Raw genomic sequence first — 41,062 nt, 5'->3', positions numbered from 1 at the left:
ACACCCTCACCCCACCCCGTACCACCCGCACCCTCACCAAACGACCGGCACCGCCCATCCACCGACAACCCCCGCTGCCGCGAAAACTCCACGAACATGCCGGGCGAAGCGAGCACCGCCACTCCACCGGCCAGTGCGGCGGTGCACTGCCCCGAGCGCACCGCCCGCACGGCCAGGTCCAGCGCCACCAACGACGAGGAGCACGCCGTGTCCACCGTCAACGCCGGCCCCCGCAAACCCAACACGTACGCGATCCGACCCGACGCCACACTGATCGCGGAGCCGGTGAGCAGATAGCCGTCGGAGCCCGAACCGCCCTCGTGCAGTCGGGGGGTGTAGTCGGAGGCGGTCGCCCCGATGAAGACCCCGGTGTCGGAGCCCTTCAACGAGTGGGGGTCGATGCCCGCCCGCTCCAACGCCTCCCAACTGACCTGGAGCAGCAACCGCTGCTGCGGGTCGAGGGCGAGGGCCTCGCGCGGGCTGATGCCGAAGAACTCAGCGTCGAACTCGGCGACGGTGTCGAGGAATCCGCCGTGCTGGGTGAGGGAGGTACCGGTGCGTTCGGGGTCGGACGAGAAGAGGGTGTCGAGGTTCCAGCCGCGGTCGGTCGGGAAGGGACCGATCGCGTCCACCTCGTCCACCACCAACCGCCACAGGTCCTCCGGCGACTCCACACCTCCCGGATACCGGCACCCCATCCCCACGATCACCACCGGATCGTCGTCATCCACCGCCCCCCGCACCGGAACCACCACCGACTTGCCGGAGGGAGAGCCCAGTTGGGCGATCAGGTCGTCGGCGGTGGGGTGGGCGTACAGGGTGGCGGCGGGGATCTGCGTGTCGAGGGCTTCGCTGAGTCGGTCACGGAACTCCACGAGGCCCAGTGAGTCGAGTCCGAGGTCCTTGAAGGTGGTGGTGCGGTCGACCCGCGCCGGGTCCGTGAAGCCGAGCACGGCGGCCAGCTCTTCGAGGACCCGGCGTTCGAGGTCGGCTGCGGCGTCGAAGGCCGGGGCGGTCGGCGCTGCCGTGGGCTCGACGGGTGCGGGCTCGTCACGGTCGTCGCCGGCTGCCGGGTCCAGCCAGTACCGCTCCCGCTGGAAGGCGTACGTGGGCAGCGCCGTGCGCGGTCCGCCCGGCGGCAGGAGGGCGTCCCAGCGCGGGTTCACCCCGCCGGTGAAGAGGCGGCCGAGGGCCTGTGCCGGATCGCCGTCCTTGCCGAGGACGGGAACGTGCGTGGCCGCCCGGCCGGTGAGGTCCCGCCCGAGTGCGCTCAGCGTCGTGCCCGGTCCGGTCTCCACGAAGACGCCCACGCCGTGTTCCCGCAGCCGGCGCACCGCCGCGTCGAAGCGGACGGGCAGTCGCGCGTGCTCCACCCAGTAGTCGGCGTCCGTGGACTCCACCAGGTCACCGGTCACCGTCGACACGAAGGGGATGCGCGCCGGTCGGAAGGTGATCCGGGACAGGGCCTGTCGGAACTCCCCCAGCACGGGTTCCATCAGCGGGGAGTGGAAGGCGTGGCTGACGTCCAGCCGGCGTAGGCGGTACCCCCGCTCCCCGGCCCGTGCGGCGACCGCGTCGAGGGCGGTCGCTTCGCCCGAGACGACCACCGATGCGGGGCCGTTGACAGCGGCCAGGCCCACCGTGTCCCCGGTGGCCAGGAGTTCGGCGAGCTGTTCCTCGGAGGCCCCCACGGCGAGCATGCCGCCGCCCGAAGGGAGCGCGTCCATCAACCGTGCGCGGGTCGCGATGAGTTGCGCGGCGTCATCGAGGTCGATCATGCCTGCGGCATGGGCGGCTGCGACCTCGCCGATCGAGTGCCCGGCGACGAAGGCCGGCGAGACGCCGAGCGTCGCCAGCCACCGGTGGGTCGCCACCTGGACGGCGAACAGCGCCGGCTGGGTGTACGCGGTCCGGTCGAGGAGTTCCGCTGCCTCGCTGTCGGGCTCCGCCCAGATGACCCGGTCGACGGGGTGGGGCAGATGGGGGGCGAGTGCGGCGGCGACCTCGTCGAAGGCGGACCGCCACCCGGGCAGGGTCGCGTACGCCTGCCGCCCCATGCCGAGCCGTTGGCTGCCCTGGCCCGGGAAGAGCAGGGCCGTGGTGCCCTCGCCGGCCCGCCCGGTGAGCACTCCGGCCGCCGCACGCCCCTCGGCGAGCGCGGCGAGCCCCCGCCGTACGTCCCCCGTGACGGCGGCGCGGTGCGCGAAGGCGGTGCGGGTCGTGGCCAGGGCGCGGGCGAGGCCGCCGGTCGGGTCGCCCGCCCGGTCCAACGCGGCGGAGAGCCGCGCTGCCTGGGCACGCAGTGCGGTGCCGGTCCGGGCGCTCAGGACCAGGGGGACGGCCGGGGTGGGGCTCGGCTCCGGCCGGGGTGCCGCCGTGTCGGGTGCCTCCGCGACGATGACGTGGCAGTTGGTGCCGCCCATGCCGAAGGAGCTGACACCTGCGAGGAGCCGTTCGTCTGGGCGGGGCCAGGCCCCGCCCTCGGTACGGACGGCGAGCCGCAGTCCGGTCAGGTCGATGTCGGGGTGGGGGTCCCGGTGGTGGAGCGTGGCGGGCAGCTCCCGCCGGGCCACGCCCAGAACGGTCTTGAGCAGCCCCGCGATCCCCGCCGCGCCCTCCAGGTGCCCGAGGTTGGTCTTGACCGAGCCGACCTCCAGGACGGGGCGCTCCGCGAGGTCGTCCCGGGCCAGCCCGAGTCCGCGGGCCTCCAACGGGTCGCCCACCGGGGTTCCGGTGCCGTGCAGTTCGACGTACTGGAGCGCGGCGGGCGACACCCCGGCCGCCGCGCAGGCCCGCCGGATCACCTCGGCCTGGGCACGGGGGCTGGGCACGGTGAGGCCGTCGGTCGCACCGTCGTTGTTGACCGCGCTGCCGAGCAGCACGGCGTGCACGGTGTCGCCGTCCCGCAGGGCGGCGTCGAGCGGCTTGAGCAGCACGAGACCGGCGCCCTCACCGCGCACGTAGCCGTTGGCGCGGCGGTCGAAGGTGTAGCAGTGGCCGTCCGGCGACAGCCCGCCGAACCGGGCGACGGCCGCGGTGGACGCGGGGTCCACGATCAGGTTGACCCCGCCGGCCAGCGCGAGTTCCGACTCCCCGCGCCGCAGGCTCTCGCAGGCCAGGTGGACGGCGACGAGGGACGAGGACTGGGCGGTGTCGACCGCGATGCTGGGTCCGCCGAGGCCCAGCGCGTAGGAGACGCGGTTGGCGATGATGCCCCGGGTGGTGCCGGTGAGGGTGTGGCGGCCCGGGTCGGTCCCGCGGGCGAGCGCACCGTACTCGTCGGCGAGGGAGCCGACGAAGACGCCGGTGCGCGTGGCGCGCAGCGAGGCGGGCAAGACGCCCGCGTGTTCCAGCGCCTCCCAGGCGAGTTCGAGGACGAGCCGCTGTTGGGGGTCCATGGCGGTGGCTTCGCGCGGGGAGATCCCGAAGAACTCGGGGTCGAACCCGTCGATGGCGTCGAGGTAGCCGCCGTACCGGATGCCGGGGTGGCCGGCGGCCAGCCGTGCGACGGCGTCCCCGCCGCCGCGGTGCCCGGGCACCTCGCGGATGGCGCTGCGCCCCTCGCGCAGCAGCTCCCACAGGGCGTCGGGGTCGGGTGCGCCGGGCAGTCGGCACGCCGTGCCGATCACGGCGACCGGGGTCGTGGGGGCTTCCCGTACGTCGTTGCCGTTGCCGCTCAACTACAGCCTCGCTCTCGGTCGGGACACGTCGGCGAGCACCGTGCGTACGGTGTCCACCACGTCCGGCAGCCGCGGATTCAGGTAGAAGTGGTCGCCCGGCAGTACGTGGAGCCGGAAGCGGTCCGTGGTGTGGTCGCGCCAGCGCCGGGCGTCGGCGAGCGGTACCAGGGGGTCGTCCTCGCCGATCAGCACGGTGACCGGGCAGCGGACCCGGGTAGCGGGGGCGGGGACGTAACGCTGGAGGGCGCGGTAGTCGGCGCGCAGCACGGGGAGGATCAGGGCCCGTAGGTCCGCGTTGTCCAGGGCGGCCCGGTCGGTCCCGCCGAGCAGCCGGACCTCGTCGATGAGGGACTCGTCGCTGCGCAGGACGGCGGGGTCGACGCGGGTGCGGGCGGGGGCGCGGCCCGCGGAGGCCATCAGCGCGTCGGGGGCCGGTGCCCGGCCGTGTTCCCCGAGCAGGGCGGCCTCGTAGGCGACGAGGGAGCCCATGCTGTGTCCGAAGTAGGCCAGGGGGGCGGTCCGCGGGGGGCCCGGTGTCCGCTCGACGGCTTCCGCGATCGCCGCAGCGGCGCCGTGGGCCAGTTCCCTGAGGTCTTCGACGGGTGGCACGTCGCGGCGCTCCAGGCGGCCGGGGTACTGGACAGCGAGGGCCCGGACGGAGGGGGCGAGGGCGCGGGCGAGAGGTGCGAAGAAGCCCGCCGATCCCCCGGCGTGCGGGAAGAGGACCACCCAGGGCGCGTCCGGGTCCGCCGGTGCGTACTGGCGCAGCCAGTCGCCGGCGACCGGCGTGGACGGTGCGGCGGATCGGCCGGTCCGGCTGGTCGGGGTGGTCACGGGGTCGGCCCCGGTCGTCGTGCGGCGGCGACGGCGGCGACGAGTCGTTCGGTGACGGCCGGGTCGGCGTCCGGGCGCATGCGTTGCAGGGCGAGGAGGCTCCACGCCTTCGTCTCGGCGAGGTGCCGGGGTGCTCCGTGGACGTCGTCGTGCTCCAGTAGCCGCAGGTCGGTGACGTGTCGTTGGAGCCGGTCCGGGTCGCCCGGCGGGACGATCTCGTCCCGGAGTGCGGTGACCGCGGCCAACGGGACGTCGAGTGCGCGGAGTTCGTCGTCGCTGAGGGCCCAGTCGTGGAGGTGGGCGTGGACATCCTTCGGGGGGACGCCGACGAGGTGCGCGAGGGTGTTCCTGGTGACCGCGGGGAGGCCGCGCTGCCAGGTGGCGTCGGTGAAGAAGTCGTGGATCGGGGGGCCGTTGCCGACGATGCCGCGGATGCGGGCGTCGGTGAGCGCGGCGCGGATCGCCAGGTGTCCGCTGAAACTGAGGGCCAGGAGGTACGTGCGGGTGACGTCCGCCCGGCCGGCCAGGGCGTCGAGGAGGGCGGTGAACAGTCGGGTGCTGTCGCGGGCGTAGCGCAGGGGGTTCTCGCCGACACCGGGGAGTTCGGCGACGGCGCCGGCGAGTCCCAGGGCGGTGATCTGCGGGAGCAGGACGCCCCATTGTTCCTTGGGGCTGACGATGCCGCCGGTGACCACGAGGAGGGGGCGGGGGTCCTGCGCGGACAGGCCGGCCGTCCAGATGCGGACGGGGACGCCGTCGACGTCGACGGTCTCCGCTTCGATGCCGGTCGGTTCGGTCGTGCGCCAGCGGTCGAAGGCGTCGACCGCGCGGTGCAGGGCGCGGGCCCGGCCGGGGCCGTCCACGTAGGGGAAGCGTCCCATGACGTAGTACTGGCTGGCGGCCAGGGTGGCGCCGACCGCGTCCCGTTCGTCGCCGGCGCGGATCCATTCGTACGCCCAGGAACCGGGTGCGTCGCCGGTGTCGGTGGTGATCCGGTCCAGGACCGGGGCGTGGTGGTCGGCGGGCAGGCCCTGGGAGAGGGCGTGGGCCACGACGAAGCGTTTGAGTTCGTCCAGGTCGTTCCCGTCGCCGGTGGCCCGGAGTGCGTGGGGGTGGGTCATGCGGGGTGCTCCTCCAGCGCGTCCTTGATCTCGGTGAGGACGTCGGCGGCTTCGGCTCCGTCGATGACCCGGTGGTCGAAGGTGAGGGAGAGTCGCAGGACCGGTGCGACGGTGACCTCGTGGTCGCGGACCACGGGTCGGTCGACGATGCGGCCGACGCCGAGGGTGACGGTGGTGCCGCCCACGGAGTGGAAGCCGTCGACGGCCCGGTGGCCGAGGGAGGTGACGCTGAACGTGCCGGTGATCTCGGGGCGCCGGTGGAGGAGCCCGGCCGCCGCCCGGAACCGGTCCAGCGCCTCCCGCCAGGGCAGGGAGTGCAGCGCGCGGACGGGGGCGAACCGTTCGGCGGTGTCGGGGTCCTCGGTGGCGACCCGGTCCAGCTGGGCCTGGACGCCGTCGAGGGTTTCGTCCTCCGGTACGGGGATGACCGTGGCGAGGACGACCCGGTGGCCGTCGAGGGTGCGGTCCAGGGTGACCTTGGCGCTGACGGTGTCGTAGGTGGCGAGGGTCGGATCGAGCCGGCCCCGGATCGCGCCGTTGGCCTCGGGGTGCTTCCGCAGCACCGCGGCGGCGGCGTGCACCACATGGGCGACGACGGAGCGGCGGGTGCCCGCCTCGACCGCGCGGCGGCGCGAGGCGACGATCGCGGTGGCGTCGACCTCCGTGTCGAGGTGGACCGGTGCGAAGTCCCGGATCTGGTCGAGGAAGAACAGGGTGTGCCGACGCTGGGTGGGAAAGGGGCGCTCCGTCACGGGGTCACCAATGCGTAGATCGATTCCAGGCTTCCGGCATCGAGGAAATCCGGGAGGGACAGCGGGGTGCCGATCTCCTTTTCCAACAGGACGAGGAGGGCGAGGAGGTGGACGGAGTCCCAGCCCGTCAGTTCGTCGAGTCCGCGTCCCAGGTCGACCTCGGTGACGTCCAGGCCGATCTCGTCGCGCAGGATTCCCACGAAATCCGCTCTGGTGAGGGGGACCGCCATGTCAGACTCCTCCGTCCAGTTCCAGGGCGAGCCCTGATCTGATCCACTTGCTGGATTCGATGGCCACGGCGATCGCCCGGGACGGGGCTACGATCCGGTCGAGCAGCCGTTCCAGTTGGAAGAAGAGCAGGGCGTTGCCGTTGTTGCCGGTCTCCCCCACGCAGGTGATCTCCTGTGCCTTCGGGAAGTCGAGGCGCTCGGTGATCCGCTCGGTCATCGTGACGGAGAGCTGTGGCGGCAGCAGCCAGTCCACGTCGTCGTGTTCCCACCCCAGGTCGTCGAGGAGTTCCCGGGCCACCTCGTCGGCGAGTTCGGGTACGCGTTCCTCGATGGCCTTGTAGTCCTCCTGCGCGGGGGCGCGGGCGCTGTCGCGGTCGGCGAGCCCGTACCACTGGAGCACCTGGCCCGGCGCCCGGTCCAGGCCGGCCAGCCGGGTGAGCACGGAACGGATGCGGGGGCTGGCGGGTCGGTGCTCCGTGCTGAGGACGGCCGCTCCGGCGCCGTCACCGAAGAGCACGTAGTTGACGAGTTCCTCCGGCGGCAACGTCCGGAGGTCCGTGGTCACGTCGTAGTGCTTGGCGATCACGTCGCCGCCGAGCACCAGGGCGGTGCGGTAGCGGCCGGTGGACAGCAGTGCGGTGGCGAGGTCGAAGGTCTGCACGGCGCCCGAACAGCCCGACTGGAGTTGGAACGTCGGGATGCCGTCGATGCGCAGCCGGTCGGCGACGACGTTGACGGTGGCCGGCATCAGGGTGTCGGGGGTCGCCGTGCCCAGGACCACGAGGTCGATGTCCTCGGCCGACACCCGGGCCCGGGCGAGGGCGGTGCCGGCCGCGGCGGTGGCGAGGTCGGCGAGGGATTCTCGGGGCTCCCCCGTTTCCAGATCGAGTGCGAGGTACCGGGTGCGGGTGCCGATGAACGTGTCTACCCATTGGACCCACAAACGGTCCATTCCGAATCGGCCGGCCAACGCCTCGGTGTCGACGGGCTGCCCGGGCAGGGCGGTTCCCGCGGACAGAATGTGCACGGTGCGGTCCACCACGTTCGACCTCCTTTCCCTTTCGGTCCGGACGCTAGGACCGATCGCTAAAGCAGCCCTAATTCAGCCGGGAATTGGCGCGGCTTTAGCGGCACCGCTGATCCTGGGCGGATGACAGCCACCGGATTCACGGTCGCCCCGGGGCGACCCGACGCGGACGCGTTCCGCACCGCACTCGGGCGATTCGCGACCGGGGTGGTCGTGGTCACGGGGCTGCCCGGCGGCGACGCCCGGCCGAGCGGTCTGACGGTGAACTCCTTCACCTCGGTGTCGCTGGAACCGCCGCTGGTGTCGTTCTGCGCGGGGCGGGGCAGCCGGACCTGGCCGGGTTTGCGGACCTCCGCACGGATCTGCGTCAACATCCTGGGTGCCGGGCAGGAGCAGACGTCCCGGCGGCTCGCCCGCAGCGACCCGGACAAGTTCGCCTCGGTGTCGTGGTCCGGGTCGCCGTCGGGACAGCCGGTGCTGGACGGATCACTCGCCTGGCTGGAGTGCTCGGTGGAGGCAGAACACCCGGCGGGCGACCACCACATCGTGGTCGCCCGGGTGCACGCCCTCGGCACGGGCGACGACGACGGTCCGCTGCTCTTCTACCGGGGTGGGTACGGCCGGTTCGTGCCGGGCGACGGGACCGCCGCGCCGTAGGGCCCGTCCGCACCCGCACGCCTGCGCCCTTCGGGTGCGGTGCTCGTTGCGCCGACTGGCCCAACTGCCGCGAGCGGTACGGAACTCCTGCCCCGTATAGTCGTGACCCGACGCATTCGCCCGCCGGCCGGAGGTTCCCCCGTGACCGCCTCGTCCCACTCCGACCAGGTGTACGCCGGCCAGGCCGTCTACCGACCGTGGACGCTCCCCGTGTACGACGTGGTGGCCTTCAAGATCAACTGCCGGTTCCTGTTCCGGGTCCCCGTGTCCGAAGTGGTCGCCATGTTCGACCGCAACGTCTCCGCGGAGCACCTGGACGTCGGGGTGGGCACGGGCTACTTCCTCGACAACTGCCGCACCGACCCGCAGCAGTCCATCACCCTGGCCGATCTGAACGAGCACTCGTTGCGCCACGCGGCCCGGCGGCTGGCCCGGTTCGACGTCGAGACGGTCCGGGCCAACGCCCTGGAACCGCTGCCGCTGCCCGGGGCGTCCTTCGGCTCGGCCTCATTGAACTTCCTGCTGCACTGCGTGCCCGGCAGCATCCGTGAGAAGGCCGCGGTGCTCGACAACGTCGCGGCGTGCGTGCGACCGGGCGGGCGCCTCTTCGGCGCCACCGTGCTGAGCAAGGGGGTGCCGGTCGGCGCGGCGGCCCGGGCGAGCTTCGCGGCGTGGAACCGGCGCGGCATGATGAACAACTCCGAGGACAGCCTGGACGACCTGCGGGCGGAACTCGCCGCCCGCTTCCCCGTCCACACGGTGACGGTGCACGGCTGCACCGCCCTCTTCGAGGCCGAGGTCCCCTGACGCCCGCGCGGCCGGTCGCCCGGGGCGCGTGCCCCGCTTCGAAGCTGATCGTCACAGTCGGACCGTGCGGGCTAGGTTGATGACCTCACCGCGTGAGTGGAACGCGGACCACACGGAGGGCCGACCATGTCCATAGCCACCCCCACGAACACCCGCCTCGCGGTGGAGAAGTTGTTGCGCACGATCAGCGAGGGCGACCCCGAGCGCATCGCCGAGTTGTATGCAGAGCAGGGCGATTGGCAGCTGAGCTGGCCGGAGGCCGAGCACGGTCGTGCTGCCACGCCCTGGATCCGTCATCGGAGCACTCGGTCCGACGCAGCCGCCCACTACCGCGAACTCGCCGAGCACCACGTGCCGGAGCTGGTGGCGACCGAGGTCGAGCGCATCCTCGTCGACGGGAACGACGCGGTCGTGACCGGCGAGATCCGCCAGACCGCTCGGTCCACCGGACGTGCGTACCGCGCGCGGTTCGCCCTGCACCTCACCTTCGAAGAGGGCCTGGTCACCCGGCACCACGTGTACGAGGACAGCCTTGCCGTCCGTCAGGCGTTCGCCACCGAGGAGCGGTAGCGCCGCCGGGAGCGGACCGTGACGATCGGGGTCCGCTCCCGGAACGCAGGCTAGGAGCGGCGGGGCACCGGGACCACGTAGCGGCTGAACAGCAGATCGCGCAGGACGTCGTCGCCGCCCTCCACCAGGGAGACGTAACGGACGTCCCGCACCAGCTTGCCGATGGGCAGCTCATGGGTGTAGCCGAGGCCGCCGAACATCTCGGAGCCCACGCTCGCCACCTCCCAACCGGCCTGGCCGCAGAACATCTTGGCGGTCAGCGCGGACTTCAAGGTGCCCTGGCGGTGGAACCGGGCGGCGGCGTCGGGCGCGGACATGATCGCGTCGTAGTCGCGGGCGGCGCGCAGGCAGTGGCTCTTCATGACGTCGATCTGCATTTCCATCTGCCCGAGCCGCTGGGCGAACACCGGACTCTCCACGAGGGTCCCGTCCCGCAGGGGCTTGCTCTTGGCGTACGTCATGCAGTGGTCCCGGATGCGCCGGGCCACGCCGATCGCGGTGGCGGCGATCAGGATGCGGCTGGCGTTGAGGCCGATCTCCAGCAGCCGCAGCCCCGAACCGTCGAGCCGGTTCGCCAGGGGGACGCGGCACCCCTGCAAACTGACCTGGTAGGTGTACGAGGAGCGCAGACCGATGACGTCCCAGCGCTTCACGATCTCCACCCCGGGGGTGTCCCGCGGTACCAGCACCGCGTGGTACGCCTCCGGGTCCTCCGCGGAACGCGCCACCACCACGAGGAAGTCGGCGAAGTCGGTGTTGGTGGAGAAGAACTTCTCCCCGGTGACGACGAGTTCGTCCCCGTCGACCGCGACCGAGGTCTCGATCTTGGCGAGTTCACTGCCCGCGGACCGTTCGCTGCCCAGCGTCGCGCAGAACGCGCCCCGCTCGCCCATCGGGGCGAGGTACCGGGCCTTCAGCTCTTCGGAGCCGTACAACTGCACGATGCTGGTGCCGAGCACCGAGATGAAGAGGGTGAAGGCCACTCCGGCGTCGCCGTAGGCGATCTCGTTGACGATCTCGACGCCGTCCTCCAGGCTCAACCCACGGCCGCCGAGTTCCTCGGGCAGCCACCAGTTGGCCAGTCCGGTCTCCCGGAACCTCTCGTAGACGTCCGAGGGCTTGTCCTCCAGCCCGTCCCACTGGGTGTGCGGGCCGCCGAGACGCTCCTTGACGAACGTGCGCACGGCCTTCAGGTCTTCCGGCTTCATCTCTCCACCACTTCCAGGTCAACGCACTCACCCGCGGGCGAGCGGGTCATCATTCGGAGTTCGCCCGCAGGACGAGCGCCTCGATGTCGAGCTCGTCGATGTCGTCGATCCCGTCGAGGCCGTCGATGTCATCGCGGCCGGCCGGTCCCGCGTGGCCGGCCGGCAGGTCGACGTCCTCGTCCGCCGGCCCCTGGGGCGCGGGGAACAACAACTCCCGCACGCGCTCCGCCAGGGCTGCGGGCGTCGGGTAGTTGTAGATCACCGTCGCCGGGACGTGCACTCCGGTGTCCAGCTTGACCTGGTTGCGGAACTCGACGCCGCTGAGGGAGTCGAAGCCGATCTCCTGGAACGACATCTCGGCGTCGATGTCCTCGGAGGACGGGTACCCCAGCACCACGGCCGCGGTCTCCAGCAGCAGCGACACCAGCTCCTCGCGCTGCTCCTGAGCCGACAGGGCCGCCAGCTTGGCCGCCATGGGGGACTCCCCGCCCTCCTCGACCGCGGACGGTTCGACGGGGGTGGGCGCGGCGACGGGTCGGACCAGGGTGCGCAGCAGGGCGGGCACGGTGTCCTGGCCCAGGGCGGCCCGGTCGATCTGGACCGGGAGTTGGAGCCGTTCGTCGGCGGCGAGCGCGGCGTCGAACAGGGCCGTGCCCCGCTCCGCCGTGAGGGGCGCCATGCCGTGGCGCCGGAAGCGTGCCAGGTCGGCCTTGCCGAGGGCGCTGGCCATGCCGATCTCCCACGGGCCCCAGGCCAACGAGAGTGCGGGCAGTCCCTCCGCGGCGCGGTGCTCGGCCAGGGCGTCGAGGAAGGCGTTGGCCGCCGCGTAGTTGGCCTGGCCCGCGTTGCCGATCACGCCCACGACCGAGGAGTACAGCACGAAGGCCGACAGGGGCGTGTTCCGGGTGAGTTCGTGGAGCTGCCAGGCGGCGTCGACCTTGGGGCCGAACACGCCGTCGACGCGCTCCGGGGTCATCAGTTCCACGGTGGTGTCGTCGAGCGTGCCCGCCATGTGCACGACCGCGGTGAGTGGGGCCTCCTGCGGGATGCGGTCGAGTTGCCGGGCCAGCGCTGTGGCGTCCGAGACGTCACAGGCGGCGTCGGTGACGTGGGCGCCGAGTGCGGTCAGCTCGGCGGCCAGTGGGCCCGCCCCGGAACGGCTGAGCAGCAGCAGGTTGCGCACGCCGCGTTCGACGACGAGGTGCCGGGCGAGCAGGGCCCCCAGTCCACCGGTGGCGCCGGTGAGCAGCACCGTGCCGTCGGGGTCCCAGTCCGGCCGGGCGTCGGGGGCGGCGGTCACCGGGAGCAGTCGTCGTGCGTGGAGTTCGCCCCGGCGGATCGCCAGCTCGGGCACCGTTGCGTCCAGGGTCTCCAGGGCGCGTCGTGACTCCTCGGTGCCGTCGGTGTCCACGAGCACGAACTGTCCGTCGTGCTCGGCCTGCGCGGAGCGCACCAGGCCCCACACCGGTGCCAGCGCCGGATCGGGCGTCTCGCCGGGGAGGACGGCCAGGGCGTTCGTGGTGACGACGGCCAGGGGCCGGTCGTGGTGGTCGTCGAGCCGTCGCTGCACCAGTTCCAGTGCCGCCGCGGTGTTGGCCCGTGCGGCGGTGGGCACGTCCGGGTGGGCGGCGCCCTCCAGGCGCACGAGGTCGACCGGTCCGACCGACTCGTCCGGTGCCGCTTCCAGCGGCGACCAGCGCACCGCGAAGAGGGAGTCGGCGAGCGACCCCGTGGCCAGTTGGTCCGACGAGGCCGGCATCAGGGCCAGCGACGCGACGGTCAGCACGGGCGCACCGTCGGCGTCGGTGATCGCGAGGGAGACCTCGGTGGCGCTGATCCGGGCGGCGCGGACCCGTAGTCGGTCGGTGGCGGGCCCGTGGTGGGTGACCCCGGACCAGGAGTAGGGCAGCACCGCCCGCGTCGGATCGTCGGAGGCCACCAGCGACAGCACCGGGTGCAGTGCGGCGTCGAACAGGGCCGGGTGCACGGCGAATCCGGCCGTGCCGTGCGCCGCCTGCTCGGGCAGCCGGACCTCGGCGTGCACCGCGTCGCCGAGCCGCCACAGCGAGCGCAGTCCCCGGAAGGCCGGGCCGTACCCGTAGCCCCGGTCCACGAGTTCCGGGTAGAAGCCGGAGAGGTCCACCGAAGCGGCGTCGTCCGGCGGTCGGACGTCCACGGCGGGGGTGTGGGCGGGGGTCTGTCGCTGAACGTGCCCGGTGGCGTGGCGGGTCCAGGCGCGCGAGCCGCCGACCGGGCGCGCGTAGACGCCGATCGGGCGCCGGCCCGAAGGCTCCGCCCCGCCGAGGACGACCTGCACCTGGACGGCGCCCTCCGCGAAGGTCAGCGGCGTGTGCAGGGTGATTTCTTCGAGGGTGCGGCTGCCGGTGCCTTCGATGGCGCGCAGCGCCATCTCGACGACGGCCGCGCCCGGGAACACGGTGTGGCCGAAGACGGTGTGGTCGGCGAGCCAAGGTGCGGTGACCGGGTCGACGGTTCCGCTGAACGCCACCTGGTCGCCCACGGCGAGTTCGGTGGCCGCCGACAGGAACGGGTGCCCGACGGGTTCCAGTCCGGCGTCCGTGACGTCGCCCTGCGGTCGGGCCGGTTGCGCCCAGTACCGCTGGTGGTCGAAGGCGTAGGTGGGCAGGTCGACGGGGGTTCCGGCGGGGCCGACGAGGTCCAGGTAGGCCCGCCAGTCCACCGGAACGCCGACGACGTGCAGCCGGGCCAGGGCCTCGGTCGCCGCCCGGGCCTCGGAACGGCCCTTGCGGGCGAGCGGGATCGCCGTCAGGTTCGGGTCGGCGGAGGCGTCGGCGGCCATGGCCGACAGGACTCCGTCGGGGCCGACCTCGATCAGCGTCCGGGCGCCGGCCCGCACCGCGGCGGCGACCCCGTCGGCGAACCGCACGGCCTCGCGCACGTGGCGCACCCAGTACGCGGGGTGTTCCAGCTCACCCGGTGCGGCGAGGGCGCCGGACACGTTGGACACGACCGGGATGCGCGGCGGCGCGTAGGTGACCGACTCGGCGACCTGCCGGAACTCCTCCAGCATCGGTTCCATCAGCGGCGAGTGGAAGGCGTGCGAGACGCGCAGCGCCTTCGTCTTGCGCCCCTGGGCGGCCAGCGCCGCGGCGACCTCGGTGACGACGTCCTCGGTACCGGAGACGACGACGGCCGCGGGCCCGTTGACGGCGGCGACGGAGGCGTACTGCTCGTGTCCGGCCAGGGCGGCCCGTACCTCTTCCTCGCCGGCCTGCACGGCCACCATGGAACCGCCGCGCGGCAGGGCGCCCATCAGGGCGCCGCGGGCGGCGACGAGGCGGGCCGCGTCGGCGAGCGGGAACACTCCGGCGACGTGGGCGGCGGCGAGTTCGCCGATGGAGTGCCCGACGAGTACCGCGGGCTCGACCCCGAAGGAGGTCAGGAGCCGGTAGGCGGCCACTTCGAAGGCGAACAGGGCGGGCTGGGTCATCGCCGTCTCGTCGAGCAGTCCGGCCGCCGCGGAGCCGGGCTCGGCGGCGACGACCTCGTCGACGGGGTGCTCCAGCAGGGGGTCCAGTGCGGCGCAGACCTCGTGCCAGGCGGCGGCGAACACCGGGAACCCCTCGATCAGTTCCCGGCTCATGCCCAGGCGTTGGCTGCCCTGCCCGGAGAAGAGCACGCCGACGGCGGGTGCCGCCGAGGCGTGTCCGGTGACCACCCCGGACGCGCGCTGTCCGCGGGCCAGGGCGTCCAGTTGGGTGAGCAGTTCTTCCCGGCCGGTACCGATGATCACGGCGCGGTGGTCGAGACGGGCGCGTCGGGTGACCAGGGAGCGGGCCACGTCGAGCGGGTGCGCTGCGGGGTCGGCCGCGAGCGCGGCGCCCAGCTTCCGGGCCTGCCCGGCCAAGGCCTTGGCGCTGTGCGCCGACACCGTCCACACCGTGGCGCCCGGGCTCGGCGCGGTTGCCGTCGATGCGGTGGGTGCTCCGGCCGGTGCGGGATCGCCCTGTTCGATGATCACGTGGGCGTTGGTGCCGCTGATCCCGAAGGAGGAGACCGCGGCGCGCCGGGGGCGGTCCGCCCGCGGCCAGTCGCGCTGTTCGGTCAGCAGTCGGACCGTGCCGGAGGACCAGTCGACCTGCTGGGAGGGCTGCTCGGCATGGAGCGTCCTGGGGAGTGCCCCGGCCCGCATCGACATGATCATCTTGATCACCCCGGCGACCCCGGCGGCGGCCTGGGTGTGCCCGATGTTGGACTTCAGCGAGCCCAGCCACAGGGGCTCCTCGCGGCCCTGGCCGTAGACGGCGAGCAGGGCCTGCGCCTCGATCGGGTCGCCGAGGCTGGTGCCGGTTCCGTGGGCCTCCACCGCGTCGACCTCCGCCGGGGACAGACCGGCCGAGGACAGCGCCTGGCGGATCACCCGTTCCTGGGAGGGGCCGTTGGGGGCGGTGAGGCCGTTGCTCTCGCCGTCCTGGTTGATCGCGCTGCCCCGCAGCACGGCCAGCACGCGGTGGCCGTTGCGTCGCGCGTCCGACAGCCGTTCCAGTACCAGCACGCCGACGCCCTCGGACCAGCCGGTGCCGTCGGCGGTGTCGGAGAACGCCTTGCAGCGGCCGTCGGCGGCGAGTCCGCCCTGTCGGGCGAACTCCACGAACATGCCCGGGGTGGACATCACGGTGACGCCGCCGGCCAGGGCGAGGGAGCAGTCTCCGGAGCGCAGCGACTGGGCGGCCAGGTGCACCGAGACCAGGGAGGAGGAGCATGCGGTGTCGACGGTGACGGCCGGGCCCTCCAGGCCGAGGGCGTAGGCGATCCGGCCGGACACCACGCTGCCGGAGCCGCCGGTCAGTGCGTGGCCGGCGAGGTTGCCGGACACGTCCTGGAGGCGTGGCAGGTAGTCCTGGGCCATGGCTCCCATGAACACCGCGGTGCTGGTGCGGCGCAGCGCCGTCGGGTCCTGGCCGGCGTTCTCCAGCGCCTCCCACACCGCTTCCAGGGCGAGCCGCTGTTGGGGGTCCATGGCGAGGGCCTCGCGCGGGCTGATCCGGAAGAATCCCGCGTCGAACTCGGCGGCACCTTCCAGGAAGCCGCCGGCGGGCACGAAGTCCGTGTCCGTGGCGAGCTGCCAGCCCCGGTCCTCGGGGAAGCCGGTGATCGCGTCGTTCCCGTCGGCGACCAGCCGCCACAGGTCCTCCGGGGTCACCACGCCGCCGGGCAGCCGGCAGCTCATGCCGACGACGGCGATCGGCTCGTCATCGGTGACGGCGCCGGGGACGGCGTCCGCTGCGCCCCGGTCCTCGGTGGGTCCGGCGAGCTGCTCGTGCAGGTGTCGCACCACCGCGGCGGGTGTCGGGTGGTCGTAGGCGAGTGAGGCGGGCGTCTGGAGTCCGGTCGCGGCGTTCAGCCGGTCGCGCAGTTGCACCGCGGTCACCGAGTCGAAGCCGAGTTCCTTGAAGGTGTGGTCGGCGCCGATCCGTGCGGTGTCGGCGTGCCCGAGGAGGACCGCGGCCTCACCCCGCACCAGCGTCCACAGGTCCTGCTCCGAGGTCTCGACGGCGGCGGGCGCGGCGGCCCCGGGGGCCGGGGCGGCGGACGTCGGCCGGACGGTGGGCGCCGCTGCGGCGGGTCCGTCGATCCAGTGGGTCTCGCGCTGGAACGCGTACGTCGGCAGCGTCACGCGCCGGGCGCCGGTGAAGCAGGGGCGCCAGTCCAGGTCGACGCCGCGGCTGTGGAGTTCCGCCATGGACAGCAGCAGCCGGTGCGTCTCCTCCTCGTTGCGGCGCAGCGTGGGCTGCACGACGGCCGAGCCGACCGTCGCGGCGATGTGCATGGCGAGCACCGGGTGCGGGCTGACCTCGACGAACGTGCCGTGCCCGGCAGCGGACAGGGCACGGACGGTGTCGGCGAAGCGCACGGGCTCCCGCAGGTTGCGGTACCAGTACTCGGCGTCCAGCTCGGCCGGGTCGACCCGGCCGGCGACGACGGTGGAGTAGAACGCCACTCCGGTGTCGGTGGTCGCGGCGCCGGCGACTCCGGCGAGCACCTCGTCCCGGATGGATTCCACGTGGTCGCAGTGGGAGGCGTAGTCGACGGGGACGATCCGGGCGCGGATCTCCTTCGCCTGGCAGTCGGCGACGGCCTCGCGCACGGCGTCGGGGTCGCCGGAGATCACCACGGTGCCGGGCGAGTTCACCGCGCCGATGGACACCCGGCTCTGGTCGATCTGGTCGGCGGGCAGGTCGAGCACGGCCATCAGGCCCCGCCCGGACAGCTTCTCGGTGATGACCCGCGCACGGGCGACGATCAGTCGCACCCCGTCGGCCAGGGAGAGGATGCCCGCGGCGGTCGCGGCGGCGATCTCCCCCTGGGAATGGCCGATGACCGCGTCGGGCTTGAGTCCCGCCGAGCGCCACACCTCGGCCAGCGAGACCATGACGGCGAACAGGGCGGGCTGGACGACGTCCATCCGCTTCAGTGCGGTCTCGTCGCCGAGGACCTCCCGCAGTGACCAGCCGCCGTACTGCCGGAGCAGCTGCTCGCACTCGTCCATGCGGGCGGCGAACACGTCGTTCGCCGCCCACAGGCCCTGGGCCATGCCGACCCAGTGGGCGCCCTGCCCGGAGAACACCCAGACCACGCCACCGCCCTCGGCGGCGGTACCGGTGACGGCCCGGGCGGACGGTGTGCCCTGCGCCAATGCGGTGAGTCCGGCCAGCAGTTCCGCCCGGTCGGCGGCGAGCACGACGCCCCGGTTCTTCAGCGGGGAACGGGTGGTGGCCGTGGAGTGGCCGATGTCCCGCGGGTGCAGATCGGCGTCGTCGCGCACCCAGTCGTGCAGGAGCTTGGCCTGTTCCCGCAGCGCCCGGGGCGTGCGGGCGGACACCGTCACGGGCACGGGTCCGGCGGCTGCGGCGGGTGCGGTCTGCGTCGCCGGGCGCGGCTCGGGTAGCCGCTCGGGGGCGGCGACGACGAGGTGGCAGTTGGTGCCGCCGATGCCGAAGGAGCTGACGCCGGCCAGTCGGGGTCCTTCGGGCCAGGGCCCGGCGGCGGCGTTGACCCGGAGCTTCCACTGCTCCAGCGGGATGTCCGGGTTGGGGGTCTCGTAGTGGAGGCTGGCGGGCAGCAGGTCGTGCTGCACCGCGAGGCCGACCTTGATCAGGCCGAGGACGCCCGCGGCGGCGTCGAGGTGGCCGATGTTGGTCTTCACCGACCCGACGAGCAGCGGCTGCCCGCTGTCACGGCCCTCGCCGTGGACGGCGGCCAGGGCGCTCGCCTCGACCGGGTCGCCGGCTCGGGTGCCGGTGCCGTGCAGCTCGACGTACCCCACCTGGGCGGGGTCCACTCCCGCGTCCCGGCAGGCCGCACGCAGCAGGGCGCTCTGCGCCTCGGCGTTGGGCACAGTGAGGGCACCGGGGCCGTCGTGGTTGACGGCGCCGCCCAGGAGCACGCAGTACACCCGGTCGCCGTCGGCGACCGCGTCGGCGAGGCGCTTGAGGACGACGACGCCGGCGCCCTCGCCGCGGACGAAGCCGTTGGCGCGGGCGTCGAAGGTGTGGCTGAGGCAGTCCGGCGACAGTGCGCCGGCGCGGGCGAACGCGATCGTGCTCTCCGGCACCAGGTTCAGGTGGACCCCGCCGGCGAGGGCCAGTCCCGCGGCGCCCGACCGCAGGCTCTCGCAGGCCATGTGCACCGCGACGAGGGAGGAGGACTGCACCGTGTCGACGGTGAGGCTCGGCCCGTGCAGGCCCAGTTGGTGGGAGACCCGGTTGGCGATCAGGCCACGGCTGAGGCCGGCGATGGAGTGGTGGGACAGTGCGTCTCCGCCGTGCCGGTGGACCAGGGAGGCGTAGTCGTCGCCGGTGGCGCCCAGGAACACCCCGGTGGCGCTGCCGTGCAGGCTCTCCGGGGGGAGGAAGGCGTCTTCCAGGGCCGCCCAGCTCAGTTCGAGCACCATGCGCTGGCGCGGGTCCATGACCGCGGCCTCGCGTGGTGAGATGCCGAAGAACTCGGCGTCGAAGTCACCGACGCCGTCCACGAATCCACCCCGGGGGTGGCTCGCCAGTTCGGGGATGTCCGTCGGCCACCGGTCGGCGGGCGCGTCCGCTATCGCGTGCTCGCCCTCCCTCAGCAGCCGCCACAGCGCCCGCACGTCCGCGGCGCCCGGAACCCGACACGACATTCCGATGACGGCGACGGCATCGCGATCCACCCCGGTGTCCCCTTGTCCGCCCTCGTACCTGCCCATAGAGCTCCAGCCCCCTCTAAGCCTTATGTGCTCCACGATCCGCGAACGGCCCCCGTGGATACACTTTTGCGGCGAGGAATCCGGCGAGTTTCCCGCTGCGCGGGAGTTCCGTCGGCGGCGGACGGCTCCGCAGCGGGCGGGGGAACGGGCGCGCCGCCCGTCCGCCGGGGGCGCCGTGCGCGGGACCGGCGGGGTGAGGTGCGGGGGCCGTGCGTGGCCGCGCCGTCTGGCGGCGTGGCCACCGGGGCGTACGCCCTCAACCGGCCGATCGCGCGTGCCAGGAACGACCGATCGCCTTGACCAGCGACGGCGTCACGAAGACCCGCCGGAAGGGCAGGATGAGGGGCATGTAGATCTTCCCCAGTCGGCCCTTCGTCTTGACCAGCACGGTCATCTGCGCGTGGTACCGGCCGTCTCCGTCGTCCACCCAACCGATGTGCATCGCCGCGTGCACGGTCTTGTTGACGACCTCGGTCACCCATTCGTCGGAGGTCTGGTAGACCGACTTCAGCGGCACCACCTTCATGTCCGGGCCGCGCGGAGCGTCGAGCAGGTCCGCCGGCAGACGGTCCCGCAGCGAGGGGTTGCGCGGACCGACGCCGTGTTCGTCCCCGTCCCACTTCAGGACGGCGCCGAGCCGCCACCGGATCGCGAACAGCAGCTTGTACATCGGCGACGGCTTGAAGTCGGATCCGTCGCTGTCGAACTGGTTCACCAGGTGGGCCAGCCCGTCGGGTCCGCCCGGGGTGTCCAGGTCCCAGACGTCTTCGATCGCGAAGTCCTTGACGAACTCGTGGAACCTCCAGGGCCGTTCGGTGAAAGCGGAGTTCGGGATCCTCATGCAAACCCTCCATCTCGGGTGGAACGGACGCGCACCCGCGCGGCGAGCCCGCCGGGTACGGCGTGTCGCGGGGGCGGCCCGTGTCCCACCCGGGCGCCCCCGGGTTCCGGGGGCCTCGCCCCTGACGGTCGGAGGGCCGCTCCCGCCACTCCCCGTGTGCGGGGACCGTCTGATGACGCCGCCGGGCCGAAACCGGCCGCGCACGGCGGAGCCAACCTACCGGGGGGCGCCGAGCCGCCGCGAACGCGCCTCGGCGTCCGTGCAGTTGGCGCCCCCACGGGCAGCGGTCGGGGCTCAGCCCGCGGCCGACACCGCCGTCACCTTGCGGGGGCGGAACACCATGCGGGCGCCGCCCTTCGGGATGTTGACGACGGTGCGGCTGTGCGCGAGCTGCGCGGCGGCGTCGGCACGTTCCACGTCACAGGTGGTCAGGATCTCGGTCAGGGTGGCCTTCAGCTCCACGAAGGCGATCCGGTCACCGAGGCAGCGGGTGTGGCCGCCACCGAACGGGATCCAGGTGTGCGAGGCCGGCTTGACGCCGAGGAAGCGCTCCGGCCGGAACTCATCGGGCTCCGGGTAGTTGTGCTCGTCCCGGTTGAGCAGGTAGGCGCTGGCCCACAGCCGGTCACCGGACTCGTAGCGCACGCCGCCTATCTCGATCGGCTTGACCACCTCGCGGGGGACGATCTGCTGGATCGGCGGGCCGAGCCGCAGCACCTCGTTCACCACGGCCGTCAGGTACTCGTCGCTGCTGCCCTCCTCGATCTCCGCGCGCAGCCGCTCGACGACGTGGGGGTGCCGGGTCAGGAACTCCAGCGCCCAGCAGATGGCCGATGCGGTGGTCTCCGTACCGGCGAGGAACTGGGTCATGATCTCGTCGCGCATCTCTAGGCGGCTGGGCTTGGAGCCGTCCGCGTTGGTGATGCCCAGCATGACGCCCAGCAGGTCGTCGCCGGGCGCGCCGGACCGGGCACGCTCCTCGATGGCCGTGTCGAGCGTGCGGTAGACCCGTTCGCGGCGGGTCAGGAACTCGTTGACGCCGTTGGGTCGGATCAGGCGCAGCAGCTTCACCCGCCAGGGCGGCATCCGGTGGAACATCTTCATCGACGCGGGCCGGGAGTTGAAGTCCAGCATCTTCATCACCTCCTCGAACATCTCGTCCTCGCAGGACGGGCGGTGCTCACCGAAGAGGACTTCGAGGATGACCTTGGTGGTGTAGCGGTGCGCGTGGGGGTGGACCGAGACGACCTGGTTGCGCGGCCAGGACGCGACCGTCTCCTTGGCCAGTTGGGTGACGGCCTGCTCCACGCGCTTCAGGGCGTCGCCGCGGAAGCTGGGCATGACGCTGCGTCGGCGCGTGGTGTGCGCGTCCTCGTCCAGCCAGGCGAGGCCGTTCTGCCCGGTCCACTTCTCGATCGGGCCGTTGCTGGAGCCGGTGTGCAGCACGTCCCGGGGCGCGAAGAACATCTGTTTGACGTCCTCCGGCGCGGAGATCACATGGATGCGGATGCCGGGGATGATCGTCACGCGGAACCGGCTGCCGTACTTGGCGCGGCAGCTCTTCAGGAAGGGCTCGGGGCGAGCCCAGATGCTCAGCAGCTGCCGCATCCGCGGCATCTCCACCACGGGCAGCGCCGTGGAGGGCACGACCGTCTGCGGAGCGGGCGCGGAGTGGTCGATCGGGCACTTGCCGCCGGACGCGACCGCCGCGTCGTGAGTGTTGCCGGAGTGGTCCATAGTCCTTGCTTCCTTATCTCGTTGCCGCTTGGGTCACGTGCTCTGGCCCGCCGTCGCCGCTCGTCACTCGCCGATCCAGCCCTCGATGGCCTCCGCGGTGGCGGCGGCGGCCGTCTCGACCAGGGCGAAGTGGTCGGCGGCCACCTCGACGTGCTCGTCGGCGTGCTCCCACCGGGGGCCGTGGGGCAGGCCCGCACCGCCGAGCGGTTCGGTCGCGCGGATCATCAGGGTCCGTGCGGAGACCGACTGCTGCCGGGTTCCGGTGAACAGGCGCAGATAGGCGCCCGTGGACAGCCAACTGGCGTCGTCGACGGTGACCGGGTGCCGCTCCTGGGTGAGGATCTCCGCCAGCACCGCGGCGAACGCACGGCCCGCCCCGTCCCCGCCGTCCCCAGCCGGTCCTTCGCCGCTGTCACCGCCGCCGTCGACGTCGAGTGCCAGTGTGTCGATCATGACGACCCCGGCCGGTGCGGCACCGGCGTCTTCGAGGTGTTCGGCCAGTGAACGGGCCACCGCCCCGCCCATGGAGTAGCCGACCAGGACGAACGGTGCGTCGCCGACGGCCGCGCGGACGGCATCGCCCAGGACGTCCAGGGCGACCTCCCGGGACGCCGGGACCACCTCGCTCCCGAAGCCCGGCAGGGCGCAGACGTGCACGTCACGCACCCCTTCGAAGCGTTGGGCCAGCCGCATGAACTGCTCCTGACCGGAACCGACCACGTACACGTAGGACGGCACGCAGACGATCTTCACCCGGCCGGGCCCGGAGGCCAGTCGCGCGAGCAGCGCCTCGGTGCCGGGCAGTTCGGCGGCCGAGGAGAAGGCCTCACGGGTGGCCGCCTCGTCCACCAGTTGCCGCAGTGCCTGCGGCAGGGTGCCGGTCTCGACGGCGTGCCGCAGCCGCGGGGTGATCGTCTCGTCGACCGTCGGGGACGCCCCGGTGTCGGCTCCCGAGCCGACCCGCTTGAGCAGTTGGCGGGCGATCTCCGCCGGGGTCGGGTGCTCGAAGACGAACGAGACGGGCAGGCTCATGCCGGTGGCCTGGGCGAGCCGGTTGCGGAGCCCGACCGCGCTCATCGAGTCCATGCCGAGTTCCGCCAGCTTGCGCTCGGTGTCGATCCGGTCGTCGGCCTGGTGGCCGAGCACGGCCGCCACGTGTGCGTTGACGAGCTCCAACACGACCTGCTCGCGTTCCGCGTCCAGGACGCCGGCCAGGCGCTGGGCCAGCGACCCACCGCTCGTCACCCGCTTGGCGGGCAGGCGCACCAGTGCGCGCAGCAGGGCCGGCAGGGTCCGCTCGCGGGCCTGTGCCCGCAGCACCGCCAGGTCCAGTCGCACCGGCGCCACCAGTGGGGCGTCCACCGCGAGGGCCTGATCGAACAGCGCGAGCCCGTGCTCGATCGACAGTTCGACACTGCCGGGGGCCTCAGTGATCCCCGCCCAGGCGCCCCAGGCGAGTTGGGTACCGGCGAGCCCGGCGGCGCGGCGCGCCCGCACCAGGGCCGCGCCGGCCGCGTCGGCGGTCGGGTCCGTTGCCCCGCCGCCGGCGAGGGACGCGAACGAGGAGAACGTCACGAAGGCGCGGAGCCCGGCGTGCTCGGTCAGCGTGTGCAGTCGCCAGAGCAGTTCCAGCGCGGTGACACCGGGCCCGTCCCCCGTGTGGATGACCGCGCTGAGCGGCCGGTCCAGGGATTCGAGCACCGTGGCGAGCCCGTCGGGTGCGGGGGCCTCGACGCGCGCCCGGGCACCGAGTGCGGCGAGTTCCGTCACCAACGCGTCCGCGGCTGCGCCGGGTTCGCCGAGCAGCAGCAGTTCCCGGACGCCGTGCTGGACGGCCAGGTGCTTGGCCAGCGAGGCGCCCGCGACCGTACCGCCGCTGATCAGCACGGTGCCGTCGGTGTCCGCCAGCGGCGATCGTTGTGCTGATCCGGCCGGCAGCAGGGCCAGCCGGGGCACCAGGACCCCTCCGGCGCGCACGGCGAGCTGCGGTTCGTCGGCGCCGAGCACCGCGCCCCACTCCGGCTGGGCCTCCTCGCCGGTTCCGTCGACGTCCACGACGAGGAACCGGCCCGGGTGCGCGGCCTGTGCCTCCCGCAGCACGCCCCACACCGCGGCCTGCGCCGCATCGGGCACCTCCGTGTCGGTGACGGCGACCGCGCCGCGCGTCACCACGACGAGTACGGCCCCGCCGGACGGCGCCTGCTCCAGCCAGCGCCGCACCAGGGCGGTCGCCTCGTCGACCGCGCGCCGTACCGCCGCGGGAGATTCCCCGACGGGGGTGTCGAGCCGGGTGAGCACGGCCTGCGGGGCGGGTGTGCCGTCGGCGACGGCCCGGCCGAGCTCCGCCAGGTCCGGGTACCGGTCCACCAGCACCCCCGGGGCCCCGTCCAGCGCGGCCAGCCGCACCGGAGCGGCCGCGCCCAGCGGAACCGGGGTCCAGTCCACGCGGTACAACGAGCTCTGACCGCGGCGGAGTTCTTCGAGGTGGCCCTCGTCGACCTCGTGGAAGGCGATGCGGTCCACCCCGAGGACGAGTGCACCGTCCTCACCGAAGACGTGCAACCGCAGGGCGTCGCCCTCGGGCTTCACGTGCGCACGGCCCCGGCTGGCACCGGTCGCCGCCAACCGCACCCCGGTCCAGGTGACCGGAAGCTTCGGCGTCCCCTGCTCGGTGAAGGACAACTGCCCCGTGTGCAGGGCAGATTCGAACAGGGCCGGGTGGATGCCGAAGCCCGCGGCGCCGACGTCCTCGGGCAGCGCGAGTTCGGCGTACAGCTCGGTGCCGGAGCGCCAGGCCGCGCGCACCCCCTGGAGCGCCGGACCGCAGTCCAGGCCGAGGTCGACCAGGGTGGCGTACAGCCCGTCCACCGGTACCGCTTCGGCCCCGGCGGGCGGCCATGCGCCGGTCCAAGCCGTGGCGGGCGCGGTGTCCGGTGCCAACCAGCCGGTGCAGTGGCGGGTCGACTCGGCGTGCTGGTCACCGTCCGGACGTGAGTGCACGGCGACCGATCGGCGGCCGTCCGCTCCACGGGCGCCCACGATCGTCTGGATCTGGAGCGCCGCGCCGTCGGGCAGCAGCACCGGCGCCTCGAACATCATGTCGTCGAGCAGCGGCGTCCCGACGTTGCGCCCCGCGGCCAGCGCCAGTTCGACCAGGGTCGTGTGGGGGGCGACGGGGAGACCGAACGCGGCGTGATCGCGCAGCCACGGCTGGGACTCGTGGGACAGCCGGCCGGTGAGCACCCATTCGTCCCGGTCGGCGAGTTGCATGCCGGCCGTCAACACCGGGTGGTCGACCCGGCCGAGACCGGAGTCCGCCGGGTCGCCCGCGGTCGGGCGCGTGCTCGGCCAGTGCCGCTTGCGCTGGAAGGCGTAGGTCGGCAGCGGCACCTGTCGGGCACCGGAGTCGGCGAAGTGGGCCGCCCAATCGATCTTCACCCCGGCGATGTGCGCCTCGGCGAGGGAGAGCAGGAACCGCTTCAGCCCGCCCTGCTGGCGGCGCAGCGAGCCGACCACGGCGACCCGGGCGGCACCGCTGGCGGCGACGGTCTCCTCCATCGCGACGCCCAGCACCGGGTGCGGGGACATCTCCAGGAAGCAGCCGGCGCCGTCGTCCACGAGCGCGCGGACGGCCGGTTCGAAGCCGACCGGGTTGCGGAGGTTGGCGTACCAGTAGTCGGCGTCCATGCTCACGGTGTCGACGAAGCCGCCGAGTGCCGTCGAGTACAGGGGAACGTGCCCGCTCCGCGGCTCGACCGGGGCGAACGCTTCCAGCATCTCGGCGCGCGCCACCTCCACGTGCGGTGAGTGCGAGGCGAAGGTGCTGGGGACCCGCTTGGCCCGGGCGCCCTCGCGTTCACAGTGCTGGACCAGGGCGTCGACCGCTTCCACGTCACCCGCGACGATCACTGCCGAGGGGCCGTTCACCGCCGCCACCGACACGCCGTCCCCGTAGGGGGCGATCAGTTGCTCGACCCGCTCCAGCGGCAGGGCGAGCGAGGCCAGGGACCCGGTGCCCATGAGCCGGTCGCGGGCGATCCGGCTGCGCACCGCGATGATCCGCGCGGCATCCCGCAACGACAACCCACCCGCCACGTACGCCGCAGCGATCTCCCCCTGCGAGTGTCCGACCACCGCGGACGGCTCGACTCCGTACGAACGCCACACCGCCGCCAGGCCGACCATCACCGCGAACAACGCGGGCTGCACCACATCCACCCGCTCCAACGACGGAGCACCCTCAACACCCCGCAACACATCCTCAAGCCGCCACTCCACGAACTCCGACAACGCCTCCCCACACGCCGCTACTTCAGCAGCAAACACCGCAGACCCATCCAACAACCCCACCGCCATACCCACCCACTGCGCACCCTGACCCGGGAACACGAACACCGGCTTTGCGGTGCCCACGGGGCGGCCGGCAGCGGTCTGCTCGGTCACGTCACCGACGGCGAATCCGGCGAGTTCGGCGACCAGTTCGTCGCGGTCGCCGGCGACGAGCACCGCCTGGTGGTCCAGCGAGGCCCGTGTGGTCAGCTGCGAGTGCCCGAGGTCGAGCACCGACAGGTCCGGGTCCGCCAGCAGGTGCCGCCGCAGACGTTCGGCCTGGGCGCGCAGGGCGTCCTCGCCGCGCGCGGAGAGCAGCACCGGCGTCACGGGCGCCGGCGTCACGGGCGCCGGCGTCACGTCCTCGACGGGCGCGGCAGGCACCTCGGCGGGCGCCTCCTCCACGATGATGTGGGCGTTGGTGCCGCTCACCCCGAACGACGACACACCCGCACGACGCGGACGGCCGGGGCTGGTCCACTCCCGGGCCTCCGTCAGCAGTGCGACCTCGCCGGACTGCCAGTCGATGTGCGGGGAGGGCTCGTCGACGTGCAGGGTCTTCGGGAGGACCCCGTTCCGCATCGCCATCACCATCTTGATCACGCCGGCGACACCGGCGGCCCCGGAGGTGTGGCCGATGTTCGACTTGATCGACCCCAACCACAGCGGGTCGCCGCCGGCCCGCTCACGGCCGTACGTCGCCAGCAGGGCGTGCGCCTCGATCGGGTCACCGAGGACGGTGCCGGTGCCGTGGCCCTCGACCACGTCCACATCGGACGGGGACAGTCCGGCGTTGGCCAGCGCCTGTTGGATGACCCGCTCCTGGGCCGGACCGTTCGGTGCGGTCAGGCCGTTGCTCGCACCGTCCTGGTTGATCGCCGTGCTCCGGATCAGCCCCAGGATGCGACGCCCGTTGCGCTGCGCGTCGGACAACCGCTCCAGCGCCACCAGACCCAGACCGTCCGAGAACCCCGTTCCGTCGGCGGACGCCGCGTACGCGCGGCACCGCCCGTCCGGAGAGTTCGCTCCCTGCCGGCTGAACTCGGTCATCGTGATCGGTGTCGTCATGAACGTCACCCCGCCCGCCAACGCGAGTGAGCACTCACCGTTGCGGAGCGCCTGCGCCGCCTGGTGCAACGCCACCCCGGAGGAGGAGCAGGCCGTCTCCATCGACACCGCGGGACCCTCCAGCCCCAGGGTGTAGGCGATGCGGCCGGAGGCGACGCTCGTCATGGTGCCGAGGACGCGGTAGCCCTCGTACTCGCTGGGCACGAGGATGCCGTAGTCGGAGCCGGTGATGCCGAGGAAGACGCCGGTATCGGTGCCGCGCAGGGACGTCGGATCGATCGAGGCGTGTTCCAGGGTCTCCCAGGAGGTCTCCAGCAACAGTCGCTGCTGGGGGTCCATCGCCACGGCCTCGCGGGGGCTGATCCCGAAGAACTCGGCGTCGAAGTCGCCCATGCCCGCGAGGAAGCCCCCGCCGCGGGCGTACGTGGTGCCGATCTGCTCGCGGTCCGGGCTGTACAGCCGTTCCACGTCCCAGCCCCGGTCGGTGGGCATCGGGCCGATCACGTCCCGGCCCTCGACCACGAGGTCCCACAGGTCCTCCGCGGAGGTGACGCCCCCGGGGTAGCGGCAACCGATACCGATGATCGCCAATGGTTCGTCCACCGCGCCGACCCGCTTCTGCGCGGGCGGCGGTGCGGCGCTCGTCGTTCCGTCGACCTGCGAGAGCAGCAACCGGGTCACGGCCACCGGTGTCGGATGGTCGAACACCACGGTGGCGGGCAACGGCACTCCGGTGCTCTGGGAGAGCCGGTTGCGCAGTTCGACCGCGCTGACGGAGTCGAAGCCGATCTCCTTGAAGGCGCGTTCGCCGTCCACCTCGTCGGCGGAGGTGTGGCCGAGCACCGAGGCGACCTGCGCCCGCACCAGTTCGAGCACCACCCGTTCCCGATCGGCCTCCGGCACCTCCGCCAGGCGGCGCGCCAGGGTGCCGCCGGAGGCCGCGCGCCGGACGGGCACCCGCACGAGTCCGCGCAGCACCGCGGGCAGCAGCCCGGCCCGGGCCTGTTCCCGCAGGACGGCCGGGTCCAGCTCCACCGGAGCCAGCAGCGCCTCGTCCGTGGCGACACCGCGGTCGAACAGTTCGAGTCCGAGTTCGGTGGGCAGCGGAAGGATTCCGGCCTGGGCGACGAGAGCGGCGTCGGCCGTGCCGAGTTCGGGGGTGCCGGGCCCGTCGGCCCAGAAGCCCCAGGCGAGCGTGGTGCCGGGCAGACCCGCCGATCGACGGACGCCCGCCAGCGCGGCCAACGCGGCGTCCGCCGCGGAGGCAGCGGCCTGACCGGGGATGCCGACCAGACCCGCGAAGGAGGAGAAGAGGACGAACGCGGAGAGGTCCGCGTCCGCCGTCAGCTCGTGCAGGTGCCAGGCCGTGTCGACCGTGGCGCGCAGCACCGTCCCCCACCGCTCGTCGGACAGGCTGTCGATCAGCCCCGCGTCGGGCACCCCCGCGGCATGCACGACCGCGGTCAGGGGGAGTTCCAAGGACGCGACCAGAGCGGCGAGCTGCTTGCGGTCGGTGACGTCACAGGGCACGACCCGCACCTGCGCGTCCAGGGACTCCAGATCGGCGGAGACCGTGTCCACCTGCTCCGGGGCAGTGGCCAGCACCAGGTGACGGGCGCCGTGGTGGGTGACCAGACGTTCGGCGAACAGGGCGCCCAGACCGCCGGTGACCAGCACGGTCCCGTCGGGGTCCACGGGCTCCGGTCGGCCCGCCGGTCCGCCGGGAACCCTGGCCAATCGCGGAGCCAGTACCTTGCCGTCGCGCACGACGAGCTGGGGCTCGTCGAGCGCGAGCAGCGCGCCCCACTCCCTGGCCCCGTCGGCCACCCCGTTCGCGTCCACGACGAGGAAGCGGCCGGGGTGCTCGGACTGCGCGGCGCGCACCACGCCCCACACCGCGGCCTGCGCGGCACAGGGCGCCTCGTCCCCGATCGTCACCGCGCCTTCGGTGAGGACGACGAGTACGGCCTCGTCCAGGCCGTCGGCGGCGAGCCACTGCCGCAGCAGCGCCACGGTCCGTTCGGCGGCGTCGCGCACCGCCTCGGGCGTCTGCTCCTCGGAGGTGTCGATCGCGGCGAGAACCGTCTGCGGGACGGGCGCTCCCTCGGCGACGGCGGTGAGCAGCGAGGCCAGTTCGGGGTGCACGTCGGCCACTCCCGCGATCCCGCCCAGCGCGGCCGTCCGCACCGGTGCGGCCGTACCGACCGACACGGGGGCCCAGTCCAAACGGAACAACGGGTGCTGTCCGCGCCGCAGTTGCCCGAGCCTGGCCGGGTCGGCAGCCCGTACGACGATCCGGTCGACGTGAGCGACGGGCGCGTCCTCGGCGTCGAAGACGTCGAGGCGCAGTGCGTCGTCACCGACCGCGACGATCCGCACCCGCGCCTGGGACACCTTCTCGCCCGCGACCCGCACGCCCGACCAGGACACCGCGGACGGGGCGCCGTCCGCCGCGGACCGGGGGGCCGTGTGGAGCGAGGACTCCAGCAGGGCGGGGTGGAGCGCGAACCCGCCGGCATCGGTTCCGTCGGGCAGCGCGAGGTCGGCGTACACCTCGCCTTCCCGAGTCCACGCCGACTGCACGCACTGGAGCAACTGACCGCAGTCGAGCCCCTGTTCGGCCAGCGTGGTGTACAGCCCCTCCACTGACAGCGGCTCGGCCCCGGCGGGCGGCCACTGGCCGGTTCGGTTCGACAGCGGCGCCGCCTCGGGGGCGATCCGGCCCCGGGCGTGGCGGACGGTCCCGGTGGGCTGTTCCTCGCCCGTGTCCGGGCGTGAGTAGACCGCCACCTCACGGCGGCCGGCGGCGTCGGCCGCCCCGACCGTGACCTGCACCCGTACGGCGTCGTCCGTGAGGACCACCGGCGCGTCGAGGTCCAACTCCTCCAGCAGTTCGCAGTCGACGTGCCGGGCCGCGGACAGGACCAACTCCACCAGCGCGGCACCCGGGAGGGTGACCGTGCCGAACAGGGCGTGGTCACGGGTCCACGGCTGTCCCTGGTGGGAAACGCGGCCGGTGAAGACCCACTCGTCGCGGTCACCGACCTGCACGGCCGCCGCCAGCACGGGGTGCTCGACGCGGCCGAGGCCGACCGCGGAGGCATCGGCGAATCCGGTGGAGTCCAGCCAGTAGCGCTTGTGTTGGAAGGCGTAGGTCGGCAGGGCGACCCGCCGGGCGCCGGAGTCGGCGAAGTGGGCGGCCCAGTCGACCTTCACCCCGGCGGCATGTGCCTGGCCGAGCGAGAGGAGGAATCGTTCCAGGCCGCCCTCGTCGCGGCGCAGGGAGCCCACCACCGCGGCCCGGTTGACCTGGCCGTGGTCGGCAACGGTCTGCTCCACCGCCATGGTGAGCACGGGGTGGGGGGACATCTCCAGGAAGCAACCCGTGCCCTTGTCGACGAGCGCACGGACCGCCGGCTCGAAACCGACCGGGTTCCGCAGATTCCGGTACCAATACCCGGCATCCATCGTCGTGGTGTCCAGAAACCCACCCGACACCGTCGAATAGAACGGAACCCGCCCCTTCAACGGCACCACCGACGCAAGCGCCTCCCGCAACTCCCCCTCAACCACCTCCACCTGCACCGAATGCGACGCGTAATCCACCTTCACCCGCCGAGCCCGGACATCTTCCCGCTCACACGTGGCCAGCAGCTCGTCCAGGGCCTCCGGCTCCCCCGCCACCACGACCGACGAAGGGCCGTTCACCGTCGCCACCGACACCCGACCGGCATACGGAGCGATCAGTTCCTCAGCCCGCTCCGCCCCCACCGCAACGGACATCATCCCGCCGAGACCAGCCAACCGGTCACGCACCAACAGGCTCCGCACCGCCACGATCCGCGCGGCATCCCGCAACGACAACCCACCCGCCACGTACGCCGCAGCGATCTCCCCCTGCGAGTGTCCGACCACCGCGGACGGCTCCACACCATACGAACGCCACACCGCCGCCAAACCCACCATCACCGCGAACAACGCGGGCTGCACCACATCCACCCGCTCCAACGACGGAGCACCCTCAACACCCCGCAACACATCCTCAAGCCGCCACTCCACAAACTCCGACAACGCCTCCCCACACGCCGCCACCTCAGCAGCAAACACCGCAGACCCATCCAACAACCCCACCGCCATACCCACCCACTGCGCACCCTGACCCGGGAACACGAACACCGGCTTTGCCCCGGGTGCGGCGCGGCCCTCGACGACGAGGGGCGACGGCTCTCCGACGGACAAGGCAGTCAGGGCGGAGAGCAGTTGGGCACGATCAGCGGCGGCCACGACACCACGGTGCTCCAGGTGGGCCCGGGTGGTCGCCGCCGAAAGACCGAGGTCCGCCAAGGACAGTTCGGGCCGGGCCAGTGCGTGCGCGCGGATGCGCTCGGCTTGGGCGCGCATCGCGGTCGCGGTCCGGCCGGACACCGTCACGGGAACGACCCGCACCGGGCGCGGCTCCGCAGGGTGGCCGGCGACGGGCTCCTCGGCGGGGGCCTCTTCCAGAATGATGTGCGCGTTGGTGCCGCTCACCCCGAACGACGACACCGCGGCGCGACGGGGCCTGTCCCCCACCGGCCAGGGCCGCGACTCGGTCAGCAACTCGACGCCGCCTGACTCCCAGTCGATGTGCGGGGACGGCTCGTCGACGTGCAGGGTCTGCGGCAGCACCTCGTGCCGCATCGCCATCACCATCTTGATCACCCCGGCCACGCCCGCGGCCAGCGAGGTGTGGCCGATGTTCGACTTGATCGACCCCAGCCACACCGGGTCACCGGCACGCTCGCGGCCGTACGTCGCCAGCAGGGCCTGGGCTTCGATCGGGTCGCCGAGGACGGTGCCGGTGCCGTGGCCCTCGACCGCGTCCACGTCGGACGGGGACAGGCCCGCGCTGTTCAAGGCCTGGCGGATGACCCGCTCCTGCGAGGGACCGTTCGGCGCGGTGAGGCCGTTGCTGGCGCCGTCCTGGTTGATCGCCGTGCCGCGGATCAGACCGAGGATGCGACGGCCGTTGCGCTTCGCGTCCGAAAGCCGCTCCAGCACCACCAGACCCAGACCGTCCGAGAACCCCGTTCCGTCGGCGGACGCCGCGTACGCACGGCACCGCCCGTCCGGCGACACCGCCTGCTGACGGCTGAACTCGGACAGCAGGAACGGGCCGGACATGACGGTCACACCGCCGACGAGGGCCATGGAGCACTCCCCGGCGCGCAGGGCCTGGGCGGCCATGTGCAGGGCGACCGCGGAGGAGGAACAGGCGGTGTCGACGGATACCGCGGGCCCCTCCAGACCGAACACGTAGGAGATCCGGCCGGAGGACACGCTGGCCGCGCCACCGGTCAGTTGGAAGCCCTCGATGTGCGGCAGGCTGCCCGCGGGCACCGAGCAGTAGTCGCTGGTGCCCACGCCGCAGAAGACACCCGTGTCACTGCCGCGCAGCGAGGTCGGATCGATTCCCGCGTGCTCGAACGCCTCCCACGAGGCTTCCAGCAGCAGACGCTGCTGCGGGTCCATGGCCAGGGCCTCACGCGGACTGATCCCGAAGAACTCGGCATCGAACTCGGCTATTCGGTCGAGGAAACCGCCTCCGCTGGTGGACAGGGCGCCGGGCCGGCTCAGGCTCGGGTCGTAGAGCCGCTCCAGGTCCCAGTCACGGTCGGCGGGGAGCCCGGTGATCGCGTCACGCCCCGACGCCACCAGCTCCCACAACTCGTCGGGGGAGGTGACGCCCCCGGGGTAGCGGCAGCTCATGCCGACGATGGCCAGCGGCTCACCGGCCTGGGCAAGGAGCCGCTTGTTCAGCTGACGGAGCCGGTCGGTCTCCTTGAGGGACTTCCGGAGCGCCTCGACGAGCTGGTTCTGGTCGGTGGCCATGTCTATTCCTTCTTCTCCAAGCTCGTTGCGGCGACGACTTCCTCAGCCGAGGTCATGCGAGGTCCTCTTGGGCCATCCGGATCAGGGCTTCCGCGTCCATGTCGTCGAACGAAGCGGTGTCCCCGTCCTCGTCGGGCGCCTCCGCCAGATCGCTGTCGGCCAGTTCGCGCAGGGTGCCGAGGAGGCCGGCCTTGCGCAGCCGGTCGATGGGGATCGACGCGAGGAGGGCACGGATCTCGTCCTCCTCCGACCGGGGCTTGCCTGCGGCATCGGGAGCGATCTCCACGAGCAGGTGCCGGGCCACGGCCGCCGGGGACGGATGGTCGAACACGACGGTGGCGGGCAGACGCACGCCGGTGGCCCGGGTGAGCCGGTTCCGCAGTTCGACCGCGCTCAGCGAGTCGAAACCGAGGTCCTTGAACGCCCGCTCGGGGTCCACGGACACCGCCGAGGAGTGTCCGAGGACGGACGCCACCTGGGACTGGACCAGTTCGAGCACGATCCGTTCCCGGTCCGCTTCCGACTCACCGGCCAGCCGCTGGAGCAGGACCGCCGCGTTCGCCTCGCCCGCGCGGGCGGGCATCTTGACCAGTCCGCGCAGCAACGGCGGAAGCATCCCCGCCCTGGCCTGCGCACGCAGTGCCGCCGTCTCCAGCAGGACCGGAGCCACCACGGCCGCGTCCAGGTCCAGCGACCGGTCGAACAGGGCGGGCCCGGTCTCGGGGGTGAGCGCGGTCATGCCCATGCGCTCCAGACGGGCGAGGTCCGCCTCGTCCAGTTGCGCCGCCATGCCCGCGGTGTCCGACCACAGGCCCCACGCGAGGGACGTGGCCGGCAGTCCCGCGGCACGGCGGGTCGCAGCGAGCGCGTCGAGTGCGGCGTTCGCCGCAGCGTAGTTGCCCTGGCCCGGACTCCCCATCAACGCCGCCACCGACGAGAACACCACGAACGCGGACAGGTCCGCGTCAGCCGTCAGCTCGTGGAGGTGCCAAGCCGCGTCGACCTTGGGACGCATCACACGGTCGATCTGCTCGGTAGTCAACGACTCCACCACACCGTCGTCCAACACACCCGCCGTGTGCACGACACCGGTCAACGGACGCTCCACCGCGGCCAACACCGCAGCCAACTGCTCACGGTCGGACACATCACAAGCCACGACCCGAGCCCCACAACCCAACGCGTCCAACTCCGCAACTAGCTCCGCGGCACCCTCAGCCGCAGGACCACGACGACTCAGCAGCAGAAGGTCACGCACACCATGCGAGGCCGCGAGGTGACGAGCGAACACCGCACCCAAACCACCCGTACCACCAGTGACCACCACCGTCCCCTCCGGGCCGAGCGGCGCCGGAACGGTCAGCACCACCTTGCCGACGTTGAGGCCCTCCCTCAGGTAGCGCAACGCCTCGCGACCCTGGCGAACGTCCCAGGTCCGGATCGGTGCGAACCTGAGTACGCCCTTCTGGAACAGGGCCACGACCTCGGACAACAGCTCGCCCAGCCGCTGGGGACCCGCCTCCCACAGATCGAACGCGCGGTACGCCACGCCCGCGGGCCGTGCCGCGATCGCCTCGGCGTCCCGGACGTCAGCCTTGCCCATCTCCACGAACCGGCCACCACGCGGCAGCAGGTCCAACGAGGCGTCAACGAACTCGCCCGCGAGGGAGTTCAACACCACGTCCACCCCGGCGCCCTCCGTGACCTCCAGGAAGGCGTCCCGGAACCCCGGTTCCCGCGAGGAGGCGATGTGGTCGGCGGGAACGCCCGAGGCCCGCACCACGTCCCACTTCGACGGGCTGGCCGTGGCGAACACCTCCGCGCCGAGGTGCTGCGCGATCTGCACCGCAGCCGTCCCCACACCACCGGCAGCGGCCTGCACCAGGACCCGTTCCCCCGCGCTCAGCCCGGCCAGGTCCACCAGACCGTAGTAGGCAGTCGCGTACGCCACCGGGACCGAGGCCGCCTGGGCGTACGACCAGCCGTCCGGCATCCGGGCGACCAGGGTCCGGTGCGCCACGGCCACCGGGCCGAAGGACTCCATCACGATTCCGAAGACCCGGTCGCCCGGCGTGACATCCGTGACGGCCGAGCCGACCTCCAGCACGACACCGGCCGCCTCCGCGCCCAGGGGCACGTCATCGGGGTAGAGACCGAGCGCGATCAGAACGTCGCGGAAGTTCACCCCCGCGGCACGGACCGTGATGCGGACCTCGTCGGCAGCGAGCGGCCGGCGGGCGCCGGAGGGCACGATCTCGACGTCCTCAAGCGAACCCTTGCGCGTGGCCGACAGGTGCCATGCGTCGTCGGCGGGTGCGGTGACCGCCCTCAGTCGCGGCGCGAACACCTGCTCCCCGCGCACGGCGATCTGCGGTTCGTCGCCGTCGAGCAGCGCGCCCCAGTCCGGCTCTTCGCCGTCCAGGTCGACCAGGAGGAACCGGCCCGGGTGCTCGGACTGCGCGCTGCGCAGCAGACCCCAGACCGCGGCCTGGGCAACGTCAGGGACCTCGTCCCCCACGGCCACCGCTCCCCGGGTCACCACGACCAGTCGGGCATCGCCGCCCAGCCGCTCACTGGTCAGCCAGCGTTGCACCAGGTCCAGGGCCCCGGCGGTAGCCGCCCTGGCAGCCCCGGCCGGGTCGCCGTCCGGCACATCGACACCGGCCAGGACCAGATGCGGCACCGAGCCACCCTCTGCGAGGCTACGCTCCCAGGCGTCCAGGTCCGGGAACCGGTCGCCCATGACGCCGGCTCCCCCCAGCACCGCAGCCCGGACGGGCTCGCCCACGCCCACGGTGATCGGGGCCCAATCGAGCTCGTACACCGACTGTCGTCCACGGCGTCGCAACCGCTCCAACTGGGCCGGATCGACCGAACGCAGGTCCAGCCGCTCCAGGCTCAACACCGGTTCGCCGTGTTCGCTGACGACGTCGAGACGGAAGGCCGTGTCGTCGACCTGGCGCATACGGATGCGTACCCGGGACAGCCCCTGCCGCCCGATGCGCACCCCGGACCACGAGAAGGGGAGGACAGCCGTGTCCCTCGGTCCGCCCCGCGGCAAGCCCGAATGCAGGGAGGCGTCGAAGAGCGCCGGGTGCACCCCGAAGCCGTCTCCGCTGCTGTCGTCAGGGAGGGCAACCTCGGCGTACGAGTCGCCGTCGACCTTCCACGCCGTACGCACGCCCTGGAAGGCGGGGCCGTAGTCGAAGCCCAGCTCGGCCATGCCCGCGTACAGCTCGTCCGCCGTCATGACCTCGCCCCCGGCGGGGGGCCATACGTCCGGGTTCCAGGACGCCACGGACGTCGTGTCTTCCGCGGCCAGCCATCCACGGGCGTGGCAGGTCATCTCCTTGCCCTGATCACCGTCCCCGCTGACCCCGGTGTCATCTCCGCTGCCGGGTTCGGGGCGGGCGAAGACCGCAACCTCGCGTCGGCCGTCCTCGACGGCACCCACCGTCACCCGCAGCTGAACCGCCTCGCCCTCCTCCAACAGGAGAGGCGCTTCCATCACGAGTTCGTCCAGCACCGGGGCACCAACGCGACGGCCGGCGACCGTCACCAGTTCCACCCACGCAGTGCCGGGCACGATGACCAGGCCCAACACCACGTGGTCGCGCACCCACGGCTGCGACTCAGCGGAGAACCGCCCGGTGAACACCCACTCGTCGCGGTCACCCACCTGCACCGCCGCCGCCAACACCGGGTGCTCCACCCGATCCAGCCCGGCCGCCGACACATCACCCGCACCCACCGACGGCATCAACCAGTAGTTCTCGCGCTGGAAGGCGTAGGTGGGGAGGTCGATGCGTTGGGCGTCGGTGTCGGCGTAGAAGGTGTCCCAGTCCACCGTGATGCCGGCCGCGTAGGCGTGGCCGAGGAACCCGGCGAACGCTTCCGGCTCGTTCTGCTTCCTCCGCAGGGCCGGGAGGAACACCGCGTCGATGTCCTCGGTCTCGGTGTCGAGGCATTGGCGCGCCATCGCGGTCAGGACCGCGTCGGGCCCGAGTTCCAGGAAGCGGCGCACGTCCAGGTCCCACAGGGTGCGGATGCCGTCAGCGAAACGCACTGCCTCGCGTACGTGGCGGACCCAGTAGTCGGCGTCGAACGCCTCCACCACTGCGCCCGTGACATTCGAGACGACCGGGGTCTGCGGCGCCGCATACTCCAAGCGCTCCGCGACCGTCCGGAACTCGTCGAGCATCGGTTCCATCCGCGGGGAATGGAACGCATGGGACACCCGCAGTCGGGTCGTCTTGCGGTCTTCCCAGTGCGTGAGCCATTCCTCGGCTGCGTCCTCGTCACCGGAGACGACCACGGAAGTCGGGCCGTTCACCGCCGCGACTTCGAGGCGGCCCTCGAACCCGGCCAACGATCCGATCACTTCAGGCTCGCTGGCCTGGACCGCGACCATCACCCCGCCCGCAGGCAATGCACCCATCAGACGGCCGCGCGCCACCACCAGCTCTGAGGCGTCACGCAACGAGAGCACCCCCGCCACATGCGCAGCAGCGATCTCCCCGACAGAGTGGCCGATCAAGAAGTCCGCGCGCAGTCCAAGCGACTCCACCAGGCGGTACAGCGCGACCTCGACCGCGAACAACACCACCTGCGTGAACTCCGTCGCTTCCAACACCCCGCCGTCGGAGGCAAGGAGTTCCCGGACCGAACGCCCCAACCGCGGGTCGAGTTCCGCACAGACTTCCCGCAACGCCTTGTCGAAGGCAGGGAACTCCCCCGCCAAACCCAGCCCCATACCCACACGCTGCGAACCCTGCCCCGTAAACAGGAACGCCGACTTCCCCGCCACGAAGCTTTCGGCTTCGCCCGTGGAGATGCTGGCCAAGCCCGCTATCAACTCATCACGACCACCAGCCACCACCACCGCACGCCGCTCCAACAACGCACGCGTACCCACCAACGAAAACGCCGCATCCAGAACAGATACCTCAGGCCGCTCGGTCACGAACGAACGCAACCGGTCCGCTTGGGCACGCAACGCCGCATCGGAACGGCCCGACACCACCACCGGAACCGCCGCCAAGCGCACGCCGCCCGAGGAAGTTCCCTCCGCCACAGCAGCATCCTCAACCGGCGCTTCCTCCACGATGATGTGGGCGTTGGTTCCGCTCACGCCGAACGACGACACACCCGCACGACGCGGACGATCCCCCACCGGCCACGCCCGCGCCTCCGTCAACAACTGGACTTCGCCCGACGCCCAATCGACGTGCGGCGACGGCTCATCCACGTGCAACGTCGACGGCAACACACCATGCCGCATGGCCATCACCATCTTGATCACACCCGCCACACCAGCCGCAGCCGACGTATGACCAATGTTCGACTTGATCGACCCCAACCACAACGGATCACCAGCACGCTCAGCGCCATACGTCGCCAACAACGCCTGCGCCTCGATCGGGTCACCCAACTTCGTCCCCGTACCGTGGCCCTCAACCGCGTCCACCTCGGAGAGGCGCAGCCCTCCGGCGTTCTCCAGGGCACGCCGGATCACCCGCTCCTGCGAGGGACCGTTCGGCGCCGTCAGGCCATTGCTCGCGCCATCCTGGTTGATCGCCGTGCCGCGGATCAGACCGAGGATGCGACGCCCGTTGCGCTTCGCGTCCGAAAGCCGCTCCAGCACCACCAGACCCAGACCGTCCGAGAACCCCGTTCCGTCGGCGGAGGCCGCATACGCACGGCACCGCCCGTCCGTCGAAAGACCCCGCTGCCGGCTGAACTCGCGCAACATGAACGGGCCGGGCATGAGGGCGACGCCACCAGCGAGGGCAAGTGAGCACTCACCGGACCGAAGCGCCTGAGCAGCCAAGTGCAGGGCCACAGCCGAGGAGGAACATGCAGTGTCCACCGAGGCCGCCGGGCCTTCCAGCCCGAACAGGTACGAGATGCGGCCGGACGAAACGCTCGCCGAGCCGCCCGTGAGCTGGAACCCCTCTACCTGAGGCAAGCTGCCTTCAGGGGCCACGCTGTAGTCCGTGACACCGAGACCGCAGTAGACGCCGGTGTCGCTGCCGCGTAGCGAGGTCGGGTCGATACTCGCGTGCTCGAACGCCTCCCACGAGGCTTCCAGCAGCAGACGCTGCTGCGGGTCCATGGCCAGGGCCTCACGCGGACTGATCCCGAAGAACTCCGCGTCGAACTCCCCGATGCCTGCCAGGAATCCGCCGCCCCGGGCGTACACCTTGCCGGTCTGGTCGGGGTCGGGGTCGTAGAGCCGCTCCAGGTCCCAGCCACGGTCGGTGGGAAGTCCGCTGATGGCGTCCCGCCCCGATGCCACCAGCTCCCACAGGTCCTCGGGCGACGTCACCCCGCCCGGGTATCGGCAGCTCATACCGATGATCGCCAAAGGCTCGGTCGCGCGGGCCTCGACCTCTTCGAGCTGCGCTCTCGTCTCGTTGAGTTCGACCGCGACCTTCTTCAGGTAGCGGACGAGCTTCTCCTGCTGATCGATGTTCTCCGTCATCCCTGTGCCCCTACTCACGCTTCGCCCAAATCCACATCGATCATCTGGAAGATCTCTTCTGCGGTTGTGGCCGCTTCGATCCGCTCCCTGGCGCTCTGCTTCTTGTCGTTCTGAGCAGCGTCGCCCGCCCCGGCGCTGATGCTCGACAGCAAGGTGCGCAGCCGCTTGGCCACCCGCTGTTGCTCGTCCGCGGAACTCGCCACGAGCATGTCCTCCAGCTTCCTCACCTCTTGGTCGATGAGGGGCTCGGCCGGCTCGCCCCCTCCGATCTCCGACAGCAACAGATCGGCGACCGCCGCCGGTGTCGGGTGGTCGAAGACGAGGGTGGCGGGCAGGCGCACGCCGGTGGCCTGGGTGAGCCGGTTCCGCAGTTCGACCGCGCTCAGCGAGTCGAAACCGAGATCCTTGAACGCCCGCTCCGGTTCGATGGACGAAGCCGAGGAGTGAGCGAGTACCGCGGCCACCTGGGTCTGTACGAGTTCGAGCACGATCTGCTCGCGTTCTGCCTCCGGCACACCGGCAAGCCTCTGGACCAGACCGCCAGCACTGGTGTCCACCACCTGGGCAGGGATCTTGACCAGCCCGCGCAACAGCGGCGGAAGCATCCCGGCCTTGGCCTGTGCTCTCAGGGCCGCCGTCTCCAGCAGGACCGGAGCCACCACGGCGGCATCCGCTTCGAGGGCTTCGTCGAACAGGGCCGGACCGGTTTCGGCGGTGAGCGCACTCATGCCCATCCGTTCCAGACGGGCGAGCTCCGCCTCGCCCAACCTCGCGCCCATTCCCGCGGTGTCCGACCACAAACCCCACGCGAGGGACGTGGCCGGCAGTCCCGCGGCACGGCGGGTCGCAGCGAGCGCGTCCAACGCCGCGTTCGCCGCAGCGTAGTTGCCCTGGCCCGGACTCCCCATCAACGCCGCCACCGACGAGAACACCACGAACGCGGACAGGTCCGCGTCAGCCGTCAGCTCGTGGAGGTGCCAAGCCGCATCGACCTTGGGACGCATCACACGGTCGATCTGCTCGGCAGTCAACGACTCCACCACACCGTCGTCCAACACACCCGCCGTATGCACGACCCCCGTCAACGGACGCTCCACCGCGGCCAACACCGCAGCCAACTGCTCACGGTCGGACACATCACAAGCCACGACCCGAGCCCCACAACCCAACGCGTCCAACTCCGCAACCAGCTCCGCGGCACCCTCAGCCGCGGGACCACGACGGCTCAACAGCAGAAGGTCACGCACACCATGCGAGGCCGCGAGGTGACGGGCGAAGATCGCACCCAAACCACCCGTACCACCAGTGACCACCACCGTCCCCTCCGGATCGAAGGGCCCAACGACCGCGTCGGAAGCCCCCGCAACCGAACGGGCCAGCCGAGGAGCCAACCACTGCCCATCACGCAGCGCGAGCTGCGGCTCATCCACCGCAAGCAACTCACCCCAATCCGGCTCCTGGTCACCCTCCACATCCACCAGAACGAACCGATCCGGATGCTCCGACTGCGCACTGCGCACCAGGCCCCACACCGCAGCCTGCGCCACATCCGCAACCTCACCACCAACCGACACCGCACCCCGAGTCACCACCACCAACCGCGAACCAGCCAGCGCTTC

At 72.2% G+C, this 41,062-nt stretch carries 16 protein-coding genes; 3 read left to right on the top strand and 13 right to left on the bottom strand.

Annotated features, from left to right (window positions below):
• The 6 genes from ACFWIA_RS31215 to ACFWIA_RS31190 form a co-directional block, all read right to left on the bottom strand.
• The coding region (locus tag ACFWIA_RS31215; RefSeq protein ID WP_387010617.1) for a type I polyketide synthase at positions 1 to 3,680 on the bottom strand (3,680 nt) is incomplete at its 3' end.
• Entirely contained in the window at positions 3,681 to 4,514 is an 834-nt protein-coding gene (locus ACFWIA_RS31210; protein WP_387010616.1) for a thioesterase II family protein, read from the bottom strand. It lies immediately after the preceding gene.
• Complete coding sequence (locus ACFWIA_RS31205) at positions 4,511 to 5,635, bottom strand: alpha/beta hydrolase (RefSeq protein ID WP_387010615.1); 1,125 nt, start codon at positions 5,633 to 5,635, stop codon at positions 4,511 to 4,513. The genes ACFWIA_RS31210 and ACFWIA_RS31205 overlap by 4 nt, the downstream gene beginning before the upstream one ends.
• The gene (locus ACFWIA_RS31200; protein WP_387010614.1) at positions 5,632 to 6,387 is read right to left on the bottom strand and encodes a 2-oxo acid dehydrogenase subunit E2; all 756 of its coding nucleotides are present in this window, start codon (positions 6,385 to 6,387) and stop codon (positions 5,632 to 5,634) included. The genes ACFWIA_RS31205 and ACFWIA_RS31200 overlap by 4 nt, the downstream gene beginning before the upstream one ends.
• On the bottom strand, positions 6,384 to 6,617 hold the full coding sequence (locus tag ACFWIA_RS31195) for a phosphopantetheine-binding protein (protein WP_387010613.1): 234 nt from the start codon (positions 6,615 to 6,617) through the stop codon (positions 6,384 to 6,386). Before ACFWIA_RS31195 ends, ACFWIA_RS31200 begins: the two co-directional genes overlap by 4 nt.
• A 1-nt stretch (position 6,618) precedes the next feature.
• On the bottom strand, positions 6,619 to 7,659 hold the full coding sequence (locus ACFWIA_RS31190) for a 3-oxoacyl-ACP synthase III family protein (RefSeq protein ID WP_387010612.1): 1,041 nt from the start codon (positions 7,657 to 7,659) through the stop codon (positions 6,619 to 6,621).
• Positions 7,660 to 7,767: 108 nt separating this feature from the next.
• Between ACFWIA_RS31190 and ACFWIA_RS31185 the strand changes: the two genes are divergently transcribed.
• The 3 genes from ACFWIA_RS31185 to ACFWIA_RS31175 all read left to right on the top strand — a co-directional run bounded on the left by ACFWIA_RS31185 (position 7,768) and on the right by ACFWIA_RS31175 (position 9,678).
• Complete coding sequence (locus tag ACFWIA_RS31185) at positions 7,768 to 8,301, top strand: flavin reductase family protein (RefSeq protein WP_387010611.1); 534 nt, start codon at positions 7,768 to 7,770, stop codon at positions 8,299 to 8,301.
• 141 nt (positions 8,302 to 8,442) lie between these two features.
• Complete coding sequence (locus ACFWIA_RS31180; RefSeq protein ID WP_387010610.1) at positions 8,443 to 9,108, top strand: class I SAM-dependent methyltransferase; 666 nt, start codon at positions 8,443 to 8,445, stop codon at positions 9,106 to 9,108.
• A 126-nt stretch (positions 9,109 to 9,234) separates the two neighbouring features.
• A complete protein-coding gene (locus ACFWIA_RS31175; RefSeq protein WP_387010609.1) occupies positions 9,235 to 9,678 on the top strand; it encodes a nuclear transport factor 2 family protein in 444 nt (147 codons plus the stop codon).
• A 50-nt stretch (positions 9,679 to 9,728) separates the two neighbouring features.
• On the opposite strand, the gene ACFWIA_RS31170 is transcribed toward ACFWIA_RS31175, so the two are convergent.
• From ACFWIA_RS31170 to ACFWIA_RS31140, 7 genes are all read right to left on the bottom strand, one after another.
• On the bottom strand, positions 9,729 to 10,886 hold the full coding sequence (locus ACFWIA_RS31170; RefSeq protein ID WP_387010608.1) for an acyl-CoA dehydrogenase family protein: 1,158 nt from the start codon (positions 10,884 to 10,886) through the stop codon (positions 9,729 to 9,731).
• A 49-nt stretch (positions 10,887 to 10,935) separates the two neighbouring features.
• Positions 10,936 to 19,077 (bottom strand): type I polyketide synthase, encoded by an 8,142-nt coding sequence (locus ACFWIA_RS31165; protein ID WP_387010607.1) that lies wholly within the window; start codon positions 19,075 to 19,077, stop codon positions 10,936 to 10,938.
• Between the two features lie 292 nt (positions 19,078 to 19,369).
• A complete protein-coding gene (locus ACFWIA_RS31160) occupies positions 19,370 to 19,954 on the bottom strand; it encodes a DUF2867 domain-containing protein (RefSeq protein WP_387010606.1) in 585 nt (194 codons plus the stop codon).
• Between the two features lie 294 nt (positions 19,955 to 20,248).
• Entirely contained in the window at positions 20,249 to 21,691 is a 1,443-nt protein-coding gene (locus ACFWIA_RS31155; protein WP_387010605.1) for a cytochrome P450, read from the bottom strand.
• Between the two features lie 63 nt (positions 21,692 to 21,754).
• A complete protein-coding gene (locus tag ACFWIA_RS31150) occupies positions 21,755 to 32,959 on the bottom strand; it encodes an SDR family NAD(P)-dependent oxidoreductase (protein ID WP_387010604.1) in 11,205 nt (3,734 codons plus the stop codon).
• Positions 32,960 to 33,011: 52 nt separating this feature from the next.
• Positions 33,012 to 39,443: an SDR family NAD(P)-dependent oxidoreductase gene (locus tag ACFWIA_RS31145; RefSeq protein ID WP_387010603.1), complete on the bottom strand. Its 6,432-nt coding sequence runs from the start codon at positions 39,441 to 39,443 to the stop codon at positions 33,012 to 33,014.
• 14 nt (positions 39,444 to 39,457) lie between these two features.
• Positions 39,458 to 41,062: SDR family NAD(P)-dependent oxidoreductase (locus ACFWIA_RS31140; RefSeq protein WP_387010602.1), on the bottom strand; the 1,605-nt coding region annotated here is incomplete at its 5' end.

This window comes from Streptomyces sp. NPDC127068, assembly GCF_042724695.1.
GTDB lineage: Bacteria > Actinomycetota > Actinomycetes > Streptomycetales > Streptomycetaceae > Streptomyces.
This window is presented reverse-complemented; position numbering and strand designations above follow the sequence as displayed.

Coding starts and splice junctions, on each gene's coding strand:
- ACFWIA_RS31205 (WP_387010615.1), bottom strand. CDS start 5,635: ATGACCCACCCCCACGCACTCCGGGCCACCGGCGACGGGAACGACCTG.
- ACFWIA_RS31195 (WP_387010613.1), bottom strand. CDS start 6,617: ATGGCGGTCCCCCTCACCAGAGCGGATTTCGTGGGAATCCTGCGCGAC.
- ACFWIA_RS31185 (WP_387010611.1), top strand. CDS start 7,768: ATGACAGCCACCGGATTCACGGTCGCCCCGGGGCGACCCGACGCGGAC.
- ACFWIA_RS31175 (WP_387010609.1), top strand. CDS start 9,235: ATGTCCATAGCCACCCCCACGAACACCCGCCTCGCGGTGGAGAAGTTG.
- ACFWIA_RS31170 (WP_387010608.1), bottom strand. CDS start 10,886: ATGAAGCCGGAAGACCTGAAGGCCGTGCGCACGTTCGTCAAGGAGCGT.
- ACFWIA_RS31160 (WP_387010606.1), bottom strand. CDS start 19,954: ATGAGGATCCCGAACTCCGCTTTCACCGAACGGCCCTGGAGGTTCCAC.
- ACFWIA_RS31155 (WP_387010605.1), bottom strand. CDS start 21,691: ATGGACCACTCCGGCAACACTCACGACGCGGCGGTCGCGTCCGGCGGC.
- ACFWIA_RS31150 (WP_387010604.1), bottom strand. CDS start 32,959: ATGGCCACCGACCAGAACCAGCTCGTCGAGGCGCTCCGGAAGTCCCTC.
- ACFWIA_RS31145 (WP_387010603.1), bottom strand. CDS start 39,443: ATGACGGAGAACATCGATCAGCAGGAGAAGCTCGTCCGCTACCTGAAG.